Annotated in this window: 50 protein-coding genes and 1 pseudogene (1 of these 51 running past the window's edge); 29 read left to right on the forward strand and 22 right to left on the reverse strand. The window is 73.8% G+C overall.

Translation table 11 applies throughout. The features are described from left to right. The 3 genes from IE251_RS36355 to IE251_RS36365 all read right to left on the reverse strand — a co-directional run. A protein-coding gene (locus tag IE251_RS36355; protein WP_189757206.1) for an alkaline phosphatase PhoX crosses the window boundary here: on the reverse strand, positions 1 to 828 show its 5' portion. 534 nt of this gene lie to the left of the window's left edge; the window shows 828 of its 1,362 coding nt (coding positions 1-828); the start codon lies at positions 826 to 828; the stop codon falls past the left edge of the window. Positions 829 to 1,086: 258 nt separating this feature from the next. Beyond that, the gene (locus IE251_RS36360) at positions 1,087 to 2,040 is read right to left on the reverse strand and encodes a LysR family transcriptional regulator (RefSeq protein ID WP_189757207.1); all 954 of its coding nucleotides are present in this window, start codon (positions 2,038 to 2,040) and stop codon (positions 1,087 to 1,089) included. A gap of 344 nt (positions 2,041 to 2,384) precedes the next feature. After that, positions 2,385 to 3,293, reverse strand: a complete 909-nt coding sequence (locus IE251_RS36365; RefSeq protein WP_189757208.1) for a TIGR03620 family F420-dependent LLM class oxidoreductase — start codon at positions 3,291 to 3,293, stop codon at positions 2,385 to 2,387. Positions 3,294 to 3,378: 85 nt separating this feature from the next. On the opposite strand from IE251_RS36365, the gene IE251_RS36370 reads away from it, so the two are divergent. Continuing rightward, on the forward strand, positions 3,379 to 3,942 hold the full coding sequence (locus IE251_RS36370) for a TetR/AcrR family transcriptional regulator (RefSeq protein ID WP_189757209.1): 564 nt from the start codon (positions 3,379 to 3,381) through the stop codon (positions 3,940 to 3,942). Between the two features lie 74 nt (positions 3,943 to 4,016). Here the strand turns inward: IE251_RS36370 and IE251_RS36375 are convergent, their stop codons facing one another. Continuing rightward, on the reverse strand, positions 4,017 to 4,904 hold the full coding sequence (locus IE251_RS36375; RefSeq protein WP_189757210.1) for an NAD(P)-dependent oxidoreductase: 888 nt from the start codon (positions 4,902 to 4,904) through the stop codon (positions 4,017 to 4,019). Positions 4,905 to 4,984: 80 nt separating this feature from the next. Here IE251_RS36375 and IE251_RS36380 point away from each other — a divergent pair, with 80 nt between their 5' ends. The 4 genes from IE251_RS36380 to IE251_RS36395 all read left to right on the forward strand — a co-directional run bounded on the left by IE251_RS36380 (position 4,985) and on the right by IE251_RS36395 (position 8,623). Then, positions 4,985 to 5,335, forward strand: a complete 351-nt coding sequence (locus IE251_RS36380) for a winged helix-turn-helix transcriptional regulator (protein ID WP_189757211.1) — start codon at positions 4,985 to 4,987, stop codon at positions 5,333 to 5,335. 180 nt (positions 5,336 to 5,515) lie between these two features. Continuing rightward, positions 5,516 to 6,793, forward strand: a complete 1,278-nt coding sequence (locus IE251_RS36385; RefSeq protein WP_229897083.1) for a glycoside hydrolase family 27 protein — start codon at positions 5,516 to 5,518, stop codon at positions 6,791 to 6,793. Positions 6,794 to 6,863: 70 nt separating this feature from the next. Next, the gene (locus IE251_RS36390) at positions 6,864 to 7,436 is read left to right on the forward strand and encodes a TetR/AcrR family transcriptional regulator (protein ID WP_189757255.1); all 573 of its coding nucleotides are present in this window, start codon (positions 6,864 to 6,866) and stop codon (positions 7,434 to 7,436) included. A gap of 17 nt (positions 7,437 to 7,453) precedes the next feature. After that, positions 7,454 to 8,623, forward strand: coding sequence for a GDSL-type esterase/lipase family protein (locus tag IE251_RS36395; protein ID WP_189757212.1), 1,170 nt, complete (start codon positions 7,454 to 7,456; stop codon positions 8,621 to 8,623). A gap of 32 nt (positions 8,624 to 8,655) precedes the next feature. Here IE251_RS36395 and IE251_RS36400 read toward each other — a convergent pair whose 3' ends face one another. Together IE251_RS36400 and IE251_RS36405 are read right to left on the reverse strand one after the other, a co-directional pair. Next, positions 8,656 to 9,324: a class F sortase gene (locus IE251_RS36400; protein WP_189757213.1), complete on the reverse strand. Its 669-nt coding sequence runs from the start codon at positions 9,322 to 9,324 to the stop codon at positions 8,656 to 8,658. Positions 9,325 to 10,062: 738 nt separating this feature from the next. Beyond that, positions 10,063 to 10,653: a hypothetical protein gene (locus IE251_RS36405; RefSeq protein ID WP_189757214.1), complete on the reverse strand. Its 591-nt coding sequence runs from the start codon at positions 10,651 to 10,653 to the stop codon at positions 10,063 to 10,065. Positions 10,654 to 10,998: 345 nt separating this feature from the next. On the opposite strand from IE251_RS36405, the gene IE251_RS36410 reads away from it, so the two are divergent. From IE251_RS36410 to IE251_RS36430, 5 genes are all read left to right on the forward strand, one after another. Then, positions 10,999 to 11,877, forward strand: a complete 879-nt coding sequence (locus IE251_RS36410; protein ID WP_189757215.1) for an SCO6745 family protein — start codon at positions 10,999 to 11,001, stop codon at positions 11,875 to 11,877. 157 nt (positions 11,878 to 12,034) lie between these two features. Then, positions 12,035 to 12,871 (forward strand): fructosamine kinase family protein, encoded by an 837-nt coding sequence (locus IE251_RS36415; protein ID WP_189757256.1) that lies wholly within the window; start codon positions 12,035 to 12,037, stop codon positions 12,869 to 12,871. Positions 12,872 to 12,968: 97 nt separating this feature from the next. Continuing rightward, a complete protein-coding gene (gene tgmA, locus IE251_RS36420; protein WP_020938095.1) occupies positions 12,969 to 13,160 on the forward strand; it encodes a putative ATP-grasp-modified RiPP in 192 nt (63 codons plus the stop codon). A 17-nt stretch (positions 13,161 to 13,177) separates the two neighbouring features. Beyond that, the gene (tgmB, locus tag IE251_RS36425; RefSeq protein WP_189757216.1) at positions 13,178 to 14,161 is read left to right on the forward strand and encodes an ATP-grasp ribosomal peptide maturase; all 984 of its coding nucleotides are present in this window, start codon (positions 13,178 to 13,180) and stop codon (positions 14,159 to 14,161) included. A gap of 35 nt (positions 14,162 to 14,196) precedes the next feature. Next, entirely contained in the window at positions 14,197 to 15,084 is an 888-nt protein-coding gene (locus IE251_RS36430; protein ID WP_189757217.1) for a Gfo/Idh/MocA family protein, read from the forward strand. Positions 15,085 to 15,095: 11 nt separating this feature from the next. Here the strand turns inward: IE251_RS36430 and IE251_RS36435 are convergent, their stop codons facing one another. Further along, complete coding sequence (locus tag IE251_RS36435; RefSeq protein ID WP_189757218.1) at positions 15,096 to 15,998, reverse strand: GNAT family N-acetyltransferase; 903 nt, start codon at positions 15,996 to 15,998, stop codon at positions 15,096 to 15,098. A gap of 246 nt (positions 15,999 to 16,244) precedes the next feature. On the opposite strand from IE251_RS36435, the gene IE251_RS36440 reads away from it, so the two are divergent. Both IE251_RS36440 and IE251_RS36445 read left to right on the forward strand, forming a co-directional pair. After that, entirely contained in the window at positions 16,245 to 17,378 is a 1,134-nt protein-coding gene (locus IE251_RS36440) for a PP2C family protein-serine/threonine phosphatase (RefSeq protein ID WP_189757219.1), read from the forward strand. Positions 17,379 to 17,478: 100 nt separating this feature from the next. Continuing rightward, complete coding sequence (locus IE251_RS36445; protein ID WP_189757220.1) at positions 17,479 to 18,711, forward strand: cytochrome P450 family protein; 1,233 nt, start codon at positions 17,479 to 17,481, stop codon at positions 18,709 to 18,711. 263 nt (positions 18,712 to 18,974) lie between these two features. Here IE251_RS36445 and IE251_RS36450 read toward each other — a convergent pair whose 3' ends face one another. Then, a complete protein-coding gene (locus tag IE251_RS36450) occupies positions 18,975 to 20,573 on the reverse strand; it encodes an MFS transporter (protein WP_189757221.1) in 1,599 nt (532 codons plus the stop codon). 175 nt (positions 20,574 to 20,748) lie between these two features. Further along, positions 20,749 to 21,222: a MarR family winged helix-turn-helix transcriptional regulator gene (locus tag IE251_RS36455; protein WP_189757222.1), complete on the reverse strand. Its 474-nt coding sequence runs from the start codon at positions 21,220 to 21,222 to the stop codon at positions 20,749 to 20,751. 167 nt (positions 21,223 to 21,389) lie between these two features. Between IE251_RS36455 and IE251_RS36460 the strand changes: the two genes are divergently transcribed. The 3 genes from IE251_RS36460 to IE251_RS36470 all read left to right on the forward strand — a co-directional run bounded on the left by IE251_RS36460 (position 21,390) and on the right by IE251_RS36470 (position 24,264). Then, positions 21,390 to 22,010 carry an L-threonylcarbamoyladenylate synthase gene (locus tag IE251_RS36460; RefSeq protein WP_189757223.1) on the forward strand — a complete coding sequence of 207 codons (621 nt, stop codon included), beginning with the start codon at positions 21,390 to 21,392 and terminating at the stop codon, positions 22,008 to 22,010. A gap of 147 nt (positions 22,011 to 22,157) precedes the next feature. Further along, positions 22,158 to 22,913 carry a dienelactone hydrolase family protein gene (locus IE251_RS36465; protein ID WP_189757224.1) on the forward strand — a complete coding sequence of 252 codons (756 nt, stop codon included), beginning with the start codon at positions 22,158 to 22,160 and terminating at the stop codon, positions 22,911 to 22,913. Positions 22,914 to 23,064: 151 nt separating this feature from the next. Further along, entirely contained in the window at positions 23,065 to 24,264 is a 1,200-nt protein-coding gene (locus IE251_RS36470) for a glycoside hydrolase family 64 protein (RefSeq protein ID WP_189757225.1), read from the forward strand. A gap of 58 nt (positions 24,265 to 24,322) precedes the next feature. Here IE251_RS36470 and IE251_RS36475 read toward each other — a convergent pair whose 3' ends face one another. Further along, on the reverse strand, positions 24,323 to 26,725 hold the full coding sequence (locus IE251_RS36475) for a M4 family metallopeptidase (RefSeq protein WP_189757226.1): 2,403 nt from the start codon (positions 26,723 to 26,725) through the stop codon (positions 24,323 to 24,325). Continuing rightward, positions 26,722 to 26,874, reverse strand: a complete 153-nt coding sequence (locus IE251_RS36480) for a hypothetical protein (RefSeq protein WP_189757227.1) — start codon at positions 26,872 to 26,874, stop codon at positions 26,722 to 26,724. Before IE251_RS36480 ends, IE251_RS36475 begins: the two co-directional genes overlap by 4 nt. Before the next feature lie 131 nt (positions 26,875 to 27,005). Here IE251_RS36480 and IE251_RS36485 point away from each other — a divergent pair. Further along, a pseudogene (locus tag IE251_RS36485) lies at positions 27,006 to 27,849 on the forward strand (SAM-dependent methyltransferase). 63 nt (positions 27,850 to 27,912) lie between these two features. On the opposite strand, the gene IE251_RS36490 reads toward IE251_RS36485, so the two are convergent. Beyond that, on the reverse strand, positions 27,913 to 28,380 hold the full coding sequence (locus IE251_RS36490; RefSeq protein ID WP_189757228.1) for a winged helix DNA-binding protein: 468 nt from the start codon (positions 28,378 to 28,380) through the stop codon (positions 27,913 to 27,915). A 164-nt stretch (positions 28,381 to 28,544) separates the two neighbouring features. Between IE251_RS36490 and IE251_RS36495 the strand changes: the two genes are divergently transcribed. From IE251_RS36495 to IE251_RS36510, 4 genes are all read left to right on the forward strand, one after another. After that, positions 28,545 to 30,062: a metallophosphoesterase family protein gene (locus tag IE251_RS36495; RefSeq protein WP_189757229.1), complete on the forward strand. Its 1,518-nt coding sequence runs from the start codon at positions 28,545 to 28,547 to the stop codon at positions 30,060 to 30,062. Positions 30,063 to 30,128: 66 nt separating this feature from the next. Then, positions 30,129 to 31,175, forward strand: coding sequence for an LLM class flavin-dependent oxidoreductase (locus IE251_RS36500; RefSeq protein WP_189757230.1), 1,047 nt, complete (start codon positions 30,129 to 30,131; stop codon positions 31,173 to 31,175). Positions 31,176 to 31,244: 69 nt separating this feature from the next. Then, the gene (locus IE251_RS36505) at positions 31,245 to 31,865 is read left to right on the forward strand and encodes a DNA polymerase ligase N-terminal domain-containing protein (protein ID WP_189757231.1); all 621 of its coding nucleotides are present in this window, start codon (positions 31,245 to 31,247) and stop codon (positions 31,863 to 31,865) included. A 102-nt stretch (positions 31,866 to 31,967) separates the two neighbouring features. Beyond that, positions 31,968 to 32,402 carry a cupin domain-containing protein gene (locus IE251_RS36510; protein ID WP_189757232.1) on the forward strand — a complete coding sequence of 145 codons (435 nt, stop codon included), beginning with the start codon at positions 31,968 to 31,970 and terminating at the stop codon, positions 32,400 to 32,402. A gap of 7 nt (positions 32,403 to 32,409) precedes the next feature. Here IE251_RS36510 and IE251_RS36515 read toward each other — a convergent pair whose 3' ends face one another. The 5 genes from IE251_RS36515 to IE251_RS36535 form a co-directional block, all read right to left on the reverse strand. Continuing rightward, positions 32,410 to 32,877: a peroxiredoxin gene (locus IE251_RS36515; protein ID WP_189757233.1), complete on the reverse strand. Its 468-nt coding sequence runs from the start codon at positions 32,875 to 32,877 to the stop codon at positions 32,410 to 32,412. Next, entirely contained in the window at positions 32,874 to 33,254 is a 381-nt protein-coding gene (locus tag IE251_RS36520) for a DoxX family protein (protein WP_189757234.1), read from the reverse strand. The genes IE251_RS36515 and IE251_RS36520 overlap by 4 nt, the downstream gene beginning before the upstream one ends. A gap of 421 nt (positions 33,255 to 33,675) precedes the next feature. Beyond that, complete coding sequence (locus tag IE251_RS36525) at positions 33,676 to 34,101, reverse strand: ATP-binding protein (protein ID WP_189757235.1); 426 nt, start codon at positions 34,099 to 34,101, stop codon at positions 33,676 to 33,678. A 144-nt stretch (positions 34,102 to 34,245) separates the two neighbouring features. Further along, positions 34,246 to 35,361, reverse strand: coding sequence for a tryptophan 7-halogenase (locus IE251_RS36530; RefSeq protein WP_189757236.1), 1,116 nt, complete (start codon positions 35,359 to 35,361; stop codon positions 34,246 to 34,248). Beyond that, positions 35,358 to 37,370, reverse strand: a complete 2,013-nt coding sequence (locus IE251_RS36535) for a LodA/GoxA family CTQ-dependent oxidase (RefSeq protein ID WP_189757237.1) — start codon at positions 37,368 to 37,370, stop codon at positions 35,358 to 35,360. Before IE251_RS36535 ends, IE251_RS36530 begins: the two co-directional genes overlap by 4 nt. 228 nt (positions 37,371 to 37,598) lie before the next feature. On the opposite strand from IE251_RS36535, the gene IE251_RS36540 reads away from it, so the two are divergent. Further along, complete coding sequence (locus tag IE251_RS36540; RefSeq protein ID WP_189757238.1) at positions 37,599 to 38,366, forward strand: IclR family transcriptional regulator; 768 nt, start codon at positions 37,599 to 37,601, stop codon at positions 38,364 to 38,366. A 44-nt stretch (positions 38,367 to 38,410) separates the two neighbouring features. Then, positions 38,411 to 39,925 (forward strand): glycerol kinase GlpK, encoded by a 1,515-nt coding sequence (gene glpK, locus IE251_RS36545; protein WP_189757239.1) that lies wholly within the window; start codon positions 38,411 to 38,413, stop codon positions 39,923 to 39,925. 52 nt (positions 39,926 to 39,977) lie between these two features. Here the strand turns inward: glpK and IE251_RS36550 are convergent, their stop codons facing one another. Then, positions 39,978 to 40,670: a TetR/AcrR family transcriptional regulator gene (locus IE251_RS36550; RefSeq protein ID WP_189757240.1), complete on the reverse strand. Its 693-nt coding sequence runs from the start codon at positions 40,668 to 40,670 to the stop codon at positions 39,978 to 39,980. Positions 40,671 to 40,910: 240 nt separating this feature from the next. Between IE251_RS36550 and IE251_RS36555 the strand changes: the two genes are divergently transcribed. The 3 genes from IE251_RS36555 to hemC all read left to right on the forward strand — a co-directional run bounded on the left by IE251_RS36555 (position 40,911) and on the right by hemC (position 44,536). Next, a complete protein-coding gene (locus IE251_RS36555) occupies positions 40,911 to 42,380 on the forward strand; it encodes an MFS transporter (protein WP_189757241.1) in 1,470 nt (489 codons plus the stop codon). A 138-nt stretch (positions 42,381 to 42,518) separates the two neighbouring features. Continuing rightward, positions 42,519 to 43,499, forward strand: coding sequence for an ATP-dependent DNA ligase (locus IE251_RS36560; RefSeq protein ID WP_189757257.1), 981 nt, complete (start codon positions 42,519 to 42,521; stop codon positions 43,497 to 43,499). Between the two features lie 101 nt (positions 43,500 to 43,600). Then, the gene (hemC, locus tag IE251_RS36565) at positions 43,601 to 44,536 is read left to right on the forward strand and encodes a hydroxymethylbilane synthase (protein WP_189757242.1); all 936 of its coding nucleotides are present in this window, start codon (positions 43,601 to 43,603) and stop codon (positions 44,534 to 44,536) included. A 56-nt stretch (positions 44,537 to 44,592) separates the two neighbouring features. On the opposite strand, the gene IE251_RS36570 is transcribed toward hemC, so the two are convergent. Continuing rightward, positions 44,593 to 45,117 carry a hypothetical protein gene (locus IE251_RS36570; RefSeq protein ID WP_189757243.1) on the reverse strand — a complete coding sequence of 175 codons (525 nt, stop codon included), beginning with the start codon at positions 45,115 to 45,117 and terminating at the stop codon, positions 44,593 to 44,595. A 404-nt stretch (positions 45,118 to 45,521) separates the two neighbouring features. Here IE251_RS36570 and IE251_RS36575 point away from each other — a divergent pair, with 404 nt between their 5' ends. Then, positions 45,522 to 46,313 carry an RNA polymerase sigma factor SigF gene (locus IE251_RS36575; RefSeq protein WP_189757244.1) on the forward strand — a complete coding sequence of 264 codons (792 nt, stop codon included), beginning with the start codon at positions 45,522 to 45,524 and terminating at the stop codon, positions 46,311 to 46,313. A gap of 11 nt (positions 46,314 to 46,324) precedes the next feature. Here IE251_RS36575 and IE251_RS36580 read toward each other — a convergent pair whose 3' ends face one another. Beyond that, on the reverse strand, positions 46,325 to 46,639 hold the full coding sequence (locus IE251_RS36580) for an ANTAR domain-containing protein (RefSeq protein ID WP_189757245.1): 315 nt from the start codon (positions 46,637 to 46,639) through the stop codon (positions 46,325 to 46,327). Positions 46,640 to 46,768: 129 nt separating this feature from the next. Here IE251_RS36580 and IE251_RS36585 point away from each other — a divergent pair, with 129 nt between their 5' ends. Then, entirely contained in the window at positions 46,769 to 47,584 is an 816-nt protein-coding gene (locus IE251_RS36585; RefSeq protein WP_189757246.1) for a VOC family protein, read from the forward strand. 18 nt (positions 47,585 to 47,602) lie between these two features. Here the strand turns inward: IE251_RS36585 and glgX are convergent, their stop codons facing one another. Together glgX and IE251_RS36595 are read right to left on the reverse strand one after the other, a co-directional pair. Continuing rightward, positions 47,603 to 49,756, reverse strand: coding sequence for a glycogen debranching protein GlgX (gene glgX / locus IE251_RS36590; protein WP_189757247.1), 2,154 nt, complete (start codon positions 49,754 to 49,756; stop codon positions 47,603 to 47,605). Beyond that, on the reverse strand, positions 49,753 to 50,265 hold the full coding sequence (locus IE251_RS36595) for a hypothetical protein (RefSeq protein ID WP_030784428.1): 513 nt from the start codon (positions 50,263 to 50,265) through the stop codon (positions 49,753 to 49,755). The genes glgX and IE251_RS36595 overlap by 4 nt, the downstream gene beginning before the upstream one ends. A 302-nt stretch (positions 50,266 to 50,567) precedes the next feature. Between IE251_RS36595 and IE251_RS36600 the strand changes: the two genes are divergently transcribed. Both IE251_RS36600 and IE251_RS36605 read left to right on the forward strand, forming a co-directional pair. Next, a complete protein-coding gene (locus IE251_RS36600; protein ID WP_030784425.1) occupies positions 50,568 to 50,867 on the forward strand; it encodes a DUF5133 domain-containing protein in 300 nt (99 codons plus the stop codon). Between the two features lie 111 nt (positions 50,868 to 50,978). Next, positions 50,979 to 51,601: maltotransferase domain-containing protein (locus tag IE251_RS36605; RefSeq protein ID WP_189757248.1), on the forward strand; the 623-nt coding region annotated here is incomplete at its 3' end.

Raw genomic sequence — 51,601 nt, forward strand, 5'->3', positions numbered from 1 at the left:
GCGCGCCCCGGCCTCCCGGATCGCCGACAGGTCCGCCACGCCGGGCACCCTCATCGCCTGGAGCCGGCCGCCGGCGCGCAGCGAACCGACGCCGCCCAGCGGCCGGTTCGGCAGGAAACGGTAGAAGAGGCCGAACGGCTTCTGGAAGGCGTCCTCCGTCTCGTAGAGGACGCCGTCGCGCGGGTCGATCGCGACCGCCTCGTGCTGGAAGCGGCCGAGCGCGGTCAGCGGCACGGCGCCGGTGCGGTGCGGGTCGGTGGGGTGCACCTCGAAGACGAAGCCGTGGTCCTTGGTGTAGCCGTTGGTGCCGGCTCTGTCCTCGGTTTCCTCGCAGGTCAGCCAGGTGCCCCAGGGGGTCCGGCCGCCCGCGCAGTTGACGGCGGTACCGGCGATGGCGACCCGCTCGGAGAGCACCCGCTGGTGCCGGTCGAGCGTCAGGGCCGTACAGCCGCCCTTGCCCGCCGGGTCGTAGGTGAGGCCGCCGACGGTGGGTACCGGGATCTGCGCGGTCGCCCGGTTCTCGTGGTTGCGGACGAGGTGCGTACGGCCCGCTCTGCCGGCGAAGGCGGCCATGCCGTCGTGGTGGGAGGGCACCGGCCCCTCTCCGGAGCGGAGCGGGTCACCCTCGCGGGACAGCACGGTATAGCGGAAACCTTTCGGCAGATCGAGCAGGCCGTTCGGATCGGGGACGAGCGGGCCATAGCCGGTGCGGCCCAGGCTCTGCGCGGCGGCCGTACCCGCGAAGACCTCGGACAGGGCCCCGGTGAAGGCGATGCCCGCTCCCAGGGCGCTCGCTGCGGACAGGACCTGACGGCGTGTTGCAGACATACGGCGGTGACCTTCCTGCTGGCGGACAGGAACCGTGACCCCGCCGTGTCTACCACCTGGTGCGGGCAACGTGAACCACGCGCGGCGCACGGGTCCCGCCGTTCGGGGGACCGCCGGTTTCCCCACGGCCGGGACAAGAGCGCGTGCGGGATGCCGGTGGCGGATGCGGCAGGGTGACCGGTGCGGGGTTCCGGTGGCGGGTACGGAAGGGTGTACCGGTACGGGGTTCCGGTGGCCGGGCGAGTCGGCACGGGCCGCCTACGCCCCGGCGGCACTCCAGGTGCGGGAGACCCAGGTGCGCAGGTGGGGGGCCTGGGCGACGAGATCGCGGTAGGCGTCCGTGGCGGAGCGGACCATGGTCTCCACGACATCGTCGAGGACGGTGTCCGGCCGCCAGGCCAGCACATAGCGGCACCACAGCGGCGAGCCCACCAGCGGCTTGACCACGACGTGCGGGATCGGCCGCAGCGTCGGCTGCACCATGGACACCCCGAGACCGTCGGCGATCATGCTCTGCAGCTGTGTCTGGTCGCCGAGCCACTCGTGCACGGTACGCGGGGTGAACCCGGCCGCCGCGCAGGCGTCGTAGAACACCCCCGGCCAGCCGGCTCCGTCGTCCGGGGTCACGAACCAGGCGTCCTCGGCGAGGTCGGCGAGCTGCACCTGGGGGCTCTGCCGCAGCCGGTGCCGGGCGGGCAGGGCGACGAAGGTGGGCTCGGTGACGATCCCGCGGTGCCGTACGGCGGCCGAGTGCCGTAGCTCCATGCCCGGGTAGTCGGCGGCGATGGCGGCGTCCACCGCGCCGTCCTCCAGCAGCTCCACGATCCGCGAGGACGCGTAGACGCTGGTGACGGCCAGGGTCAGTTCGGGCAGCCGGGCACGGACCCGGGAGACCGTGCCGGACAGCATCGGCGAGTTGGTCGCGGCCACCCGCAGGGTGCGGCGGGGACGGGCGGCGGCCGGGCGGTGCCCGATCGCGGCGGCCCGCGCGAGCACGTCCCGGGCCTGCTCGACGACCTCGGCGCCGTACCGGGTCGGCCGCACCCCGCCCGGCCCGCGCTCGAACAGCGGCTCGCCCAGGTGCCGTTCGATGCGCCTGAGCTGGGTGCTCACGGCGGGCTGCGAGTAGCCCAGCTGGGCGGCGGCCCGGCCCACGCTGCCCGCGTCGGCGATCGCGCACAGCACCCGCAGGTGCCGCAGCTCCAGCTCCATCGGTCCACTCCCCCGTTCGTTGCTGCGGCCGGCCCGGCGGCGGGGCCCGGTGGGATCCGCCCGGTGCCCCTTCGGAGGTTCGCGCACGCCCCGTGGTCCGCGTACCACCGGGGCCGGGCCCGGTGACGACCGGCGGACCGAAGCGTTCCATGGTGTCCCGCGCGGCACAAGTCGCAGGCCGGTGTCCCGCACGGCACACGTCGCAGGTCGGCCGGGGTGCGGGCGGTCGCTTCGGGCGGGCACCGTTCGTCCGGGGCGCGTCCGGCGGGCAGTGGCACGGCGCCGGCGGTCCGGTGCGGATCCGCCTCGGCGGGAATCCGCCGGGGCGAGGTCGTCGGCCCGCCTCACCGCCAGAGGTGGGCCAGGCCGCGCCACTGGTCCAGCGGGAGCTCGGCCGGGTCCACGGGCAGTGCCTGGAGGCACACATGGTCGGCACCCGCCGCCAGGTGGGCGCGCACCCGCTGGGCGATCTCCTGCTCGCCGATCGCGACCAGCGCGTCGACCAGGCGGTCGCTGCCGCCGTCGGCGAAGTCCGCGTCCTCGAACCCCAGCCGCCGCCAGGAGGCCCGGTACGGTGCCGCGGGCAGGTAGCCGGCGATGTGGGCGCGCGCCCTGTCCCGTGCCTCGTCGGCGCGCAGCCCGGTGACCACGGCTTGTTCGACGATCAGCACCCGGTCCGGGCCGAGTACCGCGCGGGCGTCGGCCGTGTGTTCCGGCGTGACCAGGTAGGAGAACGCGCCTGCCGAACGGTCCCGGGCGAGCTCGAGGGCGCGCGGGCCCAGCGCGGCGAGCACCCTGGGCGCCCGGGGTGCCGGGCCGTCCGCGATCCCCGCCAGTCGCAGGACGGGGTCGGGTTCGTCGAGGCGGTCGAGGTGTTCGCGCAGCGCGGTGAGGGGCCGTTCGTAGCGAAGGCCCAGCACCCCCTCGACCATCCGCGCGTGGGAGGTGCCCAGACCGAGCACGAACCGGCCGGGATGGGCGTCGAGCAGTGCCCGGGCCTGCGATCTGATCACGCGCGGGTGACGCCCCCAGATCACCGCGATGCCCGTGCCCACGACCAGGGAACGGGTCGCGTCCAGCAGTGTGGCCGCCTCCATGAACGGGTCGCGGACCAGCCCCTCGCTGAGCCACAGAGCGCCGTATCCGAGCGCCTCGACCTCCGCGGCCGCCCGGGCGGACTCGGCCGGCGGGCGCAGATCCATGCCGGGTACCCACAGTCCTACCGTGCCGATGGACGGCAGAGCCGACTCCATGCGCCACCTCCCCCTCTAGAATCCGGAGTGCCACTCCGGATAGTACCGGAGCGGCACTCCGGTACTAGCAGAGGAGGAGGACCCGATGACGGCCCAGCCCAGGCGCAGCGACGCCCGCCGCAACCGGGCCCGCCTGGTCGAGGCGGCGACGGCGCTCTTCGACGAGGTGGGAACCGACGCGGCGTCGATGAACGACATCGCCCGGCGGGCGGGAGTGGGCCCGGGGACCCTGTGGCGCCACTTCCCCGACAAGGAGGCGCTGACGGCCGAGGTCGTCGGCCGGAGCCTGGACGGGCTCGCGGCCCTGGCCGCCGAGCTGCCCGGGAGCCCGGACGACCCGGACTTCCTGCGGCGGTGGGTGTCCGCGCTCGTACGGCACATCACCCGGTACCGCGGCCTCGCCGTCCGTTACGCCGAGGCCGCGCGGAGCGCCGACGGTCCCCTGGGCGCGCGCTGCCGGGCCGTCGAGGAAGCCGCCGCCGGACTGCTGGAACGGGCGCGGGAACGCGGGCAGGTGCGGGCCGACCTGACCGCGCCCGAGCTGATCCGGCTGGCCACGGCCGTCGCCTGGGTCAGTGAGACGACCGCCCCTTCGGACACCACCGCACGCCTGCTCGACCTCGTCTTCGAGGGCGTGCGGCCCCGCTGAGCCGGGACACGGCCGTGCCGGGGGCCCGGAGCCCTCAGGCGTCCCCCGCTCCGGCCGAGCCCGCCCGTCCCGGATCAGTGCCGTCCCAGCATCTCCGCCACCCGCATGAACCCGTCCCCGCCGTGGCCCAGCCCGATGACGCGGCGGGCCAGCCCCTCCACGGAGCGCATCACGCCCGCGTCGATGCCGTGGGACTCGGAGACGGCGACGACGTGGGACATGGTCGAGACCGCCGACGTGATGGGGTTGATCCGGCCGGAGTAGGTGCCGTCGTCGGCGTCCCGGGCGAACTCCTCGAACAGGGGCGGCAGGATCGCGCCGATGCCCTGGGCGAACGGGGCCAGTTCCCCGGCGGTGACGCCCTCCGCCCGGGCGATCGCCACGGCGTGCGCGTAACCGGCCATCGCGGTCCAGAAGATGTCGAGCAGCGCGATGTCGAAGGTGGCCGCGCGCCCGGTCTCCTCCCCCAGGTGGGTGTGCGTCCCGCCGAGCGTCTCCAGCACCGGCAGATACCGCTCGTACAGGTCGCGCGGTCCGCTGTGCAGGAAGACGGCCTCCGGGGTGCCGATGCTGGGGGCCGGCGTCATGATCGCGCCGTCCAGGTAGCCGATGCCGTGGGCCGCCGCCCACTCGGCGGTGTCCCGGGCCCGGGCCGGGGTGTCGGCGGTCAGGCTGACCACGGTACGGCCCTTCAGCGCGCGGGTGACCTCCTCGCCGCGCAGGATCCCGTCCGAGGCGTCGTAGTCGACCACACAGATGACGGTCAACTCCGAGGCGGCTACCGCCTCTTCGGCCGTCGCCGCGACGACCGCGCCCCGCTCGGTCAGGTCCCCCTCCCTGCCGGGTGTGCGGTTCCAGACCGTGGTCCGCAGGCCGGCCTCGACGAACGCGCCCGCCAGCGAGCGGCCCATCGGGCCGAGGCCGAGCACGGTGACGGCAGGAAGATTCACGGCTGTTGACATGTTGCGACTCCCGTATGTGCTGATCGTGAACAGTGGAGAAGAGCGGCCGGAGGGCCGCGGGGAAGACGAAGAGGACGACGATGACGCGCAGCCGTGCCCAGGACCCGAACGTCTGCGGAGTGACCGCCGCGATCGCCGTGATCGACGGCAAGTGGAAGACGTCGCTGCTGTGGCTGCTGGAGTCCGGCCCGCACCGGCCCGCCGAACTGCGCCGCCGGCTGGCCGGGTTGAGCGAGAAGGTGCTGACCCAGGCGCTGCGCGAGATGGAACAGGACGGCCTGGTGCACCGGGAGGTGCACGATGTGCTGCCGCCGAAGACCGTGTACTCGCTGACCGCGTTCGGCCGCGACCTCGCCGAGGCACTGGACCCGCTGGCCGAGTGGGGCCACCGCCGTCTGGACCTGCTCCGCGCGGGCGAGGCGGCGTCCTGACGGGCCGCCGGCCGTCACCTCCTTGTCCGTCCTCCGGCAGCCCCTGACCTCGACAAACAGCTTCTCCCGGGCGGCCGGGGCTGCCAAGTACCCACAAAAAAGTGGGTGTCAGGCACCTCCACCGCGCTCCTTCGCCACCGTCCAGGCCCCCTTGGGCGACCGGACCGAGAGGACACCACCGTGGACCGACCCCTCCCCGCACGCCGGCTGCGGCCGCCGATGGGCTGGAACAGCTGGGACTGCTACGGCCCCACCGTCACCGAGCAGGAGGTGCTGGCCAACGCGGAGTTCATGGCCCGCCGGCTGCTGCCGTACGGCTGGGACACCGTGGTCGTGGACATCCAGTGGTACGAGCCGACGGCCCGCGCGCACGGCTACAACCCCGACGCCCCGCTGGTCCTGGACGCGTACGGCCGTCAGCTCCCGGCGCCGAACCGGTTCCCGTCCGCCGCCGGCGGGGCGGGCTTCGCGCCGCTGGCCCTCCGGGTGCACGAGCTCGGGCTGCGCTTCGGCCTGCACATCATGCGGGGCATCCCGCGCCGCGCCGTGGCCGCCCGACTGCCCGTGTACGGCACGGAGTTCACCGCCGACGAGATCGCCGACACGGCCTCGGTGTGCCCGTGGAACACCGACAATCACGGCCTGGACCACAACCATCCGGGCGCCCAGGCGTACTACGACGCCCAGGTGGCGCAGTTCGCCGCGTGGGGCGTGGACTTCGTCAAGGCCGACGACATGCTGTTCCCGTACCACGAACGGGAGATCGCCGCGTACGCGCGGGCCGTCGAGCGCTGCGGCCGGCCGGTCGAGCTGAGCCTCTCCCCCGGCACCGACGTCTCCCTCGCCCGTCTGGACCATCTGCGGGAGCACGCCACCATGTGGCGTGTCTGCGACGACCTGTGGGACCGCTGGGCGGACGTGGAGGCCCAGTTCGCCCGGATGGCCCGGTGGGCGCCCTGGCAGGGCGAGGGGGGCTGGGCGGACGCGGACATGCTGCCCCTCGGCCGGATCGGCATCCGCGCCGAACGCGGCACGGACCGGCTGTGTTCCCTGACCCGTCCCGAGCAGATCAGCCTGCTCACCCTGTGGCTGATCTCCCGGTCGCCGCTGATGATGGGCGGCGACCTGCCCACCAGCCCGCCCGAGACCATCGAACTGCTCACCAACGACGAGGCGCTGGCCGTGCTGTGGCACAGCACCGGCAACCGCGAGGTGCTCCGCGAGAACGGCCTGGTGCTGTGGGCCGCCCGGGACACCGACGGCCGTACCCGGTACGCCGCCGTCTTCTCCCTGGCCGGTGAACCCCGCCGGTACGAGGTGCCGCTCGGCTCGGCCGGGGCCCGCCCCGCCGACCGGATCCGCGAGCTGTGGACCCACGCCGACGTCCCGCACGACGGCCGGCACCTCACCGTGGACCTGCCCGCCCACGGCGCCGCCCTCTTTCGCCTCGCCTCCTAAACCTTGATCCCGTTTGCCTAAACCCTTTAGGAAGTTCCATACTCCTCTCCGACAGACAGGAGAGAAGATGATGGCGCGTGCGGGCCTGACCACGCAGCGACTGGTCCGGGCCGGGGCGGAACTCGCCGACGAGGTCGGCTTCGACCAGGTGACGGTCTCGGCGCTGGCCCGGCGGTTCGACGTGAAGGTCGCGAGCCTGTACTCGCACCTGCGCAGCTCCCAGGACCTGAAGACGCGGATCGCGCTGCTCGCCCTGGAGGAGATGGCCGACCGCGCCGCCGAGGCACTGGCCGGCCGGTCCGGCAAGGACGCCCTCGCCGCCTTCGCGAACGTCTGCCGGGACTACGCCCGGGCCCACCCCGGCCGCTACACGGCGGCCCGGCACCCGCTGGACGACGCGACGGCGGCCGGCAGCGCGGGCGTCCGCATCGCCCAGCTGAACCGCGCCATCCTGCGCGGCTACGACCTCGCCGAACCGGACCAGACACACGCCGTGCGCCTCCTCGGCAGCGTCTTCCACGGCTACGTCAGCCTGGAGACGGCCGGCGGCTTCGCCCACAGCGCGCCCGACTCCGAGGAGTCCTGGGCCCGGATCCTGGACGCCCTCGACTCCCTGCTGCGCAACTGGCCCGCCCACCCCTGAGACCCCTGGCAGACACGATGCACACCATTGCCCTCACCGCCGGTCTGATCCGCGGCGCCCTCGAACTGGAGCGCACCGCGCGCGGGCTGCTGCCGCACCGGCTGCCCGCCCGGGCCCGCGCCCAGTGCGCCGACCCGCAGCTGGCCCTGGCCGAGTCCCAGCCCTCCGGCGTACGGCTGGTCTTCCGCACCCGCGCCACCGCCGTCGAGCTGGACACCCTGCCGACCAAGCGGGTCTACACCGGCGCACCGCCCCGCCCGGACGGCGTCTACGAACTGCTGGTGGACGGCCGCCCGGCCGGCCGCGCCTCCCTCGCCGAGGGCGACACCCTCACCGTCGACCTGGCCACCGGCTCCGCCGAGCACCGGCCCGGCCCCGTGGGCACCGTGCGTTTCGCCGGTCTGCCGGACACCGTCAAGGACGTGGAGATCTGGCTGCCGCACAACGAGACCACCGAACTCGTCGCGCTGCGCGCCGACGCCCCCGTGGAACCCGTACCGGACCGGGGCCGCCGGGTGTGGCTGCACCACGGCAGCTCGATCAGCCACGGTTCCGACGCGGCGAGCCCCACCACCACCTGGCCGGCGCTCGCCGCGTCCCTGGGCGGAGTCGAGCTGGTCAACCTCGGGCTGGGCGGCAGCGCGCTGCTCGACCCGTTCACGGCCCGCGCCCTGCGCGACACGCCCGCCGACCTGATCAGCGTCAAGCTCGGCATCAACGTGGTCAACGCCGACGTGATGCGGCTGCGCGCCTTCGGCCCGGCCGTACACGGTTTCCTCGACACCGTCCGCGAGGGCCACCCCGACACGCCGCTGCTCGTGGTCTCGCCGGTCCTGTGCCCGATGCACGAGGACACGCCCGGCCCCACCGCCATGGACCTGGCGGCCCTGGGCGCGGGACGGCTGCGGTACCGGGCCACCGGGGATCCCGCCGAGCGGGCGGCCGGGAAGCTCACGCTGGGAGTCGTCCGGGACGAGCTGGCCCGGATCGTGCGCGAACGGGCCGCCGAGGACCCCCGGCTGCACTACCTGGACGGCCGGGAGCTGTACGGCGAGGCCGACTTCGCCGAGTTGCCGCTGCCCGACGGCCTCCACCCGGACACCGCCGGCCACCGCCGGATCGGCGAACGGTTCGCGGCGCTGGCGTTCGCCCCGGACGGTCCCTTCACGGCCGGGCCGGCCGCCTGACCGTAGCCCGGACACCCGTGACCGCGGGCGGCTCAGACCAGGTGCGCGAAGACGACCAGGTTGTCGGTGTAGTCGCGCACCGTACGGTCGTAGTCCCCGGCGCAGGTGATGAGGCGGGCCTCGGGGCGGTCGGCGTCGGCGTACACCCGCTCGCTGGGGAAGTCGTCCTTGGCGAAGGTCTCGGCGCTGTCGACGACGAACTCCGCCGTACGCCCGTCGGCCCGCTCCACGGAGAACCGGTCGCCGGCCTCCAGCCGGTCCAGGTTGGCGAAGACGGCCGCCGAGGTCACCGTGTCGACGTGCCCGGCGATGATCGCGGTGCCCCGCTCACCGGGCGAGACACCGTCGGCGTACCAGCCGACGAGGTTGGTGTCGCCCGCGGGCGGCGGCTCCAGCTGGCCCGAGGAGCCGAGGGCCAGGGTGGTGAAGGGGGCGTCCACGGAGATCGCCGGGATGCGCAGCCGGGTCGGCGTGGACCGGGGCAGTACCTCGCCCGGCTGCCCGGGACCGGCCGAGGCGGCGGCGCCGGAACCGGCACTCGATGCCCGGGGCGGGCCGGGCTCACCGGTCGGCTGGTGACCGCCGAACAGGCTGAAGGCGAGGAGGACCGCCGCCACCCCCCACAGCGTCAGCCGCCCGCCGGAGCCGGAGCGCCGGTCGTCCGCCGACGCCGGGGAGGCCGCGGAAGGATCTGCTGCCATCGGACACCACCTCACTCGAGCACGGCAGCACGGGGATCGGATCGGTAAGCACACCGGCGGAGCACCGTCACACGCCGAGGCGGCGCGGGCGCGGGGCGCGGGGCGGGGACGCGGGCCGCCGACGGGACACCGCCACGGGCGGGGCGGGGCGATGACGGCCCGGCACGGTACAGGAGACACCGCCGCGGGCGGAGGCGGTCAGTGGCGGTCCCCTGCACACCGCGGGGCCGTGAACCGCCGACGGGACACCAGCGAACGCCAAGGCGAACGGTGACGGTCCGGACACCGAACGGGCAGAGCGGGCCGCCGGCGCGGACCGACGCGCGGAGACGGGCAGCAGCCACACCGGCACGCCACGGAGCATGGGCCACCGGCGGAGCGGCAACGCGCGCGGAGGCGAGCGGCGGCGGTCCGGCGCCCTGCGGCGTGCACAGGCTGCCGACGGGACACCGCCGCGCGCGGAGACGGGCGATGATGGCCCTGGCACGGCACGGGCAGAGCGGGACGCCGGCGCGGCACCCACGCGCGGAGACGGCAGTGGCGATCCTGGCGCACGGGCCGCCGGCGGGACACCGCCGCGAGCGGCGACGGGGCGGTGGCGGTCCGGCGCGGTGTGGAGGCGCGGGCCGCCGGCGCGGTCGGCGTGCCGACGGTGTCCGCGCCCCCTGGCACACAATGGCGGCCGCAATCCCTGGCGCACGGCCGTGTCCGCGTCCCCTGGCGCACGGCGGCGGCCCGTCAGGACACCGTGCCGGTGGCCTTCTTGCGGCGCAGCGTGTACGCGCCGGTGGCGGCCACGGCCAGCACCGCGAGACCGCCCGCGGTGACCCCGGGCGTGGCGAGCGCGCCGCCGCCGGTGTGCATGCCGCCGCGCGGCTTGTCACGCTCGTCGTCCTCGCCCCACTCGCTCTTGCCGCTCCGGCCGCCCTTGCCCTTGCCGCCGCCCTTTTCCTCCTTGTCGCCCTTCTCCTCGCCGTCGTCCTCCTCGCCCTTGTCGCGGTAGCTCTCGGGGTCGAACCTGCTGCTGTCGTCGTCCTCCGAGCCCCAGCTGCCGCTGCGCACCGCGGCGAGCGCTCCGCCACCTGTGTGCATTCCGCCGCGCGGTCCGTCGTGTTCCCCTCCGCTGTCGCGCTTGTTGCCGTATTCGTTGTCGTCGTCGCCGTCGGATCCCTTGTCACGGCCGGAGTCGCTGTCGTGCTCCCTGCTGTACGAGGAGTCGTCACGACCGCTGTCGTGTTCGCTGGGAACGGCGAACGCGGCTCCGGGCGTCGCGAAGGCGAGGGCGGCCGTGGTGGCCGCCGTCGCCAGGAGCATGCGGGCAGAGCGCATAGTGATGTCCTTCCGCCGTGACCGGGCAGCGGATACCTCATCAGCTGGATGGACCCGGTCCTGACATGAACCACCGTCAGTGAGGCCCCCGGCGCCCACCATCCGAGCCGCCCAGCCGGGTCACCATGCCACCCGTCTGCCCCAGCGCGCCCGCTTGGCGACCCCTCGTCCGGGTCAATCGCCGACGCGTCCGTACGCCTGCCGGAGTGAGCGCACGAGGCCCGCCGTGAACGCCGTCGCCCGCGTCCGGACCGGCTCCGGATGACGCCGGCCCCTTGTTATGACCGGCGTCATAAAGCAGGCTGGTGCCGACAGCACGGCAGGCCGACCCGGCGGGAGGAAGCGGTGGCGGACGGAAGGGCGCGCGCCCTGTGGGAGCGGTACGAGCCGGTGCACGGCCTCGTGTACTTCGCGCCGGAGGCGCACCGGGCGGCGGACGCCCTCGGGCTGCCCGGGTTCTGGATGGGGTACTTCGCGCTGCGCGCCGCCCCGCTCGGCGCGGTGTCCCCGTCGGTGGTGACGAGCTGTTTCTACGTCTTCCACCCCTCCCGGGTGGCCCGGGCGCTGCCGGACGCCTGGGCGTACGCGGCTCCCGAGGAGGTGCTGGCGGCCCGCCTGGAGGCGATGGACGCGGCGATGTCCCATCTGTTCGGGGCGGAGGTCGTCGGCGGCGCCGCTTTCACCGAGGCCGCGGACCTCGCGTGGGAGGCCGCCGAGGCGGCGGACACCACGGGCAGGGTGCTGGGCGCCGCCAACCAGGCGCTCGCCCGTCCGAAGCGGCCCGCCGCCCGGCTGTGGCAGGCCCTGACGACCCTGCGCGAGCACCGGGGCGACTCCCATGTGGCGGTGCTGGTCGGCCTGGGGCTGGGCCCGGTGGAGGCCATGGTGCTCAAGGCGGCGGCCGGCGAGTCCGACGGGGACTTCCTGCGCGAGACACGGAAGTGGCCGCGGGAGGAGTGGGCGGCGGCCGAGGCGCGGCTGCGCGCGGACGACCGGCTCGCGGCGGACGGCTCGCTCACCCCCTCGGGCGCCGCCCTGCGCGCGGAGACCGAGGCGCTGACCGACGCGGCGGCCGAGCGGCCGTGGACCGTGCTGGGTGCCGAGCGGACCGAGCGGCTGGCCGCGCTGCTGGAGCCGATGGCCGGCGCGGTGGCGGAGTCGGGGCTGTTGCCGGCCGGGAATCCGGTGGGGGTGACCCGGGGGACGCAGCCCCTCGGGCGCTGAGGTCCGGCGGTCTCCGGCGGCGGCTCGGAGCCTTCGCCGCCGACCTCATCCGTTTGTCCGACATCAGTCGTATCAATGGTTGAACTGCCTGGCGAGGCACCCTTGTTGGGGGCCGTACCCTGGGGCCGTGGTCAACCGTGAAGAGGATCCAGGACAGGTGGCGTCCCGGCTCACCGGGCGCACCGCCACCGGGACCCGCCCGTCGTCCGGCTCGCCCGCCGAGGTGCTGCTGGACGACGGGACACCGGTGATGGTCAAGCGGGGCGACGGCCCCGGGGCGGTGCGCGCCGAGGTGGCGGGGCTGCGCTGGCTGGGCGCCGCGGGTGCCGTCCGGGTGCCGGCGGTGCTGGGGCACGACGAACACTGGATGGTGACCGAGCGGGTGCCGGCCGGCTCCCCCGGCCCCGGCGCGGCGCTGCGTTTCGGTCAGGACCTCGCCGCCCTGCACAAGGCGGGCGCGCCGCGCTTCGGGGCGGCGCCGCCCGGCGGGCCGGAGGACGCCTGGATCGGCCTGGCCCCCATGCGCAACGCGCCGGGCACCGACTGGCCGCTCTGGTACGCCGAGCACCGCGTGCTGCCCTATGTGCGCGAAGCGGTGGACCGCGGCACGCTCCGCCCGGCCGAGGCGAGCGTGTTCGAGCGGGCCTGCGCGCGGCTGCCGGAGGTGGCGGGTCCGGCCGAGCCGCCCGCCCGGCTGCACGGCGACCTGTGGAACGGCAATGTGCTGTGGGGCGCCGACGGCGAGGTCCGGCTCATCGACCCGGCCGCGCACGGCGGGCACCGGGAGACGGACCTGGCGATGCTCCACTTGTTCGGCTGCCCGCACCTGGACCGGGTGCTGGCCGGCTACCAGGAGGCGGCCCCCCTGGCCGACGGCTGGCGGGACCGGGTGCGTCTGCACCAGCTGTTCCCGCTGCTGGTGCACGCGGTGCTGTTCGGGCGCGGGTACGCCGAACAGGCCCTGACGGCGGCGCGGGAGACACTCGCGCGGTAGGAGTCCACGGCGCCCCGTGCCGTGGTCACGGAGAGTGAGGAAACCAATCACTCGTTCGATTCGTATAAGGACGTGAAAGCCTAATCAGGGAGAGACCATGCAACCGTTCACGCTCAACTACGCGCGCCCCGCTGTGCAGTTGGACGTCACCACGCCGTACGCGTACGACTCCGGGCTGCAACTGAACGTCCTCCCGGACGGGCGGATCGCCGCGACCGACCATGCGACGTTGCGAGCACTGGGGACCACGACCTCGACCGCCGGTTCCAAGACACACTTCGACGACTGAGCCGCGGATCCCCACAGATGACCGTACTCATCCTGACCAGTGAGGAAGACGTGACGGCGGACATGGTGGTCCTCCGGCTGGGCGAGGCCGGCGTGCCCGTCGTCCGGCTCGACCCCGCCGATCTGACCAACGGGGTGGCACTGTCGGGCGAGTACGTGCGGGGCGCTTGCCGGGGGCAGCTGTCCGTCGGCGGGCGTCTGGTGAGCATGGACGGTCTGCGCTCCGTCTGGGTGCGCAGACCGGGCACCCCGGCCGCCCGTGCCGCCGCGCCCTCCGCCTGGCTGACGGAGGAGTCGTCGCAGGCGCTGTACGGCATGCTGCGGTGCGGCGACGCCCGCTGGATGAACCATCCGGACGCCGCCCGCCGGGCCCGGCACAAGCCCTGGCAACTGGGCCTGGCCCAGCGCAGCGGCCTCGCGGTGCCGGCCACCCTGATCACGACGTTCCCGCAGGCGGCGCGGGAGTTCGCGGAACGCTTCCCGGATCTGGTGGTCAAGCCGGTCTCCGGGGCGCATCCGCAGGAGCCGCCCCGGTCCGTGCCGACCAGCCGGGTCGCGCCGGACACCGACTTCACCGCGGTGGCCTACGGTCCGACCCTGCTGCAACGGCGGATCGCCAAACGGGCCGACATCCGGCTCACCGTCGTCGGCGACACGCTGCTGGCCGCCCGCAAACCCGTCGACCCGGACGCCCATCCGGACGACGTGGACGTCCGGTTCGCCCCGTCGGTCTCCCCCTGGCAGCCCGCAAAGGTGCCACCGCGTGTCGCCGAGGGCGTGCTGCGTTACATGGCGGGCGCGGAACTGGCGTACGGCGCCTTCGACTTCGCGGAGGACGCGGACGGCGTCTGGTGGTTCCTGGAGTGCAACCAGTCCGGCCAGTTCGGCTTCGTGGAGATGGACACCGGCCAGCCGATCGCCGCCACCATCGCCAAGTGGCTCGCGGGGCAGGGATCCACGGGTGACGGGTGTGCGCGGGGCGAGCGCGGCGCACCCTCCTGAAGAGGCGGGGAACGGCTGTGAGAGGAGAACACGAGATGCGCATCGGACTGCTGGGGACGGGCCCGTGGGCGCGGGCGACGTACGCTCCCGCCCTCGCCGGACATCCCGGGCTCCGGTTCGCCGGGGTCTGGGGCCGCCGGGCGGAGGCGGCCACGGAGCTGGCGGAGCGGTACGGGGTCACCGCGTACGCCGACGTGGACGCGCTGCTGGCCGATGTGGACGCGGTGGCGGTGGCCCTGCCGCCGTCCGTGCAGGCCGAGTTGGCGGTGCGGGCGGCCCGCGCGGGCCGTCATCTGCTGCTGGACAAGCCGCTGGCGGTGTCGGCCGCCGGGGCACGGGCCGTGGTGGAGGCGGTGGAGCGGGCCGGGGTGGCGTCGGTGGTGTTCTTCACCGCGCGCTTCCAGAAGGAGCCGGAAGCCTGGGTGGGGGAACAGGCCGCCGTCGCGGGCTGGTTCACGGCACGGGCGCACTGGCTGGGCGCGGTGTTCACGGGCGACAGCCCGTTCGCGGCCTCGCCGTGGCGGCGGGAGAAGGGCGCGCTGTGGGACGTCGGCCCGCACGCCCTGTCGGTGCTGCTGCCGGTGCTCGGCGACGTACGGCAGGTCGCGGCGGCGGCGCCCGGTCCCGGGGACACCGTCCACCTGGTGCTCGACCACGCCACCGGCGCGTCCAGCTCCCTCACGCTGAGCCTGACGGCCCCGCCGGCGGCGGCCGGGGCCGAGGTGGAGCTGCGGGGCGAGGCGGGCGTGTCGGTCATGCCCGGCAGTTCGGAGGGAGCGGTCACCGCGCTCGCCCGTGCCGCCGACGCGCTGGTGCGGGCCGCCGGCACGGGCCGCCCGCACCCCTGCGATGCCGCGTTCGGCCTCCGGGTCACCGAGATCCTGGCCACGGCCGAGGCCCGGCTCACGGCCGCCGGGCGGTAGGCGGCCGCTCTCTACCGGGCGCCGGGCGTGGTCCAGTAGTTGACGCGTTCGCGTACGACGGGGTAGCCGGCCGCGGTGAAGTGCGCGGCCATCGGGAGGTTGCCCTGGTCGGTGGCGGCGGCGATGAACCGGGCGCCCTGTCCGGCCAGGAAGTGGGTGCAGTCGGCGAGCAGGTCGTAGGCGTAGCCGTGGCCGCGCTGTTCCGGCACCACTCCGATGAAGCCGACGCAGGGTCCGGAGGGGTTGCGGGCCGGGATGTGGATGCCGACCGGCTCGCCCGCCGGGGTGCGGGCGATCCGCCACCAGTCGCGGGGCGAGGGGAACCAGTGGAAGACGTCCAGCTCCTCCTGGGCCGCCCGGTCCACGCCGTCCCGCTCGACGGCCCGGCGGGCATGGGCGTCGAGGGTGCCGCGGTGGATGCGGCGCAGCAGGTCGTAGAAGACGGTGTCGTCCGGTTCGGCGGTGAACACGAGCCGTCCGGGCCGTTCGGGCAGGCCCCGCTCGGGGGTCCAGCGGTAGACGAAGCGTTCCACCAAGGGGGCGTAGCCGGCCCGGCGCGCGGCGGCGGCGCGGATGTCGGCCGCCGCCCGCAGGCGCGGGTCGTCCCGCCAGCCGGCGGGCAGGTCGAGTTCGAGCTCGGGGGTCCGCCAGGGCGCCGACCGCAGCAGTGCGGCGCCCGCCTCCTGCTCGCCCTCGGCGACGTCGAACCAGTTGATCACCAGGGGCTCGGGGTCCTCCGGCCGGGCCCACCAGGCGGCGCGGGCCACGGTGCGGCCGTCGCGCAGGGCGACGCGCTGCCAGTCGGGGCGGTAGCGGGTGCGGCGGTGCCGGTCGCCCAGGGCGAGCGGGTCGGGCATGGTGTGGAACAGGTGCGCGCTGCTGTCGTCGAGCGCGCGGATGACCAGGCCGGTCATGGATTCCTCCGGGATGCGTGGGATGGGCGACGCTCCCGGCCGGATCAGCGGATCCTCGGAATTCAGACGTGACACGCCCGGGACACGGGGAGGGGGGAGCGCCGACTGCTGCTGTCCTGCATGACACTCGCCTCCTTCTTCCGTCCGGCTCGGGCGTGGCGGGCCAAGGCTAGGCGGGCGGCCGGGCGGCCGTCCACCGGTTTTCCGCGCGGGCGCCCGGAGCCGGCGGCGGCGTAGCTTGGGGATGTGGGATCGGTGGGCGGCCGGTGGCCGCGCGGGAACCGGGAGGAGCGCGGCTGGCTGCGCGGCGCGCCACCGCCGTGGTGGGTCCGTGTGCTGCCCGTCCTGCTGCTCGCCGCCGTCGGCTCGGCGACGCTGATCACGCCCCACGCGCGCGACCTCGGCTTTCTGCTGGGGGCCATCCCGCCGCTGGCGGTCCTGTCGTACGGCCCGCTGACCACCGGGGTCCTCGGCGTGGGCGTGGTCGTGGTGCTCACCCTGCCGGTCACGCATCTGGACCGCCCCGGCGACACCGATCTGCTGACCGTCGTGTTCGTGGCCGCGCTGAGCGTGTTCGTCTCCTATGTGCGCAGCCGCCGGGACGCCCAGCTGGACACCGAGCGGGCGATCGGCGAGGCGGTGCAGCGGGCCGTGCTGCCGCCGCTGCCGGACCGGGTCGGGCGGGTCGGGTGCGCGGCCCACTACCGGGCGGCGCAGGACGGGACGCTGGTGGGCGGGGACTTCTTCGACGTACGCGCGGGGCCGTACGGGGTGCGGGCGGTGCTGGGCGACGTACAGGGGCACGGGCTGACGGCGGTGGCCACGGTGGTGTCGCTGCTGGGGGCGTTCCGGGAGGCCGCGCTGGACCAGCCGGACCTGGAGTCGGTGGCGGCGCGGCTGGACCGCCGGCTGGCGGTGGACTCGGCGGACGTGGGGCACGCGGAGCTGTTCGCGACGGCCCTGCTGCTGGAGTTCACCGACGGCGCGGCCGTACGAGTGATCGCCTGCGGGCATCCGCCGCCCGTGCTGGTGCGCCCGGGAGCGGCGCGGGAGGTGGGCGTCGTGCCCGCACCGCCGCTGGGCATCGGGCTGGTCGGCGTCGACCCGCCGAAGGAGGTCACCGTGCCGCTCCGTCCGGGTGACCGGCTGTTCCTGGCCTCCGACGGCGTGTGGGAGGCCCGGGACGCCGCCGGCGTCTTCTACCCGCTGCCCGAGCGGCTGACCGCCCTGGCCGGCACCCCGTCCGCCGAGCTGCCCGGCGCGGTGTGGGCGGACCTGGTACGGCGCCGCTACCGCGTCCGCGACGACGCGACCATGCTGGTGCTCACGCCGGGGGCCACCGGGGCGCGGGGGGCCGGTGGGGAGCCGAACTCGGCCTGATTCCTGGCCTGATGACACCGAAGCGGTGTGCACGCGGCCGGTGACGCGGTGTACTGGACCGGGACCGCCCCAGGCAAGGCCGACCAGTCTGGAGACCGTCGTGACCGTCACCGACCGTATCGCCCTCGACCCCTTCGGCTCCGACATCGCCGCGGAGAGCGCCCGGCTGCGCGCCCTCGGGCCCGTCGTGCCGGTGGAGCTGCCCGGCGGCATCCCCGCCTGGGCCCCCACCGGCTACGACACCCTCAAAACCCTCATCCTCGACCCCCGGGTCAGCAAGGACGCCCGCCGGCACTGGCGGCTGTGGCCGGAGCTGGACCGGCATCCGTCCTGGGGCTGGATGGCCAACTGGGTGGGCGTGGTCAACATGCTGACCACCTACGGCACCGACCACGCCCGGCTGCGCAGGCTGGTGGCGCCGAGCTTCACCCACCGGCGTACCGAGGCGATGCGGCCCCGGGTGGCCGCGCTGACGGCCGATCTGCTGGACGCGCTCGAGGCCGCGGGCGCCGACGGCGGCGTGGTCGACCTGCGCGACGCGCTCGCGCAGCCCCTGCCGATGCGGATGATCTCCGATCTCCTCGGCGTGCCCGAGGAGTTGCGTCCGGAGGCGGCGCGTCTCATCTCCGACTTCATGGACACCTCCGACCAGAGCCCCGAGTTCGCGGCCTCCGTACACGAGCGCGTCGGCTCGGTGCTCGGCGCGCTGATCGCGTACCGGCGGGCCCACCCGGGCGACGACATCACCACGGAGCTGATCCGGGTACGGGACGAGGACGGCGACCGGCTCTCGGACGAGGAGCTACTGCACACGCTGCTGCTGGTGGTCGGCGCCGGGTTCGAGACCACCGTCAATCTCATCGGCAACGCGGTGGTCGCCCTGCTGACCGACCCGCGGCAGCTGGCCGCGGTGCGCGCCGGGGAGATCGGCTGGGGCGCGGTGGTCGACGAGACGCTGCGGGTGCATCCGTCCGTCTCCGCGCTGCCGTTGCGGTTCGCGGTGGAGGAGCTGACGGTCGCGGGCGTGACGATTCCGGCCGGGGACGCGATCATCACGACGTACGCCGCGTCGGGCCTGGATCCGGCGCACTACGGCGCGGACGCGGCCGTCTTCGACGCGGCGCGGGGGGCCGAGGACCATCTGGCGTTCGGCATCGGCGTGCACCGCTGTATCGGGGCGCCGCTGGCCCGGCTGGAGGCGCTCACCGCGCTGCCCGCCCTGTTCTCCCGCTTCCCCGCCCTGCGCCTGGCCCGCCCGGCCGGCGAACTGCGCCACGTGCCGTCGTGCATCTCCCACGGCTGGCAGGAGATCCCGGTGCGGCTGGGGGGTTGAGGCGCGGCGGAGCCGTCGAGTCCCTCGGACGGGGGCCCGCGAGTCCGGCGGTCTCTTCGGCTCCGCTCGGCCAAGTCCGCCTGCCCGTACGGCGGGTGGCGCCGGACACGGCTCCGCCGGCGGCCCGGGGGGACGGGAGCCGCCGGCGGAGACGCCGCGCCCGGGGTGGGGGGATCCCCGGGCGACCTACGGCTCGGATGCCCCGGTTCGCGGGATGTACGCAGTCGAATTCCGGCCGATCCGAAAAACTTCCGGCGTCCCTGTCACCCCTCCTCGGCCCCGGTCCGCGTCCCGCCCCGCATCCCCGCCGCCGCGAGGGCCGCGCCCAGCAGGCAGAGGGCGCCGGTGACCACCGCGGAGGCGTGCACGCCGTTCATGAACGCCCGGCCGCTGCCTTCGACGACCGCCGCGCGGAGGGTGTCCGGCATGTCCGGGGAGACGGGGGCGACACCCATGGCCACCGCGTCCTTCGCCTCGGCCAGCTTCCCGGCCAGGCCGCCCGGCACGCCGGCGCCGGTCAGTTCGGTGCGCAGGGTGGAGCCGACGCGGGCGCTGATGACGGAGACCAGCACCGACGTGCCGAGGGCGCCGCCGATCTGCAGCGTGGTGGCCTGGAGGCCGCCGGCCACGCCGCCGTCCCGCACGGGGGCGTTGCCCACGATCGCGTCCGACGAGGCGGACAGCACCATGCCGACGCCGAGCCCGAGCGCGATGAACGGCGGCCACATGGTGGCGTACGAGGAGTCGCCGGACCAGGTGAGCAGGGTGAAGCAGGCCGCGGCCTGGAGCAGCATGCCGAGCGGCATGCAGAAGCGGGCGCCGAACCGCGCGGTCAGGGCGGCGCCGAGCGGGGAGGCGACGAGCGAGGCCAGGCTCAACGGCAGGGTCCGCACGCCCGCCTGAACGGGCGTCAGCCCCCGCACGTTCTGCAGATAGAGCATGACGAAGAAGATCACGCCCAGCATGACGAAGAAGTTGAGCGCGGTGATGACCGCGCCGACGGTCAGGGCGCGGCTGCGGAAGAGCCGCATCGGCAGCAGCGGGTGCTGGACGCGGGTCTCGTGCCGGCCGAAGAGGAGGAGCAGGAGCAGGCCGGCGCCGATCGCGGCCCAGGTGCCGGCGGACGTCCAGCCCCAGGTCTCGCCCTTGACGACGCCGAAGACGACGCTCAGCAGGCCGAGCGCGAGCAGCACGACACCGGTGACGTCGAAGCGGTCGTGCCCGGTGGCGTTCTTCGACTGCGGCAGCACGAACGCGCTGAAGGCGCAGGCGAGTACGCCGATGGGCAGGTTGATGTAGAAGACCGACTCCCAGCTGACGTGCTCCACCAGCAGACCGCCGACGATGGGGCCCAGCGCGGTGGACACGGCCGAGACCATAGCCCAGATGCCGACGGCCATGCCGAACCTGCGGGGCGGGAACACGGCCCGCAGCAGGCCGAGGGTGTTGGGCATCAGCAGCCCGCCGAAGACTCCCTGGAGCGCGCGGAAGGCGACGACGCCCGTGATGGAGCCGGACAGGCCGATGGCGACGGAGGACAGCGTGAATCCGGCGACACCGGCGAGGTAGAAGGTGCGCCGGCCGAACCGGTCGCCGAGCTTGCCGCCGAGGATCAGGGTGGCGGCCAGGGCCAGCAGATAGGCGTTGGTGACCCACTGCAACTGGGCGGTGGACGCGTGCAGTTCGCGGCCGATCTCGGGGTTGGCGATCGCGACCACGGATCCGTCGAGCTGGACCATGAACAGGCCGAACGCGACGGCGCACAGGGTGAGCCAGGGGTTGGCACGCCGCCGGGCGGCGGCGGTGGCCGGCGCCGCGGGAGCGGCGGGCACGGCGGAGGGATCCACGGGAGTGGACGGCATGGCTGGGCCTCGTCTGATACGGGGGCGGAAATGGGATACGGAAGGGGTGGAGCCGACGCCGGAGCGCGCACACGCCCACAGGCGTCCCGGGCGGCGAGGCGCGGGGGACGCGGGGCGCGCGAAAGCGCGCACGCACGGGTGTGCGTACGGACCCAGGGGTGTGCGGACGTACCGCTCAGTGCGCGGCGGAGCGCAGTCCGTGCGTCAGGGACACGAGCGCGCCGAGGGCGGAGCCGAGCGCGCCGAGCTCGCCGTCGGTCAGCGCGCGCAGGGCTCCGGTGAGATGACCGACCTGGAGGGCGTGCGCCTCGGCCACGCGCCGCCGGGCGACCGGCGTGAGGCGCAGCCGTACGACCCGCTTGTCCGCGCTGTCCTGCCCGCGCTCCAGCAGACCCTGCTCGGTGAGCTGGGAGACCAGCGCGCTGACGTTGTTGGGCTTCATGAGCAGGGCCTCGGCGGCCTCACGCACCGTGGCGCCCTCGTTCTCGGCGACGTGCCGCAGCAGGTTGAGGTGTCCCTCGGGCGGCTTGGGGTGGGGGAAGTCGCGGGCGACGCGCCGGTCCAGGGCCCGGTACAGCGCGGGCAGGGCGTCGGCGAGCGCCGAGGCGACGCCGGCGACGTCCCGCTGGGGTGCGCTGGATCCGGACATGCCCCCGAGAATAGGTATGGAAACATACCTATGTCAAACAGGTATGTGTTCATAGGTATCTCCGCAGGCTTCCGCACCGGCCGCCCCAGCCTGGTGGCGAGGGACGCGGGGGGCGGATGGCCGCCCCTGAGGCGCGTGCGGTGTCCGGGACGGCATAAGCTCGACGGGTGGCGAAGTACTTCGACGTGCACCCCGACAACCCGCAGCCGCGCAGCATCGCCCAGATCGCCGACGCGGTCCGCTCGGAAGCGCTCATCGCGTATCCGACCGACTCCTGTTACGCGCTGGGCTGCCGGCTGGGCAGCCGGGACGGCATGGACCGGATCCGTGCCATCCGCCGGCTGGACGACCGGCACCACTTCACGCTGATGTGCCGGGACTTCGCGCAGCTCGGCCAGTTCGTCCGGGTGGACAACGACGTCTTCCGGGCGGTGAAGGCGTCCACCCCCGGCAGCTACACCTTCATCCTCCCGGCCACCCGCGAGGTGCCGCGCAAGCTGCTGCACCCGCGGAAGAAGACCGTGGGCGTGCGCATCCCGGACCACGTGGTCACCCAGGCGCTGCTGGCGGAGCTGGGCGAGCCGCTGCTGTCCAGCACGCTGCTGCTGCCGGACGAGGCGGAGCCGCTGACCCAGGGCTGGGAGATCAAGGACCGGCTGGACCACGCGGTGGACGCGGTGGTCGACTCGGGCGAGTGCGGCACCGAGCCGACGACGGTGGTCGACTTCTCCGGCGGCGAGGCGGAGATCGTCCGTCGGGGCGCGGGTGACACCAGCCGCTTCGAGTGAGCGCCGGGCACGGACCCCGCACGCCGTTCACCACACCCGGCGCCGGTCGGCGCGTCGCCGATCTTGCGTGACAGCATGGTCGTAGCCATGGCGCCGGGAGCCGATCGCCGCCCGCCGCCCGTTGTCCCGAGGGAGGGCCTGTCCACCATGACCGATGTCCAGCGAGACGATGTCGACATCCCGACCGAGGACGGCGTCGCCGACGCCTACCTCGTCCGCCCCGCCGACGGCCGCCCCCATCCGGGCGTGCTGTTCTACCAGGACGCCTACGGCCTGCGACCGCATCTGAAGTCGATGGCCGACCGGCTGGCCGCGGCCGGCTACACCGTGCTGCTGCCGAACGTGTTCTACCGGCTCGGCCGGGCACCGGTCGTGGACCTGCCCGAGTTCATCGACCCGGGCTCCGACCCGACCATCTGGGAGCGGCTCGGCCCGATGCTGGCCGGCCTGACGCCGGACCTGGTCAAGCGGGACGCGGGCGCCTATCTGCGCTGGCTGGCCGACAGCCCGCTGGTGGCGGACGGCCCGGTCGCGCTGACCGGCTACTGCATGGGGTCCCGGCTCGCGCTGTGGACGGCGGGCGCCCACCCGGACCGGGTCGCGGCGGCGGCCGGTTTCCACGGCGGGGGCCTGGCCACGGACGACCCGGACAGCCCGCACCTGGAGGCCCCGCGGATCACCGCCGAGCTGTACTTCGGGCACGCCGACGAGGACGGGTCGCTGCCCCCGGCGCAGATCGCGCGCTTCGAGGAGGCGCTGACCGCCGCCGGTGTGCGCCACACCTGCGAGGTCTACACCGGCGCCCATCACGGCTACACCCAGGCGGACACCCCCGCCTACCACCGGGAGGCCGACGAGCGGCACTGGGCGGCCCTGCTGGACCTGCTCAAGCGCACGTTCTGACGGGGTGGCCCGGCGTCCGCCGAAGGGTGGGCGCCCGGGCCGATCCGGTCCCGGACATTGACATGGACTCGTCGTGGCTGGAATCTGAGAGCGCTCTCAGAACTGGTACGGACCATATCCGTACGACCCCGACCCCACACGGAGGTGGAGAGTGCCGCACACACTCACCCGGGGCGCGCTGCCCCTGGCCGCCGCGACGGCGCTGCTCGGCGGACTGCTCGCGCTCGGCTCCCCCGGCCGCGCCGACGCGGCCGTCCCCGACACCATCCCCCTGAAGATCACCAACAACTCGGGCCGTTCCGAACCGGTCTACGTCTACGACCTCGGCACCCAGCTGTCCTCGGGACGGCAGGGCTGGGCCGACGCGGACGGCGTCTTCCACGCCTGGCCGGCCGGCGGCAACCCGCCGACTCCCGCGCCGGACGCGGCGATACCCGGACCGGCCGCCGGCCAGTCCAAGACGATCCGCATCCCGAAGTTCTCCGGCCGGATCTACTTCTCCTACGGCCGCAAGCTGGACTTCCGGCTGACCACCGGCGGACTGGTCCAGCCGGCCGTGCAGAACCCGTCCGACCCCAACCGCGACATCCTCTTCAACTGGTCGGAGTACACGCTCAACGACGCCGGGCTGTGGCTCAACAGCACCCAGGTGGACATGTTCTCGGCGCCGTACGCCGTCGGGGTGCAGCGCGCCGACGGCGGGGTGTCCACCACCGGGCACCTCAAGTCCGGTGGCTACAGCGGCTTCTTCGCCGCGCTGCGCGCCCAGCCGGGCGGCTGGGGGAACCTCGTCCAGACCCGCTCCGACGGCACGGTGCTGCGCGCGCTGTCCCCGCTGTACGGGGTGGAGACCGGGGCGCTGCCGGCGAACGTGATGGACGACTACGTGAACCGGGTCTGGCAGAAGTACACGACGTCGACGCTGACCGTCACACCGTTCGCGGACCAGCCGAACACCAAGTACTACGGCCGGGTCTCGGGCAACTTCATGAACTTCACCAACTCGGCCGGCACGGTCGTCACCAGCTTCCAGAAGCCCGACGCGTCCAGCGTCTTCGGCTGCCACAAGCTGCTGGACGCGCCCAACGACAACGTGCGCGGGCCCATCTCCCGTACGCTGTGCGCCGGTTTCAACCGGTCCACGCTGCTGGTCAACCCCAGTCAGCCGGATGCCACGACGGCCGACTTCTACCGGGACGCGGTGACCAACCAGTACGCGCGCGCGATCCACGCGCAGATGGCCGACGGCAAGGCCTACGCGTTCGCCTTCGACGACGTCGGCCACCAGGAGTCGCTGGTGCACGACGGCAGCCCGCAGCAGGCGTACCTCACGCTGGACCCGCTCACCTGACACGGCGCGGTCCCGCACCCGGTGCGCCGGGTGCGGGACCGCGAGCGGTGTCACATGATCAGCCGGTCGTCAGGGCGGTGTCGTCCACGACGAAGCTGGTCTGGAGGCCGGAGTCCTCCACGCCGTTGAACTTCAGCGTGACCGTGGAGCCCGCCAGCGAGGACAGGTCGAAGGTCTTCTGGCTGTAGCCGGAGGCCGCATCGAGGTTCGAGTAGGTGGCGAGGGTCTTCGAACCGGCGGTCACCGTCAGCTTGTCGTACTGGGTGCTGGTGGTGGTCTCGTCGGTGTCGATGTGCAGGTAGAAGGTCAGGGTCGCCTTGCAGCCCGCCGGGACGGCCACCGACTGCGACAGCGTGTCGGTGTGCGTGGAGCCGTAGCCGTTCAGCCACGCCTTGTAGGAGCCGCCGTGGGCCGGCTGGCCGCTGTCGGTGGTGATGACGCCGCTGGTCGAGGTCCAGCCGGTGCTGCCGGACTCGAAGCCGGGGTTGGCCAGCAACTGCTTGGCGGAGCAGCCCCCGCCGGTCGCGCTGACCGTCCAGGCGAAGGTGGCGGTGCCGGTCGCGCCGGTGGAGTCGGTCACCGTGACGGTGGTGTTGTAGCTGCCCGCCGTGGTGGGCGTGCCGGAGATCAGGCCGGTGGAGGCGTTGACCGACAGGCCGGAGGGCAGGCCGGAGGCGCTGTAGGTCAGCGCGCCCGCGTTGGTGCTGCTCGCCTGGATCTGGAGGTTCACGGCGGTGCCGACGGTGGCGGACTGGCTGCCGGGGTTGGTCACCGTCACCCCGCTGGTGGGCGGGTTGATGTGGCCGCCGACGCCGATGCCGGCGAAGGCGTTGCCCACCGCGGCGTACTGGGCGGAGTTGGTGCCGTACAGCGCGGCGGCGGCGTTGAGCGCGGCGGTGCGGGCCCCGGCGTAGTTGGTGCTGGACGTCATGTACGTCGTCAGCGCCTTGTACCAGATCTTCAGCGCGGCGTCGCGGCCGATGCCGGTGACGGCGACGCCGTCGGACGTCGGGCTGTTGTAGGTCACGCCGTTGATGACCTTGGTGCCGCTGCCCTCGGACAGCAGGTAGAACATGTGGTTCGCCGGGCCGGAGGAGTAGTGGACGTCCAGGCCGCCGAGCCCGGAGTACCAACTGTCCTTGGAACCGCCGTCCTTGCTCGGCTTGTCCATGTAACGCAGCGGCGAGCCGTCGCCGTTGATGTCGATCTTCTCGCCGATGAGGTAGTCGCCGACGTCCTTGGAGTTGTTGGCGTAGAACTCCACGCCGGTGCCGAAGATATCGGAGGTGGCCTCGTTCAGGCCGCCCGATTCACCGCTGTACTCCAGGCCCGCGGTGTTGGAGGTGACGCCGTGGCTCATCTCGTGTCCGGCCACGTCCAGCGAGGTCAGGGCGTGGGTGTTGCCGGAGCCGTCGCCGTAGGTCATGCAGAAGCAGCTGTCGTCCCAGAAGGCGTTGACGTAACCGCTGCTGTAGTGGACGCGGCTGTAGGCGGCGACGCCGTCGTTGCGGATGCCGCTGCGGCCGAAGGTGTTCTTGTAGAAGTCCCAGGTCTCCTGGGCGCCGTAGGCGGCGTCGGCGCCCGCGGTCTGGGTGTTGGAGCCGGTGCCGTCGCCCCAGACGTCGTCGGCGTCGGTCATCAGGGTGCCGGTGCCGGAGGTGCCCCGGTTGAGGCTGTAGGTCTTGTGACCGCCGCGCGTGGTGTCGTACAGCTGGTACGTCGAGCCCGACAGCGTGGTGTTCAGGGTGACGGTGCCGCTGTACTGGGTGTTGCCGGTGCCGGTCTTGACCGCCTGGAAGCGGTACAGCTCCTTGCCGGTGGTGGCGTCGGTGATGACGTGCAGCCGACTCGGGGTGCCGTCGTCCTGGAGGCCGCCGATCACCGTCTCCCAGGCGAGCGTCGGGGTGCCGGCGCCGGCCCAGATCACCTTGCGGGCGCTGTCCGTGGTGGGCTTGTCCGCGGCCAGCGCCTTCGCGGCCTTCAGCGCCTTGGTCTCGGCGGTGGCCTTGGTGACGGTGGCGGTGGTGGAGGGCACCTTGATCGTGCGCTTGGTGTTGAAGGTGGTGCTCACGGTCCCCTTGGCCAGCGAGGCGGGCGGGGTGTGCACGACGAGGTCGCCGCCGAGGACGGGCAGGCCGTCGTAGGTGCGCTCGTAACGGGTGTGCAGGGTGCCGTCGTTGTCCTTGACGACGTCCTTGACGACCAGCTTCTCCCGCGTGCCGAGGCCGAGGGTGCGGGCGGTGTCGGCGGTCTTCGCCCGGGCGCTCTCGACCAGGGCCTGGTGCTGGGCCGGGCTGAGCGCGGCCTCCAGTCCGCCGGTGCGCAGCGGGCTGGGGTGGGGGGTGGCCGGGGCCGCGGTCGCCGGGAGGGCCTGGAGGCCGACGGCGAGGAACGCCGCGGTGGACAGCAGGGCGGCCGCCGCCGTGGCGCGCTTGTGGGGAAGGGGTCTGTGGGGTCTCACTCGTACTCCTCCTGCTGCGGCCGCCGGTCGGCGGCCGGTGAGGTGATCGACGGGCAGCGGGTTCTGCTGTCCGGGTGAGCTGAGCCGTGCGGTGCCGTGATCCGTGAACCGGTGGGGTGGATCGGCGTGCGCAGGGAGAATGACAGCATTGACCGAGCCATGTCACCTCTGGCCGGGTCAATCGAGGGTTTTCCCTATCGGCCGATGACGGCGAACCGGGAGGTGAGCGGCCGGTGCCGGGGCGTAGGTCGGGCACGGGCCGGTCCAGGCCCCTGGGGGAATGCCGTGGCCGGAATCGGGCCCCGGAGGAGAGAAGGACACCGCTGATGCCCCGTCCGCGTCGCACCCGGCGATCGACACCTTGGTGCCGCATTCGGCCCGCAGCTGGAACCACTGGCTCGGCGGGAAGGACGACTACCCGGTCGACGAGGCGGCCGGCGACGCGTACACCGCCGTCTTCCCCGGCATCGTCACCATCGCCCGCGGCAGCCGTGCCTTCCTGCGCCGCGCCATCACCCATCTCGTCACCGAGGCGGGCATCCGGCAGTTCCGGGACATCGGCACCGGCCTGCCGACCGCCGAGAACACCCACGAGGTCGCCCAGCGGCTCGCCCCCGAGGCGCGGATCGTCTACGTCGACAACGATCCGATGGTGCTCGCTCACGCCCGGGCGCTGCTGTACTCCTCCCCCGAGGGCGCGACCGCCTGCATCGACGCCGATGTGACGGACCCGGACCGCATACTCGCGATCGCCGCCGGGACGCTGGACCTCACCCGGCCCACCGGGCTCATCCTCAGCAACATCCTCGGCCACGTCGCCGACGACGACCAGGCCCGCTCCATCGTGGACCGGCTGATGGGCGCGCTGCCGTCGGGCAGTCACCTCTGTGTCGACGATCGGGTCGCTCGGCATCGCCCCGGTCTTCGAACAGGCCCAGGACGCCTACGACAACAGCGGCGCGGTCCCGTACAACCTGCGTACCGTGGAGGCGATCACCTCGTTCTTCGACGGCCTGGAGCTGGTCGAGCCCGGCGTCGTGCCGGTCGCCCGGTGGCGTCCCGAGCCCGGTGCGCCCGCCCCGGAGACCGTCGCCGAGCACGGCGGCCTCGCCCGCAAGCCGTGACCGCCGCACCGGTGGCGACGCACTCCTCCGAGCTCTTCGGGCAGGGCCCCACTCGCCGCCCGCCTAGCGCGCCACGCCGCCGGTGTTGCGGATCATCCGCTGGAGGACCTTCACGGTGGTGACGTAGTCGGCGTCGGAGATGCCCTGGTGGATGCGGTCGCGGATCGTGGGGGCGTGGCGTTTGAGGGTGGCGCGGGCCTCGTCCCCGGCCGGGGTGATCCACAGCCGCCCGTCGCCGTCGCGGGTGAGCCAGCCGCGCTCCAGCAGGGTCTCGGCCTCGGCCGCCAGGTCGTCCTCGGGCCTGAGGTAGGTGCTCATGGCCTGCCGGAGTTCGGCGAGGGTCATCCCGTGGCCGTCGGGCGAGAGGTCGTGCTCCGACAGGTTGCGCAGCAGCCAGTACGCGGGCTGGGTGAAGCCCAGTTCGGCCTGCCGGGCACGGGTGAAGGCGATGAGGGCCTCGTAGGCGACCCCGGTCCAGTACGCGGCCGGCTCGGCGGCGAGTTGGGCGTCGGTGCGGGGCTGAGCGGTCACGGCGGTACCTCCTGCGGACGATCGCTGACCTGGGCACCGTAGAACCTCGACCACGCTTGAGATCAAGGCCGGCCGGTGGCACGGCCGAACCGGGCGCGGCCCCGCGGGTGTTGGGCGGGACCCGGCATCCCGGCGCCGATCGGCGCGTTGTTACCGTGCACCGCGTGTCTGACTCCTCACGCGATACCGCACAGGGCGCCGGCTGGGGCGCGGCCCGGCCCGGCACCTACCGGCGGCTGATGCCGGACCACGTCGAGCAGTTGTCGTGGCTGAACCCCAGGATCCTGTGGGCCGCCCGCAACGGCGTGCTCGCGTCCTGGTTCGGCGACCCGACCGGCCGTACCCGCAGCCGCTGGGTGGCCCGGCGGGCGGAAGCCGGGGCACCGGCCGACAAGGTGATCCGGCGGGACGTACCGGAGTCGTTCTCCTTCATGGTCATCGGGGACACCGGCGAGGGAGGCGAGTCCCAATATGCCGTCGTGCCGGGTTTCCTGAGGGCGAGTCAGGGCACCGACTTCGCCGTGATCGCCAGCGATGTCATCTACCCCGTCGGCGGCGCCGACGACTACGGCGACAAGTTCTTCCGGCCCTACCAGGACTACCCGGGGCCGATCTACGCGATACCGGGCAACCACGACTGGTACGAGGATCTCGGCGCCTTCATGCGGGTCTTCTGTGCCGACACCCCGCCGCCGGCCCCCGAGCCCCGGCCCCGCCCGCTGACCCGCGCCTGGCTGCGCTCCCTGCTGTGGCACCGGGCGCGCCCCGCCGACGAGCAACGGCTCGCCGCCGCACGGGCGTTGCGGTCGGCGCCGGGTCAGCGGGCCGAACAGCCGGGCCCGTACTGGGCGATCGACGCGGGGCCGATACGGATCGTCGGCATCGACACCGGCCTGCTGGGCACCGTCGACGCCGAACAGGGCGCCTGGCTGCGGGAGGTGTCCCGGGGCCCCAGGCCGAAGATCCTCGTCACCGGCTCGCCGCTGTACGTCGACGGCGAGCACCACCCGTGCCCCATCGAGGGCGGCGGCACGGTCGACGACATCGTCCGGGCCCCGGAGCACCACTATGTGGCCGCGATCGGCGGCGACATCCACAACTACCAGCGCTATCCGGTGACGGTGGGCGGCCGCACCATCCAGTACGTCGTGGCGGGCGGCGGCGGGGCGTTCACGCACGCCACGCACACCATCCCGCGGGTGTCGGTAGGCGGCGTCACCGAACGCGACTTCCGCTGCTACCCGCTGCGCGGCGACTCGCTCGCCTTCTACAGCCGCCTGTACGGCCGCCGGCTGCGGCTGCGCCGCTTCTTCCGGCTGACCGAGGCGGAGGCGGCGGCCGTCGTCGCCGAACGGCTCGGCATCGAACCGGCCCGCGCCCCGGGCCCCGGCGTCCGGGTCACCCGCCGCACCCGGCTGGTCGCGGGCCTGCTCGGCACCGGCCGCCGCCCGGACCGTCCCGCCCGGTTCCGGCTGCCCGTGCGCAAGATCTACACCCAGTTGTTCTCGCCGTCCTCCGTCACCCACAGCCCGCCGTTCTTCAAGTGCTTCCTGCGGCTGGACGTCACGGCGGACGCCGTGCGGCTGCGCTGCTTCGCCGCGACGGGCAACCTCGCGCAGGAACTCGATCCGCCCGTCGAGGACGAGGTCGTGATCCCGCTGCCGGCGGCCCGGGCGGATTGATCACACGGTTGTCACACTCGCCTGCCAGAATCGGGGCGGAGCCGACACACGACCGCAGGAGGAGCCGTGCCGCCCACCTCTCGCCCGCTGCGCAAGCTGGGCTTCCTGACCATCGGCCTGTTCGACGCGGCGGACCCCGGGCGGGGCCACGAGTCCACGCTGCGCATCATCGAGCTGGGCGAGCAGCTGGGCTTCGACAGCGCCTGGGTCCGCCACCGGCATCTGCAGTACGGCATCTCGTCCCCGGTCGCGGTCCTGGCCGCCGCCTCGCAGCGCACCCGGCGGATCCAGCTGGGCACCGCGGTGACACCGCTCGGCTGGGAGAACCCGCTGCGGCTCGCCGAGGACCTGGCGACGGTCGACGTGCTGTCCGGCGGCCGGCTCAACCCGGGCGTCAGCGTGGGCCCGCCGACGCACTACGACCAGGTCAAGGACGCCCTCTACCCGGACACCGCCGACGCGGAGGACTTCGGTTACGAGCGGGTGCGGCGGCTGCTGGACCTGGTGCGCGGCAAGCCCGTCACCGACTTCAGCGGGACGGAGGGGTTCGAAGTCTTCTCCGACATCGTCCAGCCCCACTCCCCCGGGCTGGGGCGGCGGATGTGGTACGGCGGCGGCAGCCTGCGCTCGGCGCGCTGGGCGGGCGAGCACGGCATGAACTTCCTGACCAGCAGCGTGGTGAAGGTGGAGGACACCGAGGCCCCCGGGGGCACGGACGGGCCGCCCGACTTCGCCGCGATCCAGGCGTCCCTCATCCGGGAGTTCCGGGCCCACCACCCCGACGGCGAGGCGGCCCGGGTCTCCCACGGGCTGGTGGTGATCCCGACCGACTCCGCGAGCCCCGCGCAGCGCGCCAAGTACGCGGAGTACGCGGCCCGGCGGCTGCCCCGCACGGCCTCCCCGCAGGGCCCGGCACGGCACCTGTTCGCGCCGGACCTGGTCGGCACCTCGGCGGAGCTGGCCGAGCGGCTGTACGCGCACGCCGCCTTCCGCGAGGCCGACGAGGTGGCGTTCGCCCTGCCGTTCACCTTCGAGTACGAGGACTACGTACAGATCCTGACGGACATGGCGACGAAGCTCGGACCGGCCCTCGGGTGGCGGCCCGCCGGGTGACCCGGGCATCGGCGGCGGGCGCCGTGGGTACCCGGGGCGCCTGGGCCGGACGCGCGGAAGGAGCCACGGGTGACGGCTGAGGACCGGCTGCGGACGTACCGCGGCAAGCGCGACTTCGGGCGGACCGGCGAGCCGTCGGGGCGGGCGACGGCGGACGGGGGCGGCGGGCCCCGTTTCGTGGTGCAGATCCACGACGCGCGCCGGATGCACTTCGACTTCCGGCTCCAGGTCGGCGACGTGCTGAAGTCCTGGTCCGTCCCCAAGGGCCCGTCCGCCGACCCGGCCGACAAGCGGCTGGCGGTGCCCACCGAGGACCATCCGCTGGAGTACGAGGACTTCGAGGGGGTCATCCCGAAGGGCGAGTACGGCGGCGGCACGGTGATCGTGTGGGACCACGGGACGTACGAGCCGCTCAGCCACGACCGCCGGGGGCGCCCGGTGGACTTCGCGGAGTCCCTGGAACGCGGGCACGCCACCTTCCGGCTGCACGGCGCCAAGCTGCACGGCGAGTACGCCCTCACCCGGTTCCGCGAGGGCGGCGCGGACGGGGAGGAGGCATGGCTGCTGGTGCGCAAGGGGCCGGCCCGGCCGGGGCACGGCACGCCCGATCCCCGGCGGGCCCGCTCGGTGCGCACCGGCCGCACGCTGGCCCAGGTGGCCGCCGGCACCGGCGGGGACGGAGCCCCGTAGCGCGGCAGGGTACCCCGCGACCATTCGGATGCGAGGATTCCGCCCCAAATGCCGCTTTGCGATACGTTTGCGGCGGTACCCGCCCGCGCCCCGGAGGCTCGCATGCGCACCGCACTCCGTACCGCCGTGACCGGCGTCGTCACCGTCGCCGCCCTCATGACCTGCGGCTCCGCCGGGGCCACCCCGCCGGGGCCCGGCCTCACGTCCCGGCTCATCGCCCAGACCACGATCGACGGCACCGACTACATCCTGCGGGAGGCCACGATCCCGCCCGGTCAGGCCACCGGCTGGCACTACCACGACGGCCCGGTGTACGGCGTGGTGCGGCGGGGCACCCTCAGCCACTTCGATGCCACGTGCCGGTCGGACGGCGTGTACGGCCCCGGCGGGACGTTCCGGGAACAGGCCGGCCCCGGCTACGTCCACATCGGCCGCAATCTGGGCGACACGCCGGTGGTCCTGGAGCTGCTGTACGTGCTGCCGCACGGCTCCCCGCTCTTCGAGGACGCCCCGAACCCGGGCTGCCCGTTCCAGTGACCCCCGCTCAGCCCTGCCGGGCGCGGAGGACGGCGAGGGCCCGGTCGGCGTGGGTGCTCATGCGCAGCTCGCTGCGGACCACCTCCAGGACGGTACGGTCCTCGGCGATCACGAAGGTGACGCGCTTGGTCGGGGCCAGGGAGAAGCCGCGCCGGACGCCGAACCGCTCGCGGACCGTGCCGTCGGCGTCGGAGAGCAGCGGCATGCCGAGCCGGTGCCGGTCGGTGAACTCCCGCTGCCTGTCGACGGCGTCCCCGCTGATGCCGACGGGCCGGGCGCCGACGGCCGCGAACTCGGCGGCCAGGTCCCGGAAGTGGCACGCCTCGGCGGTGCAGCCGGGGGTGAGGGCGGCGGGGTAGAAGAAGAGCACGACGGGCCCGTCGGCCAGCAGTCCGGTGAGCCGGCGGATGGTCCCCGTCTCGTCGGGCAGGGCGAAGTCCTCCGCGGTGTCCCCGACCGCGAGGGGCCTGGTCACGACCGCCCCTTTCCGTCGCGGGCCACGCCGCGCGCCCACAGCACCAGGGGCACCTGGAGGGGCAGCCGGGCCAGGGCCGCAGTCCGCAGCGGGGCCGGCCGGTTGCGCCAGTCCACGGCCATCCGCACGTTGGCCGGGAACACGCCGACGAAGAAGGCGGCCGCCGCCTTCGCGGCCGTCGCGCGGGTGCGGGGCGCGGCGATCCCGGCCGCGAGGGCCAGTTCCACGGCCCCGCTGCCGTAGGTCCAGGCCCGGGGCGGACCCGGCAGCGACCGCGGGACGATCGCGTCGAACTGCCGGGGTACGGCGAAGTGGGCGGCTCCCGCGGCGGCCAGCAGGCCGGCGAGCAGCAGGGGTGAGCGTTCGGACCGGGGCACGGTTCCTCCTGTGGTGGCCTGCCGCCGGATATTACTGGAGCGTAGGCCGGCTCGGGGTCCCGGCGCCGGATGGGCCGGGACGTGCAGACCAGGGCTCGCCGGGCCGGGTCGGCGGGCGGCGCGCAGGCCTCGCGGCCGATGAGCACGGGCGGGCGTGCCGCCCGCCGGCCGGCGGCGTGGGCCGCCCTGTGTGCGGGGAGCCGCGCGCGGACGCTCGGTGCGCTCAGTGAGGAGCTGCCGGTGCGTGTGGGGGGCGGCCGACCGTACTACGGCGCCGCGTGCCGCCCCTCCGTCGGAGGCCGTCCGGCCGACGTGGCGGCCGGGACCGGAAGCCCGGCCGAAGCCCTGTCTCAGACCGGTACCGACGCCCGGCCGGAACCTTGACTCAGACCGGGACCGGAGCCCGGCCCGAGCCCGTGCCTCAGGCCGCGACGAGCTCGGCCCAGCGGGTGACCCGCCCGGGGTGGACCCGTATGCCGTGGCGGGTCGCCAGGGCGTGGACGATCGCCTCGCCCCGGCCGTGCTCGTCCGGGTCGATCCCGGCGCGGGTCGCGCCCACGGCGGGGTCGGGTCCGGCGTCGGTGACCTCGACGCGCAGCGTGGCGGGGTGATCGCCGCGCAGCCAGGACAGCCGGAGTTCGGCCGGCGGCCGGGCGTGCACGATGGCGTTGGTGACCAGCTCCGACACCACGAGCAGCGAGTCCTCGACGATCTCCGGACACACGTTCCACTCGGCGAGGAGCGCCGCCGTCCGCCGGCGTACGGCGGAAACGGCACCGGCGACGGGCGGCACCGGGCACACGTGTTCATGTGCCGCCCGAAGCAGGGTATTGAGCTGGGCCACCATGTTCTCTCCCGATGTGCTGCCGGTCTCACGCGTCTGTCTCGGCGCCTTCCGGGCCTCAGAGCACCGTAGGGAGACAAATCGGGCGGGTCAATGAAGGGAGGTCGGCATTACCGAACGCCCCTCGTCCCGCCCTTGCCGGGCCGCTCACCGCAAGACGGTGGGCCCGGTGTGGCGGCGGTGCCAGAACGGCTGGTCGGGCCATCGCTGCTCGTAGCGGTAGAAGGTGTGGCGGTTGCGCAGGTAGGAGGTGCGGACGGCGTCGACGGCGCTGGTGTAGCGGGTCATCGCCGCCGGGTCTCCGGCCAGGTGGGCGTGGACGGCTTCGCCGGCCCGCATGCCGGTGTACAGGGCCGTGAGGATGCCTTGCGAGGACAGCGGGTCGAAGGCCGCGGCGGCGTCGCCGGCGGCGATCCAGCCGTCACCGTGCACGGTGTCGAGGTGGGTGGTGTGCGCGGGGGCCCGCCGGGGGACGGCCCGGGCCGGGAACGCGTGGGCGGCCGTACGGGCGGCGGTGTGCCGGGTGGCCGCCAGCCGGGCCCGGAAGGCCTCGGGGCCGTCGGCCCGCGCTCCTCGCAGGTCGGCGTCCGTGTAAAGGACGAGCAGGCGCCGGGCACCCGGCAGGGGCGCGGTGTACCACCAGCCGTCGGGGACGGACTCGACGAGGGTGGCGGTGTCGGGGCCGGGCGAGCCCTCGAGGACGAGGTGGAGGGCGACCAGACGGTCGAGGGTGCGGCGGCGGGCGCCGTGGGCGGTGGCGAGGGCGGCCCGGCGTCCGGTGGCGTCCACGAGCCACCGGCAGCGCACGGTCCGCCGCCGCGACCGCCCGCCGAGGGCGACGGTCCAGGTGCCGTCGCGGTGCCGGCGGACCGGTCGTACGAGGTCTCCGGGGGCGGTCTCGGCGCCGTGGGCCTCGGCGCAGCGGCGCAGCCTTCGGTCGAAGAGCGCGCGGTCCAGGTGCCAGCCGTGGCCGTGCGGGTCGTGGACGGCGTCGACGGCGGACAGCCGGGGCGAGCCCCAGGCGGACAGGGTGGTGTGGCAGGGCAGGTGGCCGGCGCCCGGGACGGCGTGGCCGGCGCCGAGGTCGCGCAGCAGGGTGCGGGCGACGGCGGGCAGTGCCTCGCCGACCGGGGGAGGTCCGCCGCCCGGGTCGGCGAGGAGGACCGAGCGGCCCGCCCGGGCGAGGGCGAGGGCGGCGGCCGCGCCCGCCGGTCCCCCGCCCGCCACGATCACGTCGTACCCGCCGCCTCGCCGGCCGGTCACTCGCCGCCGGTCCGCGATCCGTCGGCGGCGTCCTCGCCGAACGGGTCGATCTTGTCGATGTAGCCGACGGTGATGTCCTCCGGTGCCAGACCGGTGACCTCGGCGACGGCGGCGACGGACTCCCGGGCGGCGCCGAGGTCGGCGGCGACGGCCTCCGGTACGTGACGGGTGACCAGGTTGCGGTGCGGGGAGACGCCCGTGAGGTCGAAGCCGGGCTTGGACTCGACCTGGATGCGGGCGGGGAATCTGCCGTCGCCGACGGTGTAGGGGCGGGACTCGACGATGCCGAAGTGGTGCCATTCGCCGACCGCTTGGCGCAACTGCTCCTGGTAGGTGCCCTTCAGTCCGCGCAGCCAGGAGGCGCGCCGGGCGAACGCCGCCTCGCGCGGGTCGTCCACGTCCGCGTCCCGGTCGCCGGCCTCCTGGGCGGTGTGTCCCGGCTCCTTGTTGACGATCCGGTAGTCGTCCTCGGTCAGGACGTGGTTCGGCACCCGGGCGGGCCAGAAGGTGGGCAGATGGGGGTCGTACCGCGGTCCGAGGCCGGCGCCGGACTCGTACCCGGAGCGGCAGCTGGCGGTGTCGGCCTGCCAGGGGACGGCCATCCAGCGGGTCAGGTCGCCGGGGCCCTGGGACTGCAGGGGGCCGTCGGCGGCGAAGACGTCCTCCTGGGTGAGCGTCTCCCCGTAGGGCCGCTCCGGCAGGCCCGCCGGGCGGTGCCGGATGCGGAACGGTTCGGAGTACATCGAGCTGTGCCGGACCGGCCAGGTGACCTCGCAGCCGGGGTGGAAGGCGTCGGCGAGGCAGAAGTCGAGCGCGGCGCGGTCCAGCAGGCCGGGCTGGTCGGCCACCGGCGCCTCGTCGAGGCGGCGGGGGAAGCCGGGCCAGGGCGTGGTGCGGAAGTCGCCCTCCGCCCACCGCTGGAGCATGGTCAGCTGGGTGTTGGACAGTTCCATGTACTGGAGGGGGGACTTGGGCCGGCTGGACATGCCGTCGCCGTAGAACCACGGCCATGTCATCGGGGACAGTCCGTCGCGGGTGTGGTCCCGCATGGAGGTGAACACCTGGCGGCGCAGTTCGCGGTGGGTCGCGGAGGGACTGGCCAGGCGGCGCAGCAGGCCGGGCGCCGTGAAGTCCTCGGGGCCGCCGAAGCCGAAGTGGGTGGCGAAGCCCTGGTTGACCCACTGGAGTTCGCAGAACCGGCGCAGGATCGGCTCGATGTCGCGGTCGAACAGGAGCGGTTCGGGGGCGGTGAGCATCTCCTCCTGGACGAAGAGATCGTGGAGCAGGTCGTACAGGGTGCGCGGACTCTTCACGTCGGGCGCGTAGTTGGGCGGGGCCACGACCACCCAGGCGGGCTCGACGGGGACGGCGCGCCCCTCGAGGGTGAGGGTGGCGGTGACCGGGCCGTCGGAGATGTCGTCGCACCAGCCGTCGTTGTTGCCGAAGGAAAGCAGTGGTTCACCGAACGGCGCGGCGGAGTGGCCCTTGCCGCCGAGGACGACCAGGCGGCCCTCGTCGTCGGCGTGCATGGAGCCGAGGGGCACGTCGAGCGTGCCGAGGAAGCGGCCGCCGGTGAAGGGGACGGTGCCGCCGGTGGCGGCGTCCAGCACCTTGCGGCCCGGGTCGATGACCAGCCGGCCGCGGTCGGTGACGCCCTTGTTGCGCCGGGGCACGCTCTTCCCGGCCATGTCGGGGATGTCCAGCGCGAGGCGGAACTCGTACCAGGCGGCCTTCTTGTTGGCCACGTGCACCGCCCACTCGATGCTCACCCGCGGGTCGGCCACCGTCAGTTCCCGTACGACCGTCCCGTCCGCGGTGTAGCCGTAGACGCGGAACCGGGCCGCCTGCCGTTTGACGGCCCCGGTGTCGTCCTTGCAGGAGCCCACCGGGGCGGGCTCCGGCGAGGGGGTCTCGGGGCCGTGGAACCAGCCGTCCCGCTGTTCGCTGTTGCCCACGCGGGCGACGCCTATGGCGGGGTGGATCTTGGCATACGCGATGTCGTCGGCCATGAGGCCACACCTCTTCCGTGCACGGCGGGGGAGGAAGGGAAAGGGAAAGGGCGGAGCGGCAAGGGCGCCGGAGCCGCGCACGGTGTGCCCGCGCATACGCCCCGCGGTTCCCAAGGTCACCGCCCGGATCCGGCCCTGCCACCCGGAAACGCCGTACGAGGGACGGCACGGGGCCGGGTCCCACCGCCCCGCGGGGCGAAGCCTCCCCGGCGGTAATAGGCTCGCCTCATGGCCGGACCGGTCCAGTCGATCGAGCGGGCGGCGGCGATTCTGCGGCTGCTCGCCGGCGGGCCCCGCCGACTCGGGCTCGGCGAGGTGGCGGCCTCGCTCGGGCTGGCGAAGGGCACCGCCCACGGCATCCTGCGCACGCTCCAGCACGTGGACTTCGTGGAGCAGGACACGACGACCGGGAAATACCAGCTGGGGGCCGCCCTGCTGCACCTGGGCACCAGCTACCTGGACGTCAACGAACTGCGCTCACGCTCCCTGAACTGGGCCGACGCCCTGGCCGCCCGCAGCGGGGAGGCGGTGCGTCTGGGCACCCCGCTGGAGGGCAGGGTCCTCGTCGTCCACCATGTGTTCCGGCCGGACGACAGCTTCCAGACCCTGGACGTGGGCACGCTGCTGCCGCTGCACGCCTCCTCGCTCGGCAAGGTGCTGCTGGCCTTCGGCACGGCGACGGCCGAACCGGACGGGGGGCCGGGGCTGGAGGCGTACACCCGGCACACCCTGGTCGATCCCGAGCGGCTCGCCCGGGCGCTCGCCGCGGTCCGGGAGGCCGGCTGGGCGGCCGAGATCCAGGAGATGAGCATGGGCGAGGCCGGGATCGCCGCGCCGATCCGGGGGCACGGCGGCCTGGTCGTGGGCGCCATCGGGCTGTCCGGGCCGGTGGAGCGGATCTGCGACGGCCAGGGCCGGCCCCGCCCCGCGCTGGTCAGCCTGATCCGCGAGGCCGCCCGGGCGATCTCCAGAGACCTGGGAGCCGCCCGCTGGTAGGCCGGGACGGCCGCCCGCGGATCCGTCGGAAGGCAGACCCGATCATGGGTGAACGGTATGTGATGTCGGTCGATCAGGGCACCAACTCGACCCGCTGCATCCTCTTCGACCACCGGGGGCGGCTGGTGTCGGTCGCGCAGCGGGAGCACCGGCAGCACTTCCCGCGGCCCGGCTGGGTGGAACACGACGCCGTCGAGATCTGGCAGAACCTGCGCCGGGTGGTGCCCGAGGCCCTGTCCGCCGCCGGCATCGACCAGGCGCGGGTCGCCGCGATCGGACTGGCCAACCAGCGGGAGACCACGGTGCTCTGGGACCGGCGGACCGGCGCCCCGCTGGGCCGGGCGATCGTCTGGCAGGACACCCGTACCGCGCCGCTGGTCGAGGACCTGCTGCGCGACCCCGGCGAGACGTTCTTCCTCGAGCGGTGCGCCCTGCCGCCCTCCACCTATTTCTCGGCGCTGCGGATCCGCTGGCTGTTCGACCACGTCAAGGGCGTCGAGCAGCGCGCCCGGGACGGCGAGGTGCTGTTCGGGACGATGGAGAGCTGGCTGCTGTGGAACCTCACCGGGGGCGCCGACGGCGGCCTGCACCTCACCGACGTCACCAACGCCGGCCGCACGATGCTGATGAACATCCGCACGCTCGCCTGGGACGACGAGCTGCTGGACTTCTTCGGTGTGCCCCGTGCGATGCTGCCCGAGATCCGCCCCTGCGCCGAGCGGTACGGCGAGACGCGCGCGCTGCTGCCCGGCGTCCCCCTCACCGCCGCCCTCGGCGACCAGCAGGCCGCGCTGTTCGGCCAGACCTGCTTCTCCCCCGGCGAGGCCAAGTGCACCTACGGCACCGGCGGCTTCCTGCTGCTCAACACCGGCGACGAGGTCGTACGGTCCCGGCACGGGCTGCTGACGACCGTCGCCTACAAGATCGGGGACCAGCCCCCGGCCTACGCCCTGGAGGGGTCGATCGCGGTCACCGGCGCGCTCGTCCAGTGGTTCCGCGACCGCCTGGGCCTGATCGGCAGCGCCCCGGAGATCGAGACCCTCGCGCGCACGGTCGAGGACAACGGCGGCTGCTACATCGTCCCCGCCTTCTCGGGCCTGTTCGCGCCGCACTGGCGCAGCGACGCGCGCGGGGTCATCGTCGGCCTCACCTCGTACATCACCAAGGGGCACCTGGCGCGGGCGGTGCTGGAGGCCACGGGGTGGCAGACCCGGGAGGTCGTGGACGCGATGAACGCCGACTTCCCGGTCCCCCTGCCGCAGCTCAGGGTGGACGGCGGCATGACCTCGGACAACCTGCTCATGCAGTTCGTGGCCGATGTGCTCGGCGTGCCCGTGGTACGGCCCATGGTCGCCGAGACGGTCTCCCTCGGCGCCGCCTACGCGGCCGGCCTCGCCGCGGGCTACTGGCCCGGCCTGGAGGTGCTGCGCCGCAACTGGCACCGGGCCGCGCAGTGGCTGCCCGGCATGGACCCCGAACGGCGGGAGGCGGAGTACGACAACTGGAAGCGGGCCGTCGAACGGTCCCTGGGCTGGGCCGGACCACCGCGCACCCGCTGACCCCCGCCGTCACCCGTCATGCCGGGCAGCCGCCCCCGGTCCGCGGGTTCCCTCACTCCGGGAAGCGCCCTTGCTCCGGGTGGCTCTCCGGCGCCGCCGTCCGCGCGCTGACCGGTGCCAGCCACAGGCCCACGATCGCGTCGGCGAGTCCGGTCGCGGCCGCGCTCCAGGTGGCGTGCGGGGTGGGGGCGGACTCGGCCAGGGCCCGCTCGCGCTCGGCGCACGTGTGCAGGATCAGCAGCCGGACCATCTGACCGCGTTCGGCGCGGACCTCCGGCGGCAGGTCCGGCAGGGTGCGGTTCAGGCCCTCGACCGCCTCGCGCAGCGCCGGCGAGGCCAGGGACTCCTCGACCATGATCTCGTGCAGCACCGGGTCGGTCATCACCTGCGCGCAGAACCGGGCGTACCAGGTGGGGCTGCCGAGTCCGGCCAGGTGCTCGGTGACCGGGCGGACCAGGCAGTCGACCCAGTCACGCACGTCCGTGGAGCCCGTGGCCTCCTTCAGGGCCCACTCCCGCAGGGTCTCGATGTGCCGGGTGTGCCGCCGGGCGACCGCGCGGACCAGGTCGGCCTTGGTGCCGAAGTGGTAGCCGACCGCGGCGTTGTTGCCCTGGCCGGCGGCCTCGCTGACCTGGCGGTTGGAGACGGCGTACACGCCGTGCTCGGCGAACAGCCGTTCCGCCGCGGTCAGGATCGCCTCCCGCGTCGCGTTCACCTGCTCGGTCCGCGCCGTCCTGCGCGCCATGCTCACCACCGCTCCGGGACGTGCGCCACCCCGGGGGCGGTCCGTCCCGCACTCCGCCCCACGGGTCCTCGGCCGGGGCGGGCGAGGTCCAGCCGGTTCCCAGCCTACGGCGCTCGGGACGCCTCCCCGGACACGGGCCCGCGTCCGGGCTGGCTAAAGTAAGTCAAGCAGTTGACTTAACACTGGCCGCGCCGCTGCCCGTTCCTTCGTCTCGTTTCTCGTTCCCCGGAAGGTCCCTTCATGCCCGACGCCCCTGCCCGGCTCGCCGAGGCCGGCCGTTCCGCCCCGTCCCGGCCGGGTGCCGTGGTCACGGTGCTGGCCCTGGCCGGCATCACCGTGTCGCTGATGCAGACACTGGTGATCCCGATCGTGCCCGAGCTGCCCGGCTATCTGCACGCCTCGCCGTCCGACGCCGCCTGGGCGGTGACCGCCACCCTGCTGGCCGCCGCCGTCGCCACCCCGGTGGCCGGCCGGCTCGGCGACATGTTCGGCAAGCGGCGCCTGCTGCTGGTCAGCCTGGTCCTGCTGGTGGCCGGCTCGACGGTGTGCGCGCTCAGCGACCGGCTGGTGCCGATGATCGCCGGCCGGGCGCTGCAGGGCCTGGCCTCCGCCGTGGTCCCGCTCGGCATCAGCATCATGCGGGACGAGCTGCCGCCGGAGAAGCTGGCCGGTTCCACCGCGCTGATGAGCGCCTCGCTCGGGGTCGGCGGTGCCCTGGGGCTGCCCGCGGCGGCGTTCATCGCCGACCACTACGACTGGCACGTGCTGTTCTGGACCTCCGCGAGCCTCGGCGTCGTCGCGGCCGTGCTGGTGCTGGGCCTGGTACCGGAGTCCGGGGTGCGCACCGGCGGCCGGTTCGACCTGGCCGGCGCGCTGGGCATAGCCGTCGGGCTGGTCGCGCTGCTGCTCGCCGTCTCCAAGGGCGCCGACTGGGGCTGGGGCAGCGGCACCACCCTGGGCCTGTTCGCGCTCGCCGTCGTGGTCCTGGTGGCCTGGGGCTTCTTCGAGCTGCGCACGGCCCGGCCGCTGGTCGACCTGCGCACCACGGCCCGCCGCCAGGTGCTGTTCACCAACCTGGCCTCGATCGCGTTCGGCTTCTCCATGTTCGCGATGGCGCTCGTCCTGCCGCAGCTGCTCCAGCTGCCCACGCAGACGGGCTACGGCCTGGGCAGGTCCATGCTCGCCGCCGGCCTGGTCCTGGCCCCGCAGGGCCTGGTGATGATGGCCACGGCCCCGCTGTCCGCCCTGATCACCAAGTCGCGGGGCCCGAAGACCACGCTGATGACCGGCGCGCTGATCGTCGCCGCCGGGTACGGGCTGAACATCGCGATGATGAGCGAGATCTGGCATCTGGTGCTGGTCTCCAGCGTGATCGGCGCGGGCGTCGGCTTCGCCTACGGCGCCATGCCGGCGCTGATCATGGGCGCGGTCCCGCCCTCGGAGACGGCCGCCGCGAACAGCCTCAACACGCTGATGCGGTCCATCGGCACGTCCGTGGCCAGCGCCGTGGCGGGCGTGATCCTGGCCCAGATGACGACCAGTCTCGGCGGGTACACGCTGCCGTCCGAGAACGCCTTCAAGGCGGTCATGGCACTCGGCGCGGGCGCGGCGACCCTCGCCTTCCTGCTCGCCGGATTCCTCCCCCGGCACCGCCCGGTCGACACCCCGGCCACGACGACCACCGAGGCATCGACCGAGCCGGTGGGCTGAGACGGGGACGCGTGGGCGCCTCGGCGTGAGCCGGTTCGCCGGTGGCCGGGAGGGGCGGCGCGGGCCCGTTCAGGGGAACCGTGGGGGAAAGGGGCGTGAGCGGGCCGGGGCCGGTCGAGATGTTCTGCCGTGACCGCCGTGCCGCTGCCGTTCATCGCGCCGATGCTCGCCACCCCCGGCAGCCTGCCGCCCGCCGCCCAGGACCGGCGGTGGGCGTACGAGACGAAGCAGGACGGCCAGCGGGTGATGGTCTACCTGCCCGGCGACGGCAGCGTGCTGCTGCGCGCCCGCTCCGGCGAGGACATCACCGCGGCCTACCCCGAACTCCGGCCGCTGGGCGCCGCGCTGGGCCCCACGCCCGCCGTGCTGGACGGCGAGGTGCTGGCCCTGGACGAGCGGGGACGGGCCGACTTCCAGTTGCTGCAGAGCCGCATGGGCCTCGCGCACGCCCCCGCGCGGGCGGCGCGCCGGGCCGCGCAGGTGCCGGTGCACCTGGTGCTGTTCGACGTGCCGTATCTGACCGAGCCGCTGCTCCGTCTGCCGTACGCGCGACGGCGGGCCCGGCTGGAGGAGCTGGAGCTGGCCGGGCCGTACTGGTCGACCCCGGGCGCGGTGACGGGGCACGGCGCCGAGGCTCTGCGCGCCACCCGGGAGCACGGGCTGGAGGGCCTGGTCTGCAAGCGGCTGGACTCGGTGTACGAGCCCGGCGTCCGCTCCCGCGCCTGGGTCAAGATCCGGAACATGCGCGCCGAGGACGTGATCATCGGCGGCTGGCTGCCCGGGAAGGGCCGGCTGACCGGACTGCCCGGGGCGGTGCTGGCCGGGCAGCGCGACACGGAGGGCCGGCTGCGCTACGTCGGCGGGGTGGGCACCGGCTGGAGCGAGGCGGAACGCGTCCGGCTGGCGGAGCTGCTGCGGGAGGCGGCGAGCGACCGGTGCCCCTTCGACCCGGTGCCGAGGATCCCCCAGGCGCGCTGGGTGGTGCCCCGGCTGGTGGGCGAGGTCAGCTACAGCACCCGTACCCGGCACGGCATGCTGCGCCAGCCGTCCTGGCTGCGCTCGCGCCCGGACCTCACGCCGGAGGAGTCGGCGGCGGACCTGCCTCAGGCGCCGGGGTGAGGGCCGTGGGGCGCGGCCGACGGGCCAACCTCCGTGGTACGGGGGGCCGTACGGGCGACCGCGACCGGAGCCGGACCGGCCCCAGGGTCTATCGTGTCCTCATGTCTGCACCGGAATTGATCCGTATCGTCTCCCGCGACTCCCCCATGGCGCTGGCCCAGGTGGAGCGGGTCCGTGCCGAGCTGGCCGCGCTGCACCCGGGGGTGCGGACGGAGGTCGTCCCGGTGAAGACGACCGGCGACAAGTGGCTGGGCGATCTCTCCCAGGTCGAGGGCAAGGGTGCGTTCACCAAGGAGGTGGACGCGGCCCTGCTCGCCGGGGAGGCCGATCTCGCGGTGCACTGCGTGAAGGACGTGCCCGCCGACCGGCCGCTGCCCGCCGGCACGGTGTTCGCCGCGTTCCTGAAGCGGGACGACATCCGGGACGCGCTGGTGCACCCGGGCGGGCTGACCCTGGACGAGCTGCCGGCCGGCACCCGGATCGGCACCTCCTCGGTCCGCCGGATCGCCCAACTGGCCGCGACCCACCCGCATCTGGAGTGCGTGCCGTTCCGCGGCAACGCCAACCGCCGGCTGGAGAAGCTGGCCGCGGGCGAGGCGGACGCGCTGCTGCTCGCGGTGTCCGGGCTGGAGCGGATCGGCCGGACCGACGTGATCAGCGAGGTGCTGTCGACGGAGACGATGATGCCGCCGATCGGCGCGGGCATCCTGGCCCTGCAGTGCCGGGAGGACGACACCGCGCTGATCGACGCGGTCAGCGGGCTCGGCGACCCGGACACCCACCGGGAGGCGACGGCCGAGCGGATGTTCCTGCATGTGCTGCAAGGGCACTGCAACAGCCCGATCGCCGGGTACGCGCACGTGGACCGCGGCGGCGAACTCTCGCTGCGCGCCTGTGTGTTCACCGCCGACGGCAAGACACGGCTGAACGCCCACGAGTGGGCGGGGCGGCTGGACCCGGCGACCCTCGGCACCTCGGTCGCGGTCGCGCTGCTGCGGCAGGGCGCGCGGGAGATCATCGACGGCATCCCGCACTGAACCGCGTACGGACGTCCCGGCACCGAACCGGGCGGGACGTCCCGCGCGGGTGCGTGTCAGGCGGAGCCCGGCTCCGCCTGGTCCCGCAGGAAGGCGGAGACCTGGTGGGCCAGGCCGCCCTGCCCGGCGGCCGAGGGAGTGGCCGTCGGGGCCGGCTCCAGGACGCCGATGCCGCCCGCCCACAGCCGGCGGCCGGTCCACTCGTCGTCCGCCCGCAGCTGCACCTGTACGTCCACGTGGCTGAGGGCGGCCTCGGGCGCGGCGGCGTAGATCACGGCGGTGGCCCGGCGCAGCGGGTAGACGTCGAAGCCCTCGACGAACTGGGAGTTGCGCCAGTCGATGAAGGCGCCCTCGCCGTCCGGGCCCACGCGCACGTCGATCTGGCCGTCCTCCAGGTGGATGCCGTAGGGCCGGGCGCCGCGGTTCTCCACGGTGACCCGGACACTGAAATACGTCAGCCCGGCGGCGGCGTCGTCCCGGCCGCGGGGCGGCTCGGCCGCCTCCAGGCGGTGGACGCGGACCCGCAGACCGGCATGCTCGTCGTACTCCTGCCAGTCACCGACCACGTTCGGCTCGTACACAGTGCCCCTCTCGACCCTCGAGAGCTGCTGTCTATCTGTGCGCCGAGCGCACTGTCAAATGCCGGGAACGCAGCGTGGTCAGGGGAATTGACCCCCGTCGACCGGTGATCAAGCGCTGCCCAGGAAGAACTCGTCCGCGGCGGGTTCCGGCCGCCGGGCCGGGCGTGCCGCACATCACGTCCACGACAAGATCGGCGATCTCCGGCTCCCCTTAGACCGTTTCGCCACATTTATTATTATTTGTTTGGGAGTGTCCCTCGGCGGGAAAAGGGCACAGGAGTGCTTCGGACAGGAGGCACGTCCGTGGGAGACGGCATGGCCCGCCCCCGGTGTCCCACTCCATGGTCCGAGCGCACCTCCCACGGTGTCTGTCCCATCAGCACCTGCCGAGAGAGGTGCGCGCGATGCGTGTCACTGGCAGCACGAAATCCCATCCCCACGACGACGCCCCGGACACGGGCGCCGCTTTCGAGCGGCTCGCCCTGCTGCCCGACGGCCCCGAGCGCCGGGCGCTCCGGGACGAGCTGGTCCGGTTGTGGCTGCCCATGGCCGAGCGGATCGCGGTGCGGTTCCGCGGCCGCGGCGAGGCCCTGGAGGATCTGTACCAGGTGGCCGCGCTGGGCCTGGTCAAGGCCGTCGACCACTACGACACGGCCCGTGGCCGCGCCTTCGAGGCGTACGCGGTGCCCACCATCACCGGGGAGATCAAACGGCACTTCCGGGACCACATGTGGACCCTGCACGTGCCCCGCCGGGTGCAGGACCTGCGCAACCGGGTGCGCGCCGCCGTGAAGGATCTGGCGCAGACCACCACGGGCCGGGCGCCCACCGTCGCGGAGATCGCCGCGTACGCCCGGCTCAGCGAGGACGAGGTGCGCACCGGCATGGAGGCGCTGGAGTGCTTCTCCGCGCTGTCCCTGGACGCCGAGGTCTCCGGCACGGACGGCTACGCGCTCGGGGACTCGCTGGGCGGACCGGACCCCGGGTACGACCTCGTGGTGGACCGGGCCGCGGTACGGCCGTGCCTGGAGGCGCTGCCCGAACGCGAGCGCACCATTCTCTACCTGCGGTTCTTCCAGGGCATGACACAGAGCTGCATCGCCTCGCAGCTCGGTATCTCGCAGATGCACGTCTCGCGGCTGCTGAGCGGCTGCTTCGACCGGCTGCGCGAGGAACTGCTCGCGGAGATCCGCTGACCCCCGCTCCCCTACTGCCCCTCGGTCCCCGGCACGCGTGCGGGCCCGTACCGGTCCAGGGCGTCCTCCAGCTCGGCCCGGACGGGGTCCGGGAGGTCGCCGCGCCGCCCCCAGACCAGGATCAGCTCGGCGACGCGGCGCAGCTTGATGTTGGTGTGCTGGGAGACCTCCTTGAGGACCTCCCAGCCCTGGTCCGGGGAGACCCGCGCGAGGGCCACCACCATCCCGATCGCCTGGTCCACGACCGCGTGCGAGGCCATGGCCTCCTTCATCTGGTCGACCTCCGCCTGCAACGCGGCGATCCGGTCCGGCTCGCTCTCTGCCATCCCTCCATCGTGCGCAGGGGCCTGCACCCCTGCCACCCGGGGTACCCGGGAGGCATTTCGACCCGGTCCGGCCGGACACTGGTGTCGTACCGGTGGCCGCCCGGGCCCCGAGAGCAGGACGCGACTGCCATGAACCACGAAAGCCCCGCCGGCGGCGCGCCGCGCGACAAAGAGGTCGTCTCCACCCACTCCGTCTTCGGCGCGCCCTGCTGGGTGAGCCTGACCAGCCGTGATCTCCAGGCCACCCAGGAGTTCTACACGGCCGTGCTGGGCTGGCGGTGGCGCACCGCCAAGCTCGGCGAACACTTCCGCATCGCCCTCGCGGACGGGGTCCCGGTCGCCGGGATCGCCGCCGTGGCCTCCATGTGGCAGATGGCGGTGGCGTGGACGCCGTACTTCGCGGTGCGGGACGCGGACGTGGCCGTGGCCCGGGTCCGGGAGCGCGGCGGTACGGCGGCGGTCGGGCCGCTGTCCTTCCCGCCGGGCCGGGCGGCGCTGCTCGCCGACCGGGACGGCGCCACGTTCGGGATCTGGCAGGGCGACCTGGTCACCAACTGGGAGGCGTGGCGGCAGGCGGCCCCCACCTTCGTGCGGCTGCACACCCGGGACGCCTTCGACGCCGCGATGTTCTACGGCGAGACCCTGGACTGGGCGACCGGCGAGCCGGGCTGCTGCGAGGTGGAGTACGACGGCGGCGAGGTGCTGCTGCGCAGCGAGGGCGATGTGGTGGCGCGCATCGACTCGGGCGCGGTGGAGGCCGCCCCGGACCCCTCGGTGCGCCCGCACTGGCAGATCCACTTCGCGGTGACCGACGTGCCGGCCTGCGCCCGCGCGGCGGAGAAGCACGGCGGCAGCGTGCTGCGCGAGGACGGCGAGCGGGAGGCGATCCTGCGGGACGCCGACGGGGCGCAGTTCACGGTGACGGCCCGCGGCGTCTGCTGCTGAGCCCCGGCCGCCCCCGGCTCAGCCCGTGGCGCCCGTAGCGCGGGACGGGCGGGACAGCAGGACCAGGCTGCGGGCCTCCAGGCGGAGCCGGGTGCCCGCCTTGCGTTCGCGTTCGTCGGGGATGCCGTCGGGGTCGGCGGTGTCGGCCAGGGTGGTCCAGCGCTCGCCGAAGGAGTCGTCGGGCAGGCGGAAGACGACCGGCTCCCAGTAGCCGTTGACCAGCAGCAGGAAGGAGTCGTCGACCATGCGGCGGCCGTAGGGGTCGCGTTCGGCGATGGCGTCGCCGTTGAGGAACACGCCGACCGAGTGCGCGTCCGCGCGCTGCCAGTCCCGGTCGGTCATCTCGCGGGCGTCGGGGCGCAGCCACACCAGGTCGGGCAGCGGCTGCCGGGCGTTGGTCGCGGTCTCGCCGCGGAAGAAGCGGCGCCGGCGCAGCACCGGGTGGGCGGCGCGCAGGGCGATCAGGCTGCGGGTGAACGCGGTCAGGGCGCGCTGCTCCTCGGTGAGGTCCCAGTCCACCCAGGAGGTCTTGTTGTCCTGGCAGTAGGCGTTGTTGTTGCCGCGCTGGGTGCGGCCGAGTTCGTCGCCGTGGCAGAGCATCGGGATGCCCTGCGACAGCAGCAGCGTCGCCAGCAGGTTGCGCTGCTGGCGGGCGCGCAGTTCGAGGACGGCCGGGTCGTCGGTGTCGCCCTCCGCGCCACAGTTCCAGGACCGGTTGTGGCTCTCGCCGTCCCGGTTGTCCTCGCCGTTGGCCTCGTTGTGCTTGTCGTTGTACGACACCAGGTCGCGCAGCGTGAAACCGTCGTGGGCGGTGACGAAGTTGACGCTCGCGCGCGGCCGGCGCCGGCTGTGCTGGTAGATGTCGGAGGAGCCGGTGAGCCGGGAGGCGAACTCGCCGAGCGATCCGGGCTCGGCCCGCCAGAAGTCCCGTACGGCGTCCCGGTACTTGCCGTTCCACTCCGACCACAGCGGCGGGAAGTTGCCCACCTGGTAGCCGCCCTCGCCCACGTCCCACGGCTCGGCGATCAGCTTGACCCGGCTGATCACCGGGTCCTGCTGGATCAGGTCGAAGAACGCCGAGAGCCGGTCCACCTCGTGGAACTGCCGGGCGAGGGTGGCCGCGAGGTCGAAGCGGAAGCCGTCGACGTGCATCTCGGTGACCCAGTACCGCAGCGAGTCCATGATCAGCTGGAGCACGTAGGGGTGCCGCATCAGCAGGCTGTTGCCGGTGCCGGTGGTGTCGTAGTAGTGCGCCCAGTCGCCGTCGACCAGGCGGTAGTAGGAGGCGTTGTCGATCCCTCGGAAGGAGAGCGTGGGGCCGAGTTCGTTGCCCTCGGCGGTGTGGTTGTAGACCACGTCGAGGATGACTTCGAGGCCGGCCGCGTGCAGCGCCTTCACCATCGCCTTGAACTCGTTGACCTGCTGGCCGCGGGAGCCGAAGGCGGCGTAGGCGTTGTGCGGGGCGAAGAAGCCGATGGTGTTGTAGCCCCAGTAGTTGGACAGGCCGCGGTCCTGGAGGATGCCGTCCTGGACGAACTGGTGCACCGGCATCAGCTCCACCGCCGTCACCCCGAGCGAGGTGAGGTGCTCGGTCACGGCCGGGTGCGCGAGCCCGGCGTAGGTGCCGCGCAGCCGCTCGGGGATGTCCGGGTGGGTGCGGGTCAGCCCGCGGACATGGGCCTCGTAGATGACCGAGTCCGCGTACGGCGTCCGGGGCGGGCGGTCGTCGCCCCAGTCGAAGAACGGGTCGGTGACCACGCCCAGCATGGAGTGGCCGGCGCTGTCGGCCGGGGCCGGCCCGTCCGGGGCGCGCTCGTAGAGCGAGGGGTGGTTGTCGATCTGGCCGTCCACGGCGCGGGCGTACGGGTCGAGCAGCAGCTTCGCCGGGTTGCAGCGATGGCCGAGCGCGGGCTGCCAGGGGCCGTGCACCCGGTAGCCGTAGCGCTGTCCGGGGCCGACGCCGGGCAGATGGGCGTGCCAGACGAAACCGTCGACCTCGTGCAGCCGGACCGGGGTCTCGGTGCCGGCGTCGTCGACGAGGATCAGGTCCACGCGCTCGGCTACCTCGCTGAACAGGGCGAAGTTGGTGCCCTGCCCGTCGAAGGAGGCGCCCAACGGGTAGGGGTGCCCGCTCCAGACGGGCACCCCTGTGCGTCGCGTACGGGCGGTCACCGGCTGCCCTCCAGGGTGGCGCGGTGGGCGGGCGCGGGACCGGCCAGCACGGTCACGGGCTGGTCGCGGGGCACCTTCAGGCCGGTGCGCAGCGCGGGGTCGGGGGCGAGCGGGACCAGCGGGACGCGCTGGCCGGCCCGGGCGCGCTGCGAGAACCAGATGATCGTGCTGCCGGTGGCCGTGGCGCAGCAGCCCCAGCCGTCGCTCATGGCGGCGATGTCGGCCAGGCAGGACCGCAGGTCCGCCTCCGGGCGCAGCTCGGGGTCCTCCCCGCCGAGGGCGGTGATGAGGTGCTGGCCGTTCCACCACATCTCGATGGACGTGTGCTTGTTCCTCGCGTGCGCGTCGATCGCCCGCAGCAGCAGTTCGGCGCCGCGGCGGACGGGCTCCACGAGGTTGTCGAGGTCCCAGTGGCGCAGATGGGCGGCCAGGATGCGGCCGACCTGTCCCACCCGCTCCGGGCCGACCTCCACGTCGAGGTGGTAGTAGCAGGGCACTGCGGTCTTCATCGTCGCTTGCTCCTCACCGGCGAAGCTCTCGCTCCCCTCGCCCGCCCGGAGGGATTTCCGGACACCCAGCGTGAGCGTTGATCGCTTCAGAGTCACTTCCACGGTGCGGGCACTACGCCATTCGTGCAACACGAGCCGCCGACCGCCCCACTCGTTGAAGATCCAACAAGACGCTGCGTCGTCGCGCGTGCACCATGAGTGAAAGCCTCGATCGCCGTAACGGTGCCGTGCCCTCCCCTGTGCGGACACCACCCGACCGTCGGGAACGCGCCCAGTCGAGAGCGTGGAGGGTGAAGAGGGCCATGCTGCTACCCGCCAAGGCCGAAGTGGCCCGGCAGTTGCGGCGTTACCGGGCGTGGGAGCGCGTGATGCTCGCCGCGCCGCACGACCGCACGGTCCGGGCCACCTTCGAGGACTCCGGGTACACCCTGTGCGTGCTGATGGGCAAGCGCTGCGCCCGCGAGGCCGTGGACGCCGCCGAGCGCTATCTCCGCACGAACCTGGTCACCTACCTGCGGGAGCAGGACGGGCGGCCGCAGCCGCGCCGGACGGCGAGAAGAGGGCCGCCGTCGGAGCGGCGTTCCACGGCGCCAAGCCCCTGACCTGGCACCGTACAAGGCGTTCCCTGCGGGTCCGGCGAGAGACCGGCCCGACTTATCGGATCGCGGAGCCGGGCCGGGCGCCCGGCTCCGCGCACGGCGGAGGTGAGATACATGCGCAGGACCCCGGCCATCGGCCGTGTACCGGTACGTGACGTCCGGCCGGCCGTGGAGTGCGGCAGGCGCCCGGCGAAAGCGGTGGCCGGGGAGACGTTCGAGGTCACGGCCACCGTGTTCCGCGAAGGGCATGACGCCGTGGGCGCGAACGTGGTCCTGCGCGATCCGACGGGCCGGCGCGGCCCCTGGACCCCGATGCGGGAGCTGTCGCCGGGCAGCGACCGCTGGGGGGCGGAGATCACCCCGGACGTGACGGGGCGCTGGTCCTTCCGCGTGGAGGCGTGGAGCCATCCGCTGGCGACCTGGCGGCACACCGCTTCGGTGAAGGTGCCGGCCGGGATCGACACCGGCCTGGTGCTGGAGGAGGGCGCGGAGCTGTACGAGCGGGCCGCCGCCGGGGTGCCCAGGGGCCCCGGGCGGGACCTGGTGCTGGCCGCTGCGCGCGACCTCGGTGACGACACCCTGTCGGTCCACCACCGGCTGAAGGCGGCGCTGTCCCCCGAGGTGGAGGACGTACTGGCCCGGTATCCGCTGCGGGAGCTGGTCACCGCCTCCGACGCGATGCCGTTGCTGGTGGAACGCGAACGCGCCCTGTACGGCTCCTGGTACGAGTTCTTCCC

The sequence above is a fragment of the Streptomyces eurythermus genome (assembly GCF_014649115.1).
Classification (GTDB): domain Bacteria; phylum Actinomycetota; class Actinomycetes; order Streptomycetales; family Streptomycetaceae; genus Streptomyces; species Streptomyces eurythermus.

Bases quoted from the DNA above. Each gene is read 5' to 3' on its own strand.
- IE251_RS36360 (WP_189757207.1), bottom strand. From the start codon at position 2,040: ATGGAGCTGGAGCTGCGGCACCTGCGGGTGCTGTGCGCGATCGCCGAC.
- IE251_RS36365 (WP_189757208.1), bottom strand. From the start codon at position 3,293: ATGGAGTCGGCTCTGCCGTCCATCGGCACGGTAGGACTGTGGGTACCC.
- IE251_RS36370 (WP_189757209.1), top strand. From the start codon at position 3,379: ATGACGGCCCAGCCCAGGCGCAGCGACGCCCGCCGCAACCGGGCCCGC.
- IE251_RS36375 (WP_189757210.1), bottom strand. From the start codon at position 4,904: ATGTCAACAGCCGTGAATCTTCCTGCCGTCACCGTGCTCGGCCTCGGC.
- IE251_RS36380 (WP_189757211.1), top strand. From the start codon at position 4,985: ATGACGCGCAGCCGTGCCCAGGACCCGAACGTCTGCGGAGTGACCGCC.
- IE251_RS36390 (WP_189757255.1), top strand. From the start codon at position 6,864: ATGGCGCGTGCGGGCCTGACCACGCAGCGACTGGTCCGGGCCGGGGCG.
- IE251_RS36395 (WP_189757212.1), top strand. From the start codon at position 7,454: ATGCACACCATTGCCCTCACCGCCGGTCTGATCCGCGGCGCCCTCGAA.
- IE251_RS36400 (WP_189757213.1), bottom strand. From the start codon at position 9,324: ATGGCAGCAGATCCTTCCGCGGCCTCCCCGGCGTCGGCGGACGACCGG.
- IE251_RS36405 (WP_189757214.1), bottom strand. From the start codon at position 10,653: ATGCGCTCTGCCCGCATGCTCCTGGCGACGGCGGCCACCACGGCCGCC.
- tgmA (WP_020938095.1), top strand. From the start codon at position 12,969: ATGCAACCGTTCACGCTCAACTACGCGCGCCCCGCTGTGCAGTTGGAC.
- tgmB (WP_189757216.1), top strand. From the start codon at position 13,178: ATGACCGTACTCATCCTGACCAGTGAGGAAGACGTGACGGCGGACATG.
- IE251_RS36430 (WP_189757217.1), top strand. From the start codon at position 14,197: ATGCGCATCGGACTGCTGGGGACGGGCCCGTGGGCGCGGGCGACGTAC.
- IE251_RS36435 (WP_189757218.1), bottom strand. From the start codon at position 15,998: ATGACCGGCCTGGTCATCCGCGCGCTCGACGACAGCAGCGCGCACCTG.
- IE251_RS36450 (WP_189757221.1), bottom strand. From the start codon at position 20,573: ATGCCGTCCACTCCCGTGGATCCCTCCGCCGTGCCCGCCGCTCCCGCG.
- IE251_RS36455 (WP_189757222.1), bottom strand. From the start codon at position 21,222: ATGTCCGGATCCAGCGCACCCCAGCGGGACGTCGCCGGCGTCGCCTCG.
- IE251_RS36465 (WP_189757224.1), top strand. From the start codon at position 22,158: ATGACCGATGTCCAGCGAGACGATGTCGACATCCCGACCGAGGACGGC.
- IE251_RS36480 (WP_189757227.1), bottom strand. From the start codon at position 26,874: ATGCTGTCATTCTCCCTGCGCACGCCGATCCACCCCACCGGTTCACGG.
- IE251_RS36510 (WP_189757232.1), top strand. From the start codon at position 31,968: ATGCGCACCGCACTCCGTACCGCCGTGACCGGCGTCGTCACCGTCGCC.
- IE251_RS36525 (WP_189757235.1), bottom strand. From the start codon at position 34,101: ATGGTGGCCCAGCTCAATACCCTGCTTCGGGCGGCACATGAACACGTG.
- IE251_RS36535 (WP_189757237.1), bottom strand. From the start codon at position 37,370: ATGGCCGACGACATCGCGTATGCCAAGATCCACCCCGCCATAGGCGTC.
- IE251_RS36540 (WP_189757238.1), top strand. From the start codon at position 37,599: ATGGCCGGACCGGTCCAGTCGATCGAGCGGGCGGCGGCGATTCTGCGG.
- glpK (WP_189757239.1), top strand. From the start codon at position 38,411: ATGGGTGAACGGTATGTGATGTCGGTCGATCAGGGCACCAACTCGACC.
- IE251_RS36550 (WP_189757240.1), bottom strand. From the start codon at position 40,670: ATGGCGCGCAGGACGGCGCGGACCGAGCAGGTGAACGCGACGCGGGAG.
- IE251_RS36555 (WP_189757241.1), top strand. From the start codon at position 40,911: ATGCCCGACGCCCCTGCCCGGCTCGCCGAGGCCGGCCGTTCCGCCCCG.
- hemC (WP_189757242.1), top strand. From the start codon at position 43,601: ATGTCTGCACCGGAATTGATCCGTATCGTCTCCCGCGACTCCCCCATG.
- IE251_RS36575 (WP_189757244.1), top strand. From the start codon at position 45,522: ATGCGTGTCACTGGCAGCACGAAATCCCATCCCCACGACGACGCCCCG.
- IE251_RS36580 (WP_189757245.1), bottom strand. From the start codon at position 46,639: ATGGCAGAGAGCGAGCCGGACCGGATCGCCGCGTTGCAGGCGGAGGTC.
- IE251_RS36585 (WP_189757246.1), top strand. From the start codon at position 46,769: ATGAACCACGAAAGCCCCGCCGGCGGCGCGCCGCGCGACAAAGAGGTC.
- IE251_RS36595 (WP_030784428.1), bottom strand. From the start codon at position 50,265: ATGAAGACCGCAGTGCCCTGCTACTACCACCTCGACGTGGAGGTCGGC.
- IE251_RS36600 (WP_030784425.1), top strand. From the start codon at position 50,568: ATGCTGCTACCCGCCAAGGCCGAAGTGGCCCGGCAGTTGCGGCGTTAC.